Origin of the sequence: Acinetobacter sp. ANC 3781, from assembly GCF_004331285.1 — a bacterium.
GTDB lineage: Bacteria > Pseudomonadota > Gammaproteobacteria > Pseudomonadales > Moraxellaceae > Acinetobacter.
On the sequence record NZ_SJOH01000013.1, the window covers coordinates 1 to 57,671 of the forward strand.

53 protein-coding genes, 1 pseudogene and 1 riboswitch (1 of these 55 running past the window's edge) are annotated in these 57,671 nt (G+C 41.1%); of the genes and pseudogenes, 15 read left to right on the top strand and 39 right to left on the bottom strand.

Features of this window, described 5'->3' with window-relative positions:
* Window positions 1–237: 237 nt before the first annotated feature.
* Entirely contained in the window at window positions 238–576 is a 339-nt protein-coding gene (locus E0H89_RS10390; RefSeq protein WP_131216791.1) for a CdiI-like immunity protein, read from the bottom strand.
* A 139-nt stretch (window positions 577–715) separates the two neighbouring features.
* Here E0H89_RS10390 and E0H89_RS10395 point away from each other — a divergent pair, with 139 nt between their 5' ends.
* Window positions 716–988, top strand: coding sequence for a hypothetical protein (locus E0H89_RS10395; RefSeq protein ID WP_131216793.1), 273 nt, complete (start codon window positions 716–718; stop codon window positions 986–988).
* A gap of 426 nt (window positions 989–1,414) precedes the next feature.
* Here E0H89_RS10395 and E0H89_RS16850 read toward each other — a convergent pair whose 3' ends face one another.
* Both E0H89_RS16850 and acs read right to left on the bottom strand, forming a co-directional pair.
* Window positions 1,415–1,546, bottom strand: coding sequence for a hypothetical protein (locus tag E0H89_RS16850; RefSeq protein ID WP_284702742.1), 132 nt, complete (start codon window positions 1,544–1,546; stop codon window positions 1,415–1,417).
* Window positions 1,547–1,992: 446 nt separating this feature from the next.
* Complete coding sequence (gene acs / locus E0H89_RS10410) at window positions 1,993–3,936, bottom strand: acetate--CoA ligase (RefSeq protein WP_131216795.1); 1,944 nt, start codon at window positions 3,934–3,936, stop codon at window positions 1,993–1,995.
* A 287-nt stretch (window positions 3,937–4,223) separates the two neighbouring features.
* Between acs and E0H89_RS10415 the strand changes: the two genes are divergently transcribed.
* Together E0H89_RS10415 and E0H89_RS10420 are read left to right on the top strand one after the other, a co-directional pair.
* A complete protein-coding gene (locus E0H89_RS10415) occupies window positions 4,224–4,811 on the top strand; it encodes a DUF805 domain-containing protein (RefSeq protein ID WP_131216797.1) in 588 nt (195 codons plus the stop codon).
* A gap of 112 nt (window positions 4,812–4,923) precedes the next feature.
* A complete protein-coding gene (locus E0H89_RS10420; protein WP_131216799.1) occupies window positions 4,924–5,910 on the top strand; it encodes a mechanosensitive ion channel family protein in 987 nt (328 codons plus the stop codon).
* Here E0H89_RS10420 and E0H89_RS10425 read toward each other — a convergent pair.
* The 5 genes from E0H89_RS10425 to prfB form a co-directional block, all read right to left on the bottom strand.
* Complete coding sequence (locus E0H89_RS10425) at window positions 5,884–6,597, bottom strand: 16S rRNA (uracil(1498)-N(3))-methyltransferase (RefSeq protein WP_131216800.1); 714 nt, start codon at window positions 6,595–6,597, stop codon at window positions 5,884–5,886. The two genes, E0H89_RS10420 and E0H89_RS10425, sit on opposite strands and share 27 nt — an antisense overlap.
* A 219-nt stretch (window positions 6,598–6,816) precedes the next feature.
* The gene (locus E0H89_RS10430) at window positions 6,817–8,097 is read right to left on the bottom strand and encodes a 3-deoxy-D-manno-octulosonic acid transferase (RefSeq protein ID WP_131216802.1); all 1,281 of its coding nucleotides are present in this window, start codon (window positions 8,095–8,097) and stop codon (window positions 6,817–6,819) included.
* A 109-nt stretch (window positions 8,098–8,206) separates the two neighbouring features.
* A complete protein-coding gene (locus E0H89_RS10435) occupies window positions 8,207–9,283 on the bottom strand; it encodes an alkene reductase (protein WP_131216804.1) in 1,077 nt (358 codons plus the stop codon).
* A 39-nt stretch (window positions 9,284–9,322) separates the two neighbouring features.
* Window positions 9,323–9,625: an ArsR/SmtB family transcription factor gene (locus E0H89_RS10440; RefSeq protein ID WP_131216806.1), complete on the bottom strand. Its 303-nt coding sequence runs from the start codon at window positions 9,623–9,625 to the stop codon at window positions 9,323–9,325.
* Between the two features lie 233 nt (window positions 9,626–9,858).
* Window positions 9,859–10,954, bottom strand: a protein-coding gene (gene prfB / locus E0H89_RS10445; RefSeq protein WP_131216808.1) for a peptide chain release factor 2 whose coding sequence is annotated in 2 segments (ribosomal slippage) — window positions 9,859–10,881 and window positions 10,883–10,954 — 1,095 coding nt in all. Because the reading frame shifts where the segments join, the coding sequence is not laid out codon by codon here.
* 1,016 nt (window positions 10,955–11,970) lie between these two features.
* On the opposite strand from prfB, the gene E0H89_RS10450 reads away from it, so the two are divergent.
* Complete coding sequence (locus tag E0H89_RS10450) at window positions 11,971–12,759, top strand: putative porin (RefSeq protein WP_131216810.1); 789 nt, start codon at window positions 11,971–11,973, stop codon at window positions 12,757–12,759.
* Window positions 12,760–12,807: 48 nt separating this feature from the next.
* Here E0H89_RS10450 and recJ read toward each other — a convergent pair whose 3' ends face one another.
* The 10 genes from recJ to E0H89_RS10500 all read right to left on the bottom strand — a co-directional run bounded on the left by recJ (window position 12,808) and on the right by E0H89_RS10500 (window position 26,415).
* Complete coding sequence (recJ, locus tag E0H89_RS10455) at window positions 12,808–14,511, bottom strand: single-stranded-DNA-specific exonuclease RecJ (protein ID WP_131216812.1); 1,704 nt, start codon at window positions 14,509–14,511, stop codon at window positions 12,808–12,810.
* A complete protein-coding gene (gene pdxH / locus E0H89_RS10460; protein ID WP_131216813.1) occupies window positions 14,512–15,168 on the bottom strand; it encodes a pyridoxamine 5'-phosphate oxidase in 657 nt (218 codons plus the stop codon).
* A gap of 9 nt (window positions 15,169–15,177) precedes the next feature.
* Complete coding sequence (gene glmM, locus E0H89_RS10465; protein ID WP_131216815.1) at window positions 15,178–16,509, bottom strand: phosphoglucosamine mutase; 1,332 nt, start codon at window positions 16,507–16,509, stop codon at window positions 15,178–15,180.
* 126 nt (window positions 16,510–16,635) lie between these two features.
* Window positions 16,636–18,102, bottom strand: coding sequence for an IMP dehydrogenase (gene guaB, locus E0H89_RS10470; protein ID WP_131216817.1), 1,467 nt, complete (start codon window positions 18,100–18,102; stop codon window positions 16,636–16,638).
* A 176-nt stretch (window positions 18,103–18,278) separates the two neighbouring features.
* On the bottom strand, window positions 18,279–18,644 hold the full coding sequence (locus tag E0H89_RS10475; protein ID WP_131216819.1) for a YkgJ family cysteine cluster protein: 366 nt from the start codon (window positions 18,642–18,644) through the stop codon (window positions 18,279–18,281).
* A 95-nt stretch (window positions 18,645–18,739) separates the two neighbouring features.
* Complete coding sequence (locus E0H89_RS10480) at window positions 18,740–19,537, bottom strand: oxygen-binding di-iron domain-containing protein (protein WP_131216821.1); 798 nt, start codon at window positions 19,535–19,537, stop codon at window positions 18,740–18,742.
* A 179-nt stretch (window positions 19,538–19,716) separates the two neighbouring features.
* Window positions 19,717–20,292 carry a TMEM165/GDT1 family protein gene (locus E0H89_RS10485; protein ID WP_131216823.1) on the bottom strand — a complete coding sequence of 192 codons (576 nt, stop codon included), beginning with the start codon at window positions 20,290–20,292 and terminating at the stop codon, window positions 19,717–19,719.
* Window positions 20,293–20,365: 73 nt separating this feature from the next.
* A riboswitch (yybP-ykoY riboswitch) is annotated at window positions 20,366–20,508 on the bottom strand.
* A 183-nt stretch (window positions 20,509–20,691) separates the two neighbouring features.
* The gene (locus E0H89_RS10490; RefSeq protein ID WP_131216825.1) at window positions 20,692–22,698 is read right to left on the bottom strand and encodes a 2-oxo acid dehydrogenase subunit E2; all 2,007 of its coding nucleotides are present in this window, start codon (window positions 22,696–22,698) and stop codon (window positions 20,692–20,694) included.
* Window positions 22,699–22,700: 2 nt separating this feature from the next.
* Window positions 22,701–25,403, bottom strand: a complete 2,703-nt coding sequence (gene aceE / locus E0H89_RS10495) for a pyruvate dehydrogenase (acetyl-transferring), homodimeric type (protein ID WP_131216826.1) — start codon at window positions 25,401–25,403, stop codon at window positions 22,701–22,703.
* 328 nt (window positions 25,404–25,731) lie between these two features.
* Entirely contained in the window at window positions 25,732–26,415 is a 684-nt protein-coding gene (locus E0H89_RS10500; protein WP_131216828.1) for a M23 family metallopeptidase, read from the bottom strand.
* A 108-nt stretch (window positions 26,416–26,523) separates the two neighbouring features.
* On the opposite strand from E0H89_RS10500, the gene E0H89_RS10505 reads away from it, so the two are divergent.
* On the top strand, window positions 26,524–26,964 hold the full coding sequence (locus E0H89_RS10505; RefSeq protein ID WP_131216830.1) for a DciA family protein: 441 nt from the start codon (window positions 26,524–26,526) through the stop codon (window positions 26,962–26,964).
* A 97-nt stretch (window positions 26,965–27,061) separates the two neighbouring features.
* On the opposite strand, the gene lpxC is transcribed toward E0H89_RS10505, so the two are convergent.
* The 8 genes from lpxC to gshB form a co-directional block, all read right to left on the bottom strand.
* A complete protein-coding gene (gene lpxC, locus E0H89_RS10510; protein ID WP_131216832.1) occupies window positions 27,062–27,964 on the bottom strand; it encodes a UDP-3-O-acyl-N-acetylglucosamine deacetylase in 903 nt (300 codons plus the stop codon).
* Between the two features lie 121 nt (window positions 27,965–28,085).
* Window positions 28,086–29,276, bottom strand: a complete 1,191-nt coding sequence (gene ftsZ / locus E0H89_RS10515; protein ID WP_131216833.1) for a cell division protein FtsZ — start codon at window positions 29,274–29,276, stop codon at window positions 28,086–28,088.
* 164 nt (window positions 29,277–29,440) lie between these two features.
* Window positions 29,441–30,703 (bottom strand): cell division protein FtsA, encoded by a 1,263-nt coding sequence (gene ftsA / locus E0H89_RS10520; protein WP_131216835.1) that lies wholly within the window; start codon window positions 30,701–30,703, stop codon window positions 29,441–29,443.
* Between the two features lie 71 nt (window positions 30,704–30,774).
* A complete protein-coding gene (locus E0H89_RS10525; RefSeq protein WP_131216837.1) occupies window positions 30,775–31,629 on the bottom strand; it encodes a cell division protein FtsQ/DivIB in 855 nt (284 codons plus the stop codon).
* A 3-nt stretch (window positions 31,630–31,632) separates the two neighbouring features.
* Complete coding sequence (locus tag E0H89_RS10530; RefSeq protein ID WP_131216839.1) at window positions 31,633–32,562, bottom strand: D-alanine--D-alanine ligase; 930 nt, start codon at window positions 32,560–32,562, stop codon at window positions 31,633–31,635.
* 56 nt (window positions 32,563–32,618) lie between these two features.
* Window positions 32,619–34,067 carry a UDP-N-acetylmuramate--L-alanine ligase gene (gene murC, locus E0H89_RS10535; RefSeq protein ID WP_131216841.1) on the bottom strand — a complete coding sequence of 483 codons (1,449 nt, stop codon included), beginning with the start codon at window positions 34,065–34,067 and terminating at the stop codon, window positions 32,619–32,621.
* Window positions 34,068–34,080: 13 nt separating this feature from the next.
* Window positions 34,081–35,178, bottom strand: a complete 1,098-nt coding sequence (gene murG, locus E0H89_RS10540; protein ID WP_131216843.1) for an undecaprenyldiphospho-muramoylpentapeptide beta-N-acetylglucosaminyltransferase — start codon at window positions 35,176–35,178, stop codon at window positions 34,081–34,083.
* 310 nt (window positions 35,179–35,488) lie between these two features.
* Window positions 35,489–36,433: a glutathione synthase gene (gene gshB, locus E0H89_RS10545; RefSeq protein WP_131216845.1), complete on the bottom strand. Its 945-nt coding sequence runs from the start codon at window positions 36,431–36,433 to the stop codon at window positions 35,489–35,491.
* 117 nt (window positions 36,434–36,550) lie between these two features.
* On the opposite strand from gshB, the gene E0H89_RS10550 reads away from it, so the two are divergent.
* Window positions 36,551–36,745: a DUF3565 domain-containing protein gene (locus E0H89_RS10550; protein WP_131216847.1), complete on the top strand. Its 195-nt coding sequence runs from the start codon at window positions 36,551–36,553 to the stop codon at window positions 36,743–36,745.
* A gap of 519 nt (window positions 36,746–37,264) precedes the next feature.
* Here E0H89_RS10550 and E0H89_RS10555 read toward each other — a convergent pair.
* Window positions 37,265–37,729: a MarR family winged helix-turn-helix transcriptional regulator gene (locus E0H89_RS10555; protein ID WP_131216849.1), complete on the bottom strand. Its 465-nt coding sequence runs from the start codon at window positions 37,727–37,729 to the stop codon at window positions 37,265–37,267.
* Between the two features lie 931 nt (window positions 37,730–38,660).
* Window positions 38,661–39,311, bottom strand: a complete 651-nt coding sequence (gene pyrE / locus E0H89_RS10560; RefSeq protein WP_131216851.1) for an orotate phosphoribosyltransferase — start codon at window positions 39,309–39,311, stop codon at window positions 38,661–38,663.
* 40 nt (window positions 39,312–39,351) lie between these two features.
* Between pyrE and E0H89_RS10565 the strand changes: the two genes are divergently transcribed.
* Together E0H89_RS10565 and E0H89_RS10570 are read left to right on the top strand one after the other, a co-directional pair.
* Window positions 39,352–40,170 carry an exodeoxyribonuclease III gene (locus E0H89_RS10565; RefSeq protein ID WP_131216981.1) on the top strand — a complete coding sequence of 273 codons (819 nt, stop codon included), beginning with the start codon at window positions 39,352–39,354 and terminating at the stop codon, window positions 40,168–40,170.
* A 451-nt stretch (window positions 40,171–40,621) separates the two neighbouring features.
* On the top strand, window positions 40,622–40,969 hold the full coding sequence (locus E0H89_RS10570; RefSeq protein ID WP_131216853.1) for a Spx/MgsR family RNA polymerase-binding regulatory protein: 348 nt from the start codon (window positions 40,622–40,624) through the stop codon (window positions 40,967–40,969).
* An 84-nt stretch (window positions 40,970–41,053) separates the two neighbouring features.
* Here the strand turns inward: E0H89_RS10570 and E0H89_RS10575 are convergent, their stop codons facing one another.
* Window positions 41,054–41,491 carry a DUF2147 domain-containing protein gene (locus E0H89_RS10575; RefSeq protein WP_131216854.1) on the bottom strand — a complete coding sequence of 146 codons (438 nt, stop codon included), beginning with the start codon at window positions 41,489–41,491 and terminating at the stop codon, window positions 41,054–41,056.
* A gap of 153 nt (window positions 41,492–41,644) precedes the next feature.
* On the opposite strand from E0H89_RS10575, the gene E0H89_RS10580 reads away from it, so the two are divergent.
* Window positions 41,645–42,556, top strand: a complete 912-nt coding sequence (locus tag E0H89_RS10580; RefSeq protein ID WP_131216856.1) for an alpha/beta hydrolase — start codon at window positions 41,645–41,647, stop codon at window positions 42,554–42,556.
* Between the two features lie 94 nt (window positions 42,557–42,650).
* Here the strand turns inward: E0H89_RS10580 and E0H89_RS10585 are convergent, their stop codons facing one another.
* The gene (locus E0H89_RS10585) at window positions 42,651–43,217 is read right to left on the bottom strand and encodes an FMN-dependent NADH-azoreductase (RefSeq protein WP_131216858.1); all 567 of its coding nucleotides are present in this window, start codon (window positions 43,215–43,217) and stop codon (window positions 42,651–42,653) included.
* 553 nt (window positions 43,218–43,770) lie between these two features.
* On the opposite strand from E0H89_RS10585, the gene E0H89_RS16720 reads away from it, so the two are divergent.
* Both E0H89_RS16720 and E0H89_RS16725 read left to right on the top strand, forming a co-directional pair.
* Window positions 43,771–44,130 carry a hypothetical protein gene (locus tag E0H89_RS16720; protein ID WP_250697857.1) on the top strand — a complete coding sequence of 120 codons (360 nt, stop codon included), beginning with the start codon at window positions 43,771–43,773 and terminating at the stop codon, window positions 44,128–44,130.
* A gap of 72 nt (window positions 44,131–44,202) precedes the next feature.
* Window positions 44,203–44,670 (top strand): GGDEF domain-containing protein, encoded by a 468-nt coding sequence (locus E0H89_RS16725; RefSeq protein WP_250697858.1) that lies wholly within the window; start codon window positions 44,203–44,205, stop codon window positions 44,668–44,670.
* On the opposite strand, the gene E0H89_RS10595 is transcribed toward E0H89_RS16725, so the two are convergent.
* The 5 genes from E0H89_RS10595 to E0H89_RS10615 all read right to left on the bottom strand — a co-directional run bounded on the left by E0H89_RS10595 (window position 44,667) and on the right by E0H89_RS10615 (window position 49,087).
* Window positions 44,667–45,347 carry a glutathione S-transferase family protein gene (locus E0H89_RS10595; RefSeq protein WP_131216860.1) on the bottom strand — a complete coding sequence of 227 codons (681 nt, stop codon included), beginning with the start codon at window positions 45,345–45,347 and terminating at the stop codon, window positions 44,667–44,669. The two genes, E0H89_RS16725 and E0H89_RS10595, sit on opposite strands and share 4 nt — an antisense overlap.
* A gap of 4 nt (window positions 45,348–45,351) precedes the next feature.
* Window positions 45,352–47,193, bottom strand: a complete 1,842-nt coding sequence (dsbD, locus tag E0H89_RS10600) for a protein-disulfide reductase DsbD (protein ID WP_131216862.1) — start codon at window positions 47,191–47,193, stop codon at window positions 45,352–45,354.
* A gap of 18 nt (window positions 47,194–47,211) precedes the next feature.
* A complete protein-coding gene (locus E0H89_RS10605; RefSeq protein WP_131216863.1) occupies window positions 47,212–47,979 on the bottom strand; it encodes a transporter in 768 nt (255 codons plus the stop codon).
* A 13-nt stretch (window positions 47,980–47,992) separates the two neighbouring features.
* Complete coding sequence (locus E0H89_RS10610) at window positions 47,993–48,535, bottom strand: ankyrin repeat domain-containing protein (protein WP_131216865.1); 543 nt, start codon at window positions 48,533–48,535, stop codon at window positions 47,993–47,995.
* A 168-nt stretch (window positions 48,536–48,703) separates the two neighbouring features.
* The gene (locus E0H89_RS10615) at window positions 48,704–49,087 is read right to left on the bottom strand and encodes an HPF/RaiA family ribosome-associated protein (RefSeq protein ID WP_131216867.1); all 384 of its coding nucleotides are present in this window, start codon (window positions 49,085–49,087) and stop codon (window positions 48,704–48,706) included.
* Between the two features lie 487 nt (window positions 49,088–49,574).
* On the opposite strand from E0H89_RS10615, the gene E0H89_RS10620 reads away from it, so the two are divergent.
* From E0H89_RS10620 to E0H89_RS10630, 3 genes and pseudogenes are all read left to right on the top strand, one after another.
* On the top strand, window positions 49,575–50,303 hold the full coding sequence (locus tag E0H89_RS10620; protein ID WP_131216869.1) for an outer membrane protein OmpK: 729 nt from the start codon (window positions 49,575–49,577) through the stop codon (window positions 50,301–50,303).
* A gap of 124 nt (window positions 50,304–50,427) precedes the next feature.
* The gene (locus E0H89_RS10625) at window positions 50,428–50,931 is read left to right on the top strand and encodes a GNAT family N-acetyltransferase (protein WP_131216871.1); all 504 of its coding nucleotides are present in this window, start codon (window positions 50,428–50,430) and stop codon (window positions 50,929–50,931) included.
* A gap of 61 nt (window positions 50,932–50,992) precedes the next feature.
* Window positions 50,993–51,640 (top strand): annotated as a pseudogene (locus E0H89_RS10630) (phospholipase D family protein); the annotation flags it as partial.
* Window positions 51,641–51,677: 37 nt separating this feature from the next.
* On the opposite strand, the gene parE reads toward E0H89_RS10630, so the two are convergent.
* Complete coding sequence (gene parE / locus E0H89_RS10635) at window positions 51,678–53,558, bottom strand: DNA topoisomerase IV subunit B (protein ID WP_131216873.1); 1,881 nt, start codon at window positions 53,556–53,558, stop codon at window positions 51,678–51,680.
* Between the two features lie 14 nt (window positions 53,559–53,572).
* The gene (locus E0H89_RS10640; protein WP_131216874.1) at window positions 53,573–54,157 is read right to left on the bottom strand and encodes a YqiA/YcfP family alpha/beta fold hydrolase; all 585 of its coding nucleotides are present in this window, start codon (window positions 54,155–54,157) and stop codon (window positions 53,573–53,575) included.
* A gap of 248 nt (window positions 54,158–54,405) precedes the next feature.
* Between E0H89_RS10640 and E0H89_RS10645 the strand changes: the two genes are divergently transcribed.
* Complete coding sequence (locus E0H89_RS10645; RefSeq protein ID WP_131216876.1) at window positions 54,406–55,737, top strand: PGAP1-like alpha/beta domain-containing protein; 1,332 nt, start codon at window positions 54,406–54,408, stop codon at window positions 55,735–55,737.
* Between the two features lie 48 nt (window positions 55,738–55,785).
* Here E0H89_RS10645 and E0H89_RS10650 read toward each other — a convergent pair whose 3' ends face one another.
* Entirely contained in the window at window positions 55,786–56,310 is a 525-nt protein-coding gene (locus tag E0H89_RS10650; RefSeq protein ID WP_131216878.1) for a disulfide bond formation protein B, read from the bottom strand.
* Between the two features lie 18 nt (window positions 56,311–56,328).
* Window positions 56,329–57,671: the 3' portion of a glutamate--cysteine ligase gene (gene gshA, locus E0H89_RS10655; protein ID WP_131216880.1), read on the bottom strand. The gene runs 235 nt beyond the window's last position; 1,343 of the gene's 1,578 nt are visible here — the last part of the coding sequence; its start codon lies off the right edge, out of view; it ends in the stop codon at window positions 56,329–56,331.

The window sequence follows — 57,671 nt, forward strand, 5'->3', positions numbered from 1 at the left end:
TATGCAGTAGCTGAGCAGCCTGGGACTGGGTTATGCGTTGATCACAAATTTCTTGCAAGACCGACAATCGTTTAAGTTCTTTATCCGACATAGACACCAACATATCAAACCGTCCGCTTCGATAATTGCAAAAGTGCATATTCTAAAAGCGGACATTTTTACTTTGGAGAAACCGGACATTTCTATTTTGGGCTTACATTTTTCAACTCGTATAAGCGCCATTATGTTAAATGGACATCAAGAATCCTCTGGTAGAGGCCAAGTAATATTATTATGAAATTGTTCATACCAATATTGTCTTATATATTCATCACCAGCTCTATCAAAATGGTATACGAATAAATCTAATTCTTTATTGAGTTGTATATCATATTTATATTTAGCTGTAGCTAAGTAGTCTTGTATTTCACATAATTCGTCAAATATAGACCCTGTTTCTTCAAATTTTAGTTTTTTAATTTTAACGATAATTTCTTTAATTTGATTTTCATACATCAATAATATTCTAGATATATCAATACTCGTATCTCTATGAATTATTAGTTTTTGTTCAAAGTCAGTCCATTTATACATCATATTAAGAATAACCCTTTTTAGTTTTCCTAAAATAAATAAAATACATCTTATACGAATTGAAAAATGGAAGGCTTAATTCTAATTTTTTTGATAATTTATCAATGGAAAAGGTAGATATTCCATCTGAGGAATTAACGGTATGAATTTATTGGAAGTTCTATTAAATATAGAAGAGTATTCTGATGAAGAAACGATTTATGCGGTAAAAGATTGGACTGTAGCTTCAGATACTATCGTTATGGTTGAACCAGATGATGGTGCAGTCGAATTTACAGTGGATAGGCGAGTATATAGCTACTTTTTAGAGGTTTTTTTAATTAAAGAACTTTTAAGTGATTTATCTGAAAAGCATGAATTGCCTCTGGAAGGGAAAGCTCTTTGTATTATTCAGTATGCTTCGAATGATGCGTAATTGTTTAATAGTGCGATAAACACCTGAATCTGAATAGCCACTTACTTTGTAAACACTTTATAGTCTTTCTAAAATTAATATAATACGAGTTATGCGAAGCGTGGGCCGATCTCCCTGCTTTCTACTTCTTATAACCGCCATTATATTTAATAAGTTTTTACTTAAGATATATTCTTACTCATTGTTATTTGCTTGATCTAATTTCAATTGATTGAATTAAGTAGCCCATGTAATCCTAATTCAGAAGGATTATTTAACATGAATGTATCTTTTTGAGTTCTAGTAAGTTAATTCAAACTGTCCTTTTTCTTCGTCAATAATTCGAATACCATCTAATACTGCAAAAATACCAAATAGGACATCATGAGCCACTAACTCCATTATAGTATTAACTCTATTAGTATCCTCTTCTGATAAGCCATTATATCATTCGGATAAATTTTTCATCTCAGGGGTAACCTTCCTACCAGGTGGGCTTTTTAACTTAGAAATAACATCCTTAATTCCAGCATCTCTAACATAGACTCTAAGTGCATCAACAAAATCAGCGTTATTCATTATTAGTTCCTTAATTTCATAATAGATGCTACTACATCATTTTATTTACTTTTCCTAAAATTAATATAATACACCGTATACAAAAATCTTTTATTTTATATATAAATCAAATTCTTAATTTAATAATTAAAAGCCCATTCATTATTCGGCTGGAATAGACCACCCTAACAAACCACTTTGACAGATTAAATCACGCTCTTGTTTTGGGTTGCGACTCTGTTTATCACGTTCAGCTGCAATGGTTGCAAACTCTTCCGCCAGTTATTAAGCAATATGTAACAAATTTGGATTTAACAGCGGAAATGAGGCATTCATAATATTTTCTGATTATCCCTATATTTTTAGCTTAACAGATGATGTTTTACTGCTTTATCTGAATGCCTGAAGTCCTTGTACATAAAATAAAATACCGCCTGAAAAATGCAGGCGGTAATGGCTAAAATGACTTAATTGTTGGGGTAAACGGTCAGTATCAGATTGTCTACCACCTGTGGATCGGCCAAGGTCGAAGTATCCCCCAAACTATCCAGTTCATTGGCGGCAATTTTTCTTAAAATACGGCGCATGATTTTTCCGGAACGAGTTTTTGGCAAGGCGGGTGCCCAATATAAAGCATCCGGTGTGGCCACAGGTCCCAAGGTTTTGCGAACCCAAGCGACCAATTCTTTACGCAATTCGTCGGATTCTTCAAAATTGGCCTGTAAAGTAACAAATGCACAGATGCCTTGACCTTTAATATCATGCGGCATGCCGACAACCGCAGCTTCAGCGACATGCTCATGCGCTACCAAGGCACTTTCGACTTCTGCGGTACCTAAACGGTGTCCTGAGACATTCAATACATCATCTACCCTTCCGGTAATCCAGTAATAGCCATCTTTATCACGGCGGGCGCCATCTCCAGTGAAATAAGTTCCTGGATAGGTGGAGAAATAGGCTTCAATAAAACGTTCAGGATCACCCCAGATGGTACGCATCTGACCCGGCCAGGAATCCTTGATAATCAGGTTACCTTCTGCTTCGCCTTCCAGTTCCTTGCCTTCAGCATCGACAATAGCGGGTTGTATGCCAAATAATGGACGGGTAGCAGAACCCGGCTTTAAATCGGTTGCACCTGGTAAGGGTGAAATTAATATCCCGCCGGTTTCAGTTTGCCACCAGGTATCGACAATCGGGCAGCGGCTTTCACCCACCACGGTGTAATACCAGTTCCATGCTTCCGGATTAATCGGCTCACCTACCGAACCAATTAAACGTAAGCTGCTGCGGTCACTTTCCCGAACAAAGGTATCACCTTCTCGCATCATGGCGCGAATCGCGGTTGGCGCAGTATAGAGAATGGTGACATTGTGCTTGTCGACAATATGACCGGTGCGTGCCCAGGTCGGATATTGCGGCACACCTTCAAACATTACCGTTGTGGTGCCATTCGACAATGGCCCATACAGTACATAAGAATGTCCAGTAATCCAGCCGACATCTGCAGTACACCAGAACACATCATCCTGCTTGATATCAAAAACTTCACGGAAAGTGGAGTTCACATAAGTCAAATAACCGCCAGTGGTATGTAACACCCCTTTCGGCTTGCCGGTCGAACCTGAGGTATACAAAATGAATAAGGGATCTTCAGCATTCATCGGTTCAGGCGGGCAGATCTCATTCACCGACATGATTTCCATGTGATACCACAAGTCACGCCCTTCCTTGAGTTCAATCGGGTTCCCGGTACGATGCACCACAATCACATTTTGAACTGATTCAGTTCCTTGTACTTTCAATGCCGCATCGACATTTTCTTTGAGTGGGACCGGTTTACCACCACGCATGCCTGAGTCGGCGGTAATCACGATTTTTGCCTGACAGTCTTCAATCCGGCTGGCCAGTGAATCTGGTGAGAAACCACCAAATACCACACAATGCACTGCACCAATGCGTGCACAAGCCAGCATCGAAATAGCCGCTTCCGAGATCATCGGCATATACAGCACCACACGGTCACCTTTACTCACGCCATGTTTTTTCAGCACATTGGCAAAACGGCAGGTTTCATCATGCAGTTCTTTAAAGGAAATAATTTTATGCCGCGAAGGATGATCGCCTTCCCAAATAATGGCAGGTTTATGCGGATGTTCTTTTAAATGCCGATCCAGGCAATTGGCACTCAGATTCAGTTGCCCATCGGCAAACCATTCGATTTTAAAATTGTCTTTGTTGAAACTTGTGTTTTTGACTTGGGTAAAAGGTTTGATCCAGTCCAGTTTATTGGCTTGCTCTGCCCAATATTCATCAGGCTGATCGATGGATTGCTGATAACGCTCGAAATATTCAGACTCGTTGGTGCGAGCGGTTTTTTTAAACTCTTCTGGTACAGGATAGATCTCTTTCATAAGTACTTCCTTGCTCTTCTTCATCTCATCACGAGATGCTATGCCACGTTATTGATTTTATTGACTGCATATCCACAGTATGACGATTATTTTTCAACCGCTTCAATCATGCTTTGGTCGTAGTTTATTTATACAATTTAAACCACAGACTCCTTATCGTATTCAACAAAAAAAATGGTCTAATTCGTATCTGATCTGTTCATTTAATCTTATAATTTAACAAGAAGATGCATGCACTGCTTTGCAAAATACCCTATTTGCTCAGCCAAACCTGACCCGGAAAGCATATGAACCCGCAAGACTCCTCTCCATTTTTTTCACGACCACCACTGCCAACTAACGATAATCCTTTGTCGCCCCAAGGCCGTTTTGGTCGTTTGAGTTCAATTGGCTGGTATGGGTTTGTGCATCTCATTACTTTCTTCGCCACCCTTGCACTGAGCCTGACCATGGGCATTTTCCACCTGAACACCCTGTCGGTGGACAACCAGTTCGTAAATACATTGACCGGATTAGCAGGACTCGGCTTTGTGGTGATTTTGGTACTGTACCTTTATTTTCTGATGGTGATTAGCATCCGCCGTTTGCATGACATGAACCGAAGTGGCTGGCTGATTCTGTTATTCCTGATTCCCTTACTGAATATTTTTATGGGGCTATATTTACTTTTAGGTTCAGGAAGCAAGGGAGTCAACAATTATGGTTTACCGCGTGCGACACCGGTCTGGGAAAAAATACTGGCTTGGTTGATGATTATTATCACGGTATTGAGTTTCATGGCTTCAAGTAGCATCGTGTCTTATATGTTTGGAGCAGGCGAACTGGAAATGCCTCAACCTCAAGAAGTCATTCAAAAAGGCACCGCCTACTTTTAAAATGTGTTCACAGTTTTTTGACAAAAACCAGGCGGATTGCAGCTGAGTAGTGGTTAAATTTTTACTGATTTTCAGGCAAAATACCGCGTACTAACCCAAATTCGGAAAATTCGTGGCTGAACAAAAAAATGCCTTGAATGATGTGACTCAAGGCACATCAGAGCTTTTGCATGAGGCAACTGAAAAAACCACACAAACTGTGCTAAAACATACAGCAAAGTATAACGATGCGTATTCCACCATTGATAAATTCGCCGATGCCTTTTGGGAGCGCTTACCCTACATCTGTATTGCACTGGTGGTTTTTACAATATTTTATTTACTGTCAAAATTATTTAAATTCTTTGTCCGTAAAGCTTTGACTGACCGCTCTTATACCAAACAGAATCTAGTTCTGGTTCTGAACCGTGTCGGCAGTTCAGCCATCATGTTCTTTGGTTTCCTCATTGCCATGGTCATTGCCATTCCAGGCTTCACTCCGGGGCAGCTAATGAGTGCTTTGGGGATTGGTTCGGTCGCGATCGGTTTCGCGTTCAAGGACATTTTCCAGAATTTGCTTTCAGGCATTTTAATTTTACTGGGTGAACCGTTCAAAATTGGTGATGACATTATTGTGTCGGGCATGGAAGGTACGGTTGAAGATATTCAGATTCGTGCAACTTTCTTACGTTCACCCGATGGCCGTCGTATCGTTATTCCCAATGCAACAGTCTATACCAGCGCAGTGACGGTCAATACGGCTTATCAACGCCGCCGTTGTGAATTTGTGGTCGGTATTGGTTATGAAGACGATATCCAAAAAGCCAAAGATATTATTACTGCCATTCTAGATAAAGATCCAACGATCCTGAGTCAACCTGGGTTTAGCGTAAATGTCACTGCACTGGCTGACTTCTCGATCACGCTAAAAGCCTTCTGGTGGGTGGATACGACTGAAACAGGAATGGGAACGTCGGTCAGTGCCGTACAGGAAAGGGTGATTCAGGCTTTTGCCGAACATAATATTTCTATCCCTTATCCAGTACAAGAAGTGAAGATCTATCGTGGTGATCCTTCGGTACAGGATGATGAGTCAGCTCGTGCTAAACAGACGACCTAATACATAAGCAATCACAGTTTCAGTTCGAATAATACGGTTGCCTAAGCTTACCGCCTGGCAGCCGTTTTTTATCAGCAAATCCACTTCATAGGGAATAAAACCGCCCTCTGGGCCAATCATAATGCTACACGGATGATCAATTGCAAAAGGCATTTTCATATCTGCATAAGGATGGGCCACGTAAGCCGGACATTCCGCGGTAATTAAACTGGGCAAGACATCTTCTACAAATGGCTTAAAGCGTTTATAGATTTCAATTTTAGGTGCAATGGTATCTCCGGCTTGTTCCAGACCCAGCGTTACATATTGATCAAGCTGTTGTAAAAATGGGGTTTGCCAATAGCTTTTATCCACCCGATAACTGTGCAGAAGAATAATTTTTTCTACCCCCAGCGTGACACTATCCATAATTAAACGGCGCAGTACTTTCGGACGCGGCATGGCAACAATTAAAGTGACCGGCAGTTTTTCAGGAACAAGCTCTTCTTTAATGGATTTTAATTTTATGGCTTGTTCAGTGATTTCCACAATTTCCGTCAGGTAGCGTTTACCCTCCCGAATCCCGACTTTTAAGCTGTCACCGACTTGGATATCAACATGGGTACGTAAATGTTCAAGCTGACGTTTGGCACTAATCGTCCAGATTTCAGATTCAGTTTGGCGTGGGTCAAGAAGAACAATATTCATAAGTTATAAATTCAACTCTTAAAAGCAAAGACACCTGCACAGCCACCTAAAATTTCATGACTTTATTTTACTTTGCGTAGGCATATTCCTACTTTTGACAGCGCAAAAGTAGGCAAAACTCTTTGTTAGGCTATTGGTAAGTCCCTTTACCATAGCCTAACGGCGGCATCCATGCCGCCTCCGCGAAATAAATTTCAACGTAATGTAACACAGGGCTTTTTAAAGATACTGATCAATCACCGCAATATGCTTTGCTAACGAACCGGTATTTTTCAGCATGATTCGTTGTGCCTGTCGATTCAGTTGTTCTGCAACTACATGATCATTTAACAGTTCAATTAAAAGTTTCGTCGCCTGCTCTGCATCATCCACAACTTTTACCCCATCCACTGCGACAAATTCATCAACAATAGTCTGAAAGTTAAAGTAATTTTTACCCAAAACCGTCGGCACATTTAAAGCAATTGGCTCTAAAATGTTATGCCCACCGCCTGGCTCATTCAACGAACCACCGACAAAGCAGACTTGGCTTAAGGCATACCACAACCACATCTCGCCCATACTATCGGCTAAATATACTTGGGTATCAGGCTGAATGGATTCACCTAAACTGCGGCGTCGGGTTTTTAAATCCAAACCTTGTGCAATCTGAAATACCTCATCAAAGCGTTCCGGATGACGCGGTACCACAATCACCAAAATTTCTGGATGCTGTGTTAAATAAGGCTGTAAAGTAGCGAGTAATTTTTGCTCTTCTGGCGCATGCGTACTGGCAATGGTAATGATTTTACGTGCTGCTAAATTCCATTCGTGTTTCAGTTGCCCTGCCTGTTGAATAGATGTTTCAGGTGCATGAATATCAAATTTAATACTTCCTAACACCTGCCCTTTATTCGCAGATAAACCTAAATGGATAAAGCGCTCTAAAGTCGCTTGGTCTTGTGCCAGTAACTGGTCTAGACCATGCAGCATGCCTCGGCTCAGGCCTTGAACTTTGCTGTAGCCTTGCGCGGATTTTTCCGAAAGACGGGCATTAATCAACAAACATGGCACTTTAACTTGCTGGGCTTGGTCAATCAAATTTGGCCAGATTTCAGTTTCCACCAAAGCCAATAATTTCGGCTGATATTTTTGATAAAACGCCTGCACCAAATGTTTCTGGTCCGCAGGCAAATACACTGCCTGAAACAAATGTTCATACGGGGCTTTTAAAAATAGTGATTTGGCACGCGCCTGTCCGGTCTTAGTGGTATTGGTCACTAAAACGGCATGACCTAATTTTAAATAATGTTCGATTAAGGGTTGCGCCGCATTGGTTTCCCCCACCGATACCACATGAAACCAGATGGCATGCAGATTTTTCGGCGTTTGAAAGGGACCAAAACGCTCAAGACACTCTTGTTGCAATTGCTCCGTATTCAACGCACGTTTTTTTATTCGCCACTTATATAATGGTTTAATGATTGATAATGCTGCGTTGTACCAAACAGGAGTAGCCAAACAAGTTGCCTCAAATTGTGTTGAATCGGCAAAATATAACAGAGCAGCCTCCACATGTTAATGGATTCTGCTCTGTGAGATGATTTATTCTGCTTTGTGAGGTATCAGCTTAGCTTTCGGCCAACTGTTTATTTAAGAAAGGATAGTCGATATAACCTGCTGCGACATCGGTTCCAATCATATTTTCAAACTTCAATTCATTTAGCGGTTCATCTTCCACCAAACGCTCAAAAAGGTCAGGATTGGCAATATAATCTTTACCAAAAGACACCGCTTCTGCTTTGCCCGATGCCAATAATTCAAGTGCATCTTCACGGCTTAAACGCATATTGGCAATATACGGCACACCATTTGAACGCGCTTTCATTTCTAGGCTGATGCTGTCATCGGCTAGATATTCACGGGTAAAGAAGAAGGCAATTTTACGTTTGCCCAGTTCTTCCATTACATAACCAAACGTTTCTTTCGCATTGGCATCGCCCATATCATGCTCATCGCCACGCGGCGCCAAATGCACACCAACACGACCGGCACCCCAGACTTCAATCAGCGCATCCACCACTTCAAGCAAGAAACGCACACGGTTTTCAACCGAACCACCATAAAGATCGCTACGTTTATTGGTTGAAGTTTGCAAGAATTGGTCAATCAAATAACCATTCGCCGCATGCAATTCCACTCCGTCAAAACCTGCAGCTTTGGCACGAATGGCAGACTGTTTATATTGCTCGGTAATGGCTCGAATTTCAGAGATTTCCAGTGGACGCGGCACTACATATTCACGTTTTGGACGCAGCAGGCTCACATGACCAGCCTGTTGTACGGCACTGGCTGAAACCGGCGTTTCACCCTTTAATAAATCAGGATGCGATACCCGACCCACATGCCACAATTGCGCCACAATCAAACTGTCTTTGGCATGAACTGCATCTGTAACAAGTTTCCAGCCTTCTACTTGAGCGTCGGTAAATAAACCTGGCGTTTTTTCATAACCATTGGCTTCTTCTGAAATCACCGTTGCTTCCGAGATGATTAAACCTGCACTTGCACGTTGCGCATAGTATTCAGCCATCATTGGCGTTGGTACACGGTCAGCGGTGGCACGGCTACGCGTTAATGGTGCCATCACCACACGGTTTTTAAGTTTAAGTTCACCAAATTGAATCGGTGTTGAAAAATCTGTCATCCAGCAATCCTCTTACAGCTTGCCCGGACTGATTAAAGTCTAAAGCGCATGCTGTAAATATTGTAAAAACTCTTCGATCAGTGCTTCATTACGTGAGAAATAAGACCATTGTCCATATTTAGTGACATGAATCAGTCCTGCCTGTTGCAGCACCGACAAATGATTGGACATAGTCGATTGGGAGATATCGGCAATTTTTTCCATCTGACCTGCGCACACGCCACGACTAAAATCATTTCCACATTCTTCACTAGAAATGTAACGATCAGGTTCTTTTAAACATTGCAGAATCTGACGTCTAATCGGGTTGGCTAAGGCTTTATAAATTGCTTCTGTGTCCATCTCATTTCACTCATGTTCATGATCAGCACCTTACCTAGAATCATTATATCGAATTTATACGATATTAATATCGAAATTTATCGATATTATATATTCATTTTGTAAATTGCTGCAATCTTGTACAAATTCACTCTATTCTAACATTGTCTGACCAATACATTGGATGAACTCATATCACCCAGTTTTAAAGCTAAAAAAACAGAGGATCGGCCTCTGTTTTTTTAGCAATAAACTTATAAACCCTGTTTTAAACTGGCTTCAATAAATTTATCCAGATCACCATCCAGCACTGCACCGGTGTTTGAGCTTTCCACACTGGTACGCAAGTCTTTAATACGCGAGTCATCCAGTACGTATGAACGAATCTGACTACCCCAACCAATATCGGACTTGGTATCTTCCAGTGCTTGCGCAGCATCGGTACGTTTTTTCATCTCTAATTCATAGAGTTTTGCACGTAACTGTTTCCAGGCATGGTCACGGTTGGCATGTTGTGAACGCTGGTTCTGACATGCCACTACAATTCCTGTTGGTGCATGGGTTAAACGTACCGCAGAATCGGTTTTGTTAATATGCTGACCACCGGCACCCGATGCACGATAAGTATCGGTACGCACGTCCGCAGGGTTAATATCAATTTCGATATCGTCATCAATTTCAGGTGAAACAAACACAGCCGAGAATGAAGTATGACGACGGTTACCCGAGTCAAATGGCGATTTACGCACTAAACGGTGTACACCAGATTCGGTACGTAACCAGCCATAGGCATACTCGCCTTCTACACGAATGGTCGCCGATTTAATCCCGGCAACATCACCGTCAGATTCTTCCATCAATTCTGCTTTAAAGCCGTGACGTTCAATCCAGCGCATATACATACGAAGCAACATGGATGCCCAGTCTTGTGCTTCCGTCCCCCCCGAACCGGCCTGAATTTCCACATAACATGGGTTCGGGTCCATCGGGTTACTGAACATACGGCGGAATTCAAGTTTTGCCAGTTCGGCTTCAGAATTGTCTAATTCCGCTTGCACATCTTCAAGCAAACTTTCATCATCTGCTTCAACTGCTAACTCCAGCAATGCTTGTGCGTCTTCCAGCTGAGTTGATAAACCCTCAAGCACATTTAATACGTTTTCAAGCTCGCCTTTTTCTTTGGCCATCGCTTGCGCACGACTTTGGTCATTCCAGATGGTTGGATCTTCTAATTCACGAAGTACCTCTTCTAAACGTTCTTTTTTCAGATCGTAGTCAAAGATACCCCCGTAATGTTAGACCACGGTCGTTTAAGTCTTTTAATTGGTTTAGATAAGGATTAATTTCCACGTGAATTACTCTCAATCAGAATACTTGGCTTAAATAGCCATCAATTATAACACAGAGCATGGATGCAGTTTTACAGAGCCTTGGTGCAATAGCAGTTGATCTGAATGTCTTTTTTATGAACCAGATGCATGTTTTTAAGCATTCTTACAATTTTTTAACCACAATCACTTTGGAGGTTAATGAAACGCACAGGTCTAGCACTCAGCCTTGCAGCAATTGCTTGTTCAAGTTTTGCTTAGAACACTCAATTAGAGGGTAGTTGTATCTATACTGATCATGATAACGACTATACATGCAGACAATGAATTTGAGGTAAAAAGCACTTTTTAATTCAATCCTGTTTCTACTAAAAATGCACCGCTTAATAAATTTGCATTTTTAACTCATCACAGCAATGCTTATCTTGGCTAGCCCCATCACTACTCAGAAAGAAAAACTATTTTAGCTATAAAATCTGAAGCCGACGCATATACAATTTATGATGGAATCAAATATTTATTTCGACCAGGCCTTTAGCATAAGTACAGCTTATAATATGCAAGACTACGATGAAAAGTATATTGATTTCTGCTTTATTCGTTCTAAATATTTTATTCTAACTTCGCGTAGGTGGTTAAGTTGGTTGGGTCATGATATTTAATTATTTAATATCGATATTTAATTATTTAATATCAATGTGACATATTATTTTTAATTAAGCAGTAAGTAATTAAATGGATAGTTAAAGACCTCCTCAATTGAGGTTATTTTTAATATTAACTCACTATTCTGTTACGAAATACTTAAAATTTTATTAAAAATTCACATAAATCCATGAACTCTACACAATTTTAATAAAACAAAACATTTTAATAAATCTATATTTTTCAAATATTTAAAATTCAAAAATTACATAAAATTACGTTAGCAACATTTGAGTAACCTTGCGAGGATTGACCTGAATTCATTTTGCTCTAGACTAAAAGTTGTAACAAAAAATGTATTAATTTTGACCATAAATTTGAGGGGTAGTATCCATGAAAAAATTAGCCATTGCTTCAGCACTTCTTTCTGCTCTAGCAGTAACAGGTACAGCAAATGCATACCAAGCCGAAGTTGGTGCAGCAGCCGCTTACGTTGACCCAGATAATGGTGGTTCAGGTAATGCTTTTGGTGTAGATGGTACTTATTACTTCAACCCCGTTCAAACTCGTAATGCCCCACTTGCAGAAGCAGCTTTCCTTGACCGTGCAAGTAACGTAAAGGCCCAAGCAACATTTGCTGATCGTGGTGATTTAGATAGCAACACTTATGGTATCGGTGCAGAGGTCTTTGTACCAAATTCTGACTTTTATTTAAGCGGTAACATCAGTCAAAATGAAACAGAACTTTTCAATGGACTGGGTCAAAAATATGACTTTGATACCACTTACTATGCCGCTGAAGTTGGTTACCTTCCAGCTCCAGGATTGTTAATTGCCGCTGGTCTTAAAGGTTATGACAACGACAATGATGATGGTGTAGATCCAACATTACGTGCTAAATATGTAACTACTTTAAGTAATGGTAAAGATATCAATTTAGAAGCTGGTGCTGCATTTGGTGATCTAGATGAGTACAATCTTGCTGCCGACTACTTCATTGATAAAACACTAAGCGTTGGTGCTGACTATCATAACAATGACTTAACTGATCAAAGTGAATTTGGTGTCAATGCCCGTAAATTCATTAACCAACAAGTAAGCCTTGAAGGTCGTGTTGGTTTTGGTGAAGTTGGTAATAATGACTACAACTCATTTGGTGTAGCTGCGAAATACCGCTTCTAATCAGACCGAATTAATCAAATCAAAAAAACCGCTCCAATGAGCGGTTTTTTATTGTTCTAAATGTATGACACGCAGTTGTAAACTCACATTGCCATTGAATTCATTTTTATCGAGTTCATACACCAGTCGAACACTATCTTGCATGGCATCAAATTCGAATTTTTCACTGGCATTAAAGGCAATGGCTTCTACAATTTGACCGTTCTCTAAAGCCAAACGCAGTTTTAAATGGGTTTCTTTCAACCAGCGATAATCTAAAACCTTGAATACCCCTTCAAAAATCGGTGATGGAAATTTTTGTCCCCATGGGGTTAAATTTTGCAGCAGATCGACTGTATCAATTTGAAAAGTTGTTGTGGGTAATTCACCATCCGTCCATAAAGTGGTATAAAACAGCGATTCATCCATAGTCGAGATCAGTTGCTCAAAAACCTGTTTGAATTCTTCAAAATGCTTTTTCTGAATGGTTAAACCCGCTGCTGCGGCATGTCCGCCAAAGTGACTGACCAAATGCGGATGTTGTTCTGCAATGAGTTCAATCGCATCTCGAATATGCACGCCTTCTATTGAGCGTGCAGAACCTTTGATATGAATGCCATCATCATCAGCTGCAAAAACGATACTCGGACGATGAAACTGTTCTTTCAGACGACCCGCCACAATACCAATTACACCCTGATGCCAATGCGGTTCAAACAGAATTAAAGCCGCAGGTAAATCTGCCTGATCTAATTGCAAGGTTACTAATTCAGATAAAGCCTCTTGCTTCATCTGCGCTTCAACCTGACGACGTTCAACATTTAACTGATTCAACTGCTGTGCCAATGGATAAGCAGTTTGCATATCGATTGCAATGAGACATTCAATACCAATGTCCATGGTTTCCATGCGCCCAGCTGCATTAATTCGAGGACCAAGCACAAAACCTAAATCTAGGGCTTTGAGTTCGGACGGTTCTCGTCCTGCAATATCCAGTAAAGCACTTATCCCTGCGCGACATTGGTTTTGCTGAATCCGTTTAACTCCGGCATCCACCAAGATCCGGTTGTTATAATCCAGACTTGCCACATCCGCATATGTCCCGAGCGCCACCAGATCTAAATACTGTGCCACCTTGGAATTAGATTTCCCTAATTTACTTCGGTGGCTCGACAGGTTAGCAAGCAAGTAAAATGCAACTCCTACCCCCGCCAAGGCCTTGCTTGGAAATTCGCAACCCAATTGATTCGGATTAACAACAGCTTCGGCTTTAGGCGTTTCCTTGGTGGTCAGATGATGATCGGTAATAATCACCTGCATGCCATGTGCTTGGGCTTGCTCTACACCCGCATGACTGGAAATACCGTTATCGACTGTTATCAGCAGATCTGGCTGATAACGGGTAAATGCCAAATCTGCAATTTTGGGTGTTAAACCATAGCCATATTTAAAACGATCAGGAACCAAATATTCAACAGTAGCACCCATGTCTCGTAACGCTAATACCATTAATGCGGTACTGGTTGCACCATCCGCATCATAATCGCCAACAATGACAATTTTCTTCTCATCGTCTATAGCTTGATCCATAATTTGAATGGCTTGTTCTAAACCTTTCATATTGGGAGCAAGTAAATGTTTCAGTTTAAGTTGGAGTTCTTGTTCGGATTGCATACCACGGCGCGCTAAAATTTGCGCAATAAAGGGTGACACGCCCTGAATATTTTCAGGGCGTGTAATAAAAGGTCGTTGCTGAATCAGTGTTTTTGGCATTTAAGGCATGAGTCGTTGTAATTTCCATGTACCGTCGATTCTTTCATAACTTAAACGGTCATGTAAACGGTTTGGACGACCTTGCCAAAATTCGTAATAGTCGGGTACTAAACGGTAGCCACCCCAAAATTCGGGTTTGGCCAATTCTGTTTTGTCGCTTACCCGATCTTGCAAGGCCTGGAAACGCGTTTGCAATTCTTCACGACTGGCAATGACTCCACTTTGTGGCGTACTGATATGCGCTGCAATCTGGCTATCACGTGGACGTTTATGATAATAGTCGGTCGACTCTGCTAAAGAGATCTTTTCAACTTTACCACTCACGCGAATTTGGCGTTCCAATTCAGGCCAATAAAACAGCAGTTCCGCATAGGGATTTGCAATTAAGTCTAAACCTTTTTGACTGTCATAATTACTATAAAAGTCATAACCCGCATGCGTTGCGCCACGTAATAATACGGTACGTACATGCGGACGACCTTGCGCATTTGCCGTGGCCAAATACATGGCATAGGGTTCATGCAATTTGGCATCTAAAGATGCGTTAAACCACGCTAGAAACTGCAAATGTGGATTTTCGTCCACATGTGCTTCATGTAATTCACCTTTTTGGTAACTTAAGCGAAGTTCGCTCAAATCTTTAATCACATCATTCATATGGTTTCCTTAAGCAGCATTGGTACGGACAGCATCTGCAAGATGGTTGGCTAAATCGGTCACTTCTTGAAGATCATCACCTTCCACCATGACCCGAATGACGGGTTCAGTGCCTGATTTACGAATCAGTAAACGCCCCCGACCTTTGAGCTGTTGTTCCGCTTTCTCAAATTCAGTCGCTAATGCAGGTACAGCATAAGGATCGAACATGGCATCTAAACGGACATTCACCAGTACATTTGGCAATAAATGGAAGTCTGCAACCAACTCATGCAAAGCTTTTTTCTGTTCAACCATGACAGTCAACACTTGCAAGGCTGCAATAATCGCATCGCCTGTGGTGCTTTTATCTAAGGTCAGAATATGCCCGGATGGTTCACCGCCAATCACCCAGCCATTTTCATCCAGTGCTTGCAATACATAACGGTCACCTACATTGGCACGTACAAATGGAACTTGCGCTTTTTCGAGTGCCAATTCAAGGGCCATATTACTCATCACGGTACCCACAATTCCTGCAGGTTTATGGCTCGCTTGTGTCGCAAGAATATAAAGGATGTTGTCGCCATCGACTAACTGACCGTTTTTATCGACCAAAACCACCCGGTCTGCATCCCCATCAAAGGCAATGCCTAAATCTGCTTGATGTTCTAACACAGCTTTTTGCAGGCTCTCAGGATGGGTTGAACCGCAGTCTTCATTAATATTTAAACCTGTCGGTTCATTATGGATAGCAATCACGCCCGCGCCCAGTTCACGAAATACCGCAGGCCCCACGTTATAAGCTGCACCATTGGCACAGTCCACCACAATCTTTAAATTACTTAAATCGAAATGGTATGGGAATGTTGATTTACAGAACTCAATGTAACGACCGTTGGCGTCTTTGACACGAACGCTTTTACCCAAGTTTGCGGTATCTTCAATTTTTAATTCTTTTTCAAGTTCTCGATTAATTGCATTTTGAACTTCATCGGGCAATTTTTTGCCTTCGCTTGAGAAAAATTTAATCCCGTTATCAAAATAAGGGTTATGCGAAGCCGAAATTACAATGCCTAAACTGGCATGCAAAGCACGGGTTAAATGTGCGATGGCCGGGGTTGGCAATGGCCCCAATAAATGAACATAGACTCCAGCAGCATTTAAACCAGCTTGTAATGCAGATTCTAAAATATAGCCAGATAAACGGGTATCTTTACCCAACACAACAATAGGTTTTTTCTTATGACTCATTTGTTTTAAAACTTTACCTGCTGCAAAGCCTAGCTTAAGTGCAAATTCAGGTGTAATTGGAAGCTCCCCAAACTTTCCACGAATGCCATCTGTTCCGAAATAACTCATTTTTCACTCACTTCTTATATATGTGTGATGATATTCATCATCCAATTTTATCCGCAATTACTTTACACCAAAATCAAAAAAGCCGTCATATAAATGACGGCTTTTCATGGCTTGGATTACTAAAACTCAACCAACACGGTAGTTTGGTGCTTCTTTAGTAATGGTCACATCATGCACATGTGATTCAGACATACCGGCTGAAGTGATTTTTACGAATTTCGCATTTTGACGAAGATCTTCAATCACTGCAGAACCCGTGTAGCCCATAGATGAACGTAAACCGCCCATCATTTGGTGCACAATGTTGCCCATAGGACCTTTGTAAGGTACGCGACCTTCAATACCTTCTGGTACAAGTTTTTCCTGACCTGCTTTAGCGTCTTGGAAATAACGGTCAGCAGAACCTGTTGCACCGGCCATTGCACCCAACGAACCCATACCACGGTAAGCTTTATAATAACGACCCTGGAAGAATTCAACTTCACCAGGTGCTTCTTCAGTACCTGCCATCAATGAACCGACCATGATTGTGCTCGCACCGGCACCAATGGCTTTCGCCATATCACCAGAGAAGCGGATACCACCATCAGCAATTAAAGGAATCTGATCTTTCAATGCATTGGCAACACTATCAATCGCAGACATTTGTGGCATACCAATACCTGCAACAATACGGGTGGTACAGATTGAGCCAGGACCAATACCGACTTTAACCGCATCTGCACCTGCGTCAAGTAAAGCCAATGCAGCATCGCCAGTTGCGATGTTGCCGCCAATGACTTGAACTTGCGGGTAGTTGGCTTTAACCCAACGAACGCGCTCAATTACACCTGCAGAGTGACCGTGTGCCGTGTCGACAACAATCGCATCCACACCGGCTTCAACCAATGCTTCAACACGTGCAGGGGTTTCAATTCCTGTACCTACTGCCGCACCAACACGCAGACGACCTAAGTCATCTTTACAGCTGTTTGGATAAAGCTCGGCTTTACGGAAATCAGTGACCGTAATCAAACCTTTTAATTCGTTGTTGTCGCCTACCACCAATACTTTTTCAATACGGTTTTTTTGTAATAAGGCCTGGATATTTTCTTTAGATTCGTTTTCACGAACAGTCACCAAACGGTCCTGACCAGTCATGATGTTGCTAACCGGCTGTTCTAGATTGGTCACAAAACGTGTATCACGACCCGTGACAATACCGACCACTTTGCCATCTTTAACAACGGGTACACCGCTGATATTGTTGGCTTGAGTAATCGCAATCAATTCACGAACCGTAGTTTCCGGAGTCACAGTGATAGGATCTTTCACCATCCCTGCTTCGAATTTTTTCACACGGCGTACTTCAGCTGCTTGAGCAGAAATATCCATGTTTTTATGCAGGATGCCGATACCACCGTTTTGCGCCATCGCAATTGCCATACGTGATTCTGTCACAGTATCCATTGCAGCTGAAACAAGGGGAATATTCAAATTAATGCCACGAGTAAGGCGTGTCTTTAGGGAGACATCTTTTGGGAGAACAGTTGAGTAGGCAGGGAGTAATAAGACATCATCGAAGGTTAGTGCTTCTTGAACGATGGTCAACATAACAGTCTCACTGGTAATTTCCGTGCGCTATTATAAACAAAAAATACAGGTTTATTCATGTTAATTTCAAACAGTCAGGCAAAATAAATTTACATGACTGAATATCTACAAGGTTTTTTGTTCAAAAACAGCCACTCTGCTGCATTATAAGGCTAAATATTTAATTTTATTGAATGTTAAACCACCTGATCAAAACCCTCATCATTGCTCGGTTCTGCCGTTTCAATAGCTATAAAGGGAATCATATTGTAGGCACGGCGGGCTTTATTACATTGTTCATCCGCAACCTGCACTTCTTTGCAACTGGAACTGCGCACTGTATAAATGGCACAACTGACCTGTTCACCAATTTTCCCCTCAAGTGCAGCACAATAAGGCTGTGCCTGATGGGTGCCTTGCATACACGAATAAACTGCGGTCAGTGGTTGTATATAATGTTCAGGCATGGCAATACCTTCTGCCCAATAAAATGAAACCCGGAAATGGGCACAACATGCCCCACAGCTAAAACATGCATCCTGCGTCGCGACTTGAGACAACATTTTTAAATTCTCGTCATCAAAGATTTAATTTTTAGACAGAAATATTAAAAAATGTTGCTTTTATACGCAACAAAAATCAGTGAACAGCAGAGATATTATTCAGGACAGGTAAATACCGTTTCATCCATCAAGTCGATTCCGCATTCTAAAGTTTCAATCCAGTCCAAGAACTGATTAATCTGCTCTTTACCGATAAATGGCGTACCGTGCTGCGGCACAATCATTTCAATATCCATAGTACGCACCATATTTACCCAAAGGCGAATCACTTTATTCGAACACATATAGCGCTGGTGAAAGCTTTTCATCTTTGGAATATGCGCTGCAAAGTTTTCCAATGGTTTAGCGGCATCCTCCACCATTGATGCGCCCATATCACCGGAAAATAAAATTTTTGCAATCGGATCATAAAACTGGAAATTGCCAACCGAATGCAGGAAATGGGCAGGAACAACAATAATACGCGATTCGCCCAAAGGAATGATTCCACCGTGGTCTGGTAATTCAATCAAGCGTTCCAACCATCCACCCTTCATTCGATCACTCATAAAAGCCGAATTTAAATGGGGTAAAAAGCGCGCCCAGAGTTTAGATGCCACCACTTTGGCTTCGGTATATACCAACCAACGTGGCATTGAGGTAATAATGTCAGGGTCTTGATGGGAAGCCATCACATAATCGAGATTGGTCAGACGGGTATATTTGTTCAGTTCCATGGTCAGTGGGACATAGGTTAAATCGCCCCCTGGATCCAGCACTGCGGCACGTTCATGATCCAAAATTAGAAATTGGTTGGCTTGTACACCTTCACCTTTCACCAGACTGGTAAAGCTAATACATTTATGTGTGCCATTATCAAATAACACTTGTGATGTAGTACGATCAAATGCCATAACCCATTCCCCAAAATATCGCTGTAAAATTGTATTTTAATGCCATACAACATATAGGGAATTATAGTAATTTACAATCAACACATAATGAAATAACGTCAGAATTATCAGTAAATTGTGCATATTTAGTCATAAAAAATCCCGACTAAAATGCCAGGATTTTTTATGACTATTCAACTTTAAAAAAAGTAATGCTGTACCAAAGTAGCAACACCAATGATCAAGAATATGCTCGCACCAATCTTATGAATCAGTGGAATTGGCAGTTTATCAGCCAGCTTGTTCCCGACAAAGACTACCGGCGCATTGGCAATCATCATCCCAATGGTCGTGCCCAGCATCACCCAGAATACACTGTCAAAACGCGCTGCCAAAGCAACGGTCGCCACTTGGGTTTTATCGCCTATTTCTGCCAGAAAGAACAGCACAAAGGTGGCTCCAAACACGCCATATTTTTGCCATTTATTGATATTATCAGTTTCATCTTCAAGCTCGTCTGGAACAAGCATCCACAGGGCCATCGCGATAAAGCCAATGGATACAATCCACAGTAACACATCTGGGCTAAGTACCGTGGTAATCCACTGGCCAAGCACTGCCGATATACCATGGTTCAATAGGGTCGCCAGTAAAATAGCAAACAGAATAGGAACAGGTTTTCGAAAACGGGCCGCCAGTAACAAGGCTAATAACTGAGTCTTATCACCCATTTCAGCAAGGGCAACAATAGCGGTAGAGATGAGCAGTTCATACATGTGATCTTTCTCTGGCTAGCAAAATTTGCCGATGACTTATCGCTCCTGCTAGCCAAAAATCTGCGGAGTGATAAATCAAAGGTCTTGCCAACAAAAAAAGCTTTGAGAAAAGCTGAATTGGTTCTTTGCTATGATGACCATGTTCTGTTGAACAATTATGTTGACCATCACCTTTTTACATTGCGTAAAAAGCGGCTACTCCCCAATGAAGTAAGTTGATTTTAATCGTAAAGCAGTTTTTTATCAAATCAATTTATTGTCTGCCTTTTAGAATAGGCGGTTAAAACAAATAAAAGCTCATCCTCAGATCGACAAGCGACTCAAAATATTTTAATACTCTGTGACAATAAAAAACCCTGCCGAAGCAGGGTTTATCTTATTCGAGCTTTAATGAGCTGATTAGAGCAATAAAGTGCGAATATCCGCTAAAAGCTTGGTCAGTTTATGGGTAAAACGAGCAGCGTCAGCACCATTAATCACACGATGATCATAAGACAATGACAATGGCAGCATGAGGCGTGGATCAAAACTTTCACCATTCCACACCGGTTGCATGGTGGCAGGTGAAATGCCCAAAATTGCCACTTGAGGCCAGTTCACGAGCGGTGTAAATGCTGTACCGCCAATTGAACCTAAACTGGTAATGGTAAAGTTCGCACCTTGTAAGTCTTTCGGTGATAATTTCTTCTCACGCGCCTTTTTACTTAACTCACCCAGCTCAATCGCAATTTGCTTAACCGATTTTTGGTCCGGATTACGCAGAACAGGAACGGTCAAACCATCAGGGGTGGCTACTGCAATCCCCATATGGATTTCATTGCGCAGCAATACAGACTTTTGATCATCCGCCAAATGACCTGCAAAATAAGGCTCTTCTTTTAAAAGATGCGCCAATGCCTTGGCAATGAAAGCCAGAATAGTCAGACTAATCCCTTCTTTCTTAAAGTTGCCTTTCAACTCGCCTCGCCAAGCTTCAAGCTCGGTGATATCGGCTGCATCAAACTGCGTGACTTGCGGGATGAAATTATTCAATGACAATTGCGGTACAGAAACCTGCTGCAAGCGTGTCATGGCTTTTTCTTCAACACCACCAAATGCAGAGAAGTCTGGAAGTTTTGGCAGACCGGCCGCCTGCACAGCAGCAGCGGCTACAGGAGCAGGCTGCGGCGCAGTAAGGCGCGTTTTGACATAAGCTTTTAGGTCTTCTTTCATAACACGCGCATGCGAACCCGACGCTTTCACATCCGATAAAACCACACCCAATTCACGTGCCAGTTTACGCACAGCAGGACCAGCATAAACTTTCGAGTTGGCTGCATTCTGCTCTTTGGTTAGCTTGTCTGCATTATCAGATGTCACTGCCGTTGGAACAGAAGGAACAGGTGCCGTTTCTGCTTTTGTAACGGCTGCTTTCGGTGCTTCAGCTTTGACTGCAACAGGTGCAGCATCTGCTTGCGCTTCAGCTTGAATCGTAATCAGTGCAATGCCTTCAGAGACGTTTTGACCTACTTCAACGTGAATTGCTTTAATCTCGCCTGCTGTAGAGCTAGGTACTTCAACCGTGGCTTTATCAGACTCTACCACGATGATACTCTGGTCTTTTTCAACCGTATCACCGACCTGAACCAGAATTTCAGCTACAGCCGCTTTGTCTACACCTAAGTCAGGTACAGTCACTTCGATATTACCCGCAGGTGCTGCTGTAGTTTGAGGCGTTGCGACTGCTTTTTCTTCTGTTGCCGGTTGAGCAGCTTCAGCTTTAGGTGCTTCTGTCTGGGTTTGCGGTGCAGAAACAGCCGTTTTCACTTTCAGAATGACCACACCTTCTTTAATGATGTCGCCTTCTTTAATCTCGATAGATTCTACCGTGCCCGAAACCGTACTTGGAACTTCAACAGTCGCCTTGTCTGATTCCACTACCACGATGCTTTGATCGACATCGATTTCATCACCGACAGACACCAAAATTTCACCCACAGTGGCTTTTTCTACGCCAATATCAGGTACTTGGACATCTACGACTTGTGAAGCTGCTTGAGTTGCAGGAGCAGCTGAAGCTTTTGGTCGATGCGAAGACAGTTCTTGCATGATTTCATCGTCAGGCAATGAAGTTGGCGTATTTTCTGAAGTTTTTTGCGAAGCATCTGCCTGTTGAATTTCAGTGGCTGCATCTGCTCCACCTTCTGCTTCAAGCTCGACTAAGGCTGTACCTTCCGTAACCTCATCACCTTGGCTCACCAAAATGCTTTTCACCACACCTGCTGAAGTGCTAGGCACTTCAACAGACGCTTTGTCAGACTCAAGCAAGACAATGCTTTCATCAATTGCAATCGTGTCGCCCACTTTAACGAGAATTTCAGCAACAACGGCTTTATCTACACCAATATCGGGAGTCGTAATTTGCATACTTATTTCTCCTCTTTATAGTCAGCAACAGGAAGTACAGATGGTGTTACTTGAGGAGCCCAAGCTACTGGACGGTCTGTATCCAGCTCAAAGCTAGAGATGGCATCTTTAACCAAACGTGCATCAACTTCACCTTCATCAGCCAGTTTCTTCAATGTTGCAACCACAATGTGAGCAGCATCTACACCGAAGTAGCTACGCAAGTTACCTCGTGTATCCGAACGACCATAACCGTCAGTACCCAATGCTACAAATGGACGGTTGTCTGGAAGATAACCACGGATCTGTTCACTGTAAGCACGCATATGATCTGTTGCAGACACCACAATACCTTCGGTACCGCGTAACTGTTTCGATACCCATGCTTCTTTCACATCTTCAGCCAGTGGGTGCAGGCGGTTGTATTCTTCACATGCCATACCGTTACGGGCAAGTTCATTGAAGCTGGTGACGCTGTAGACATTCGAGTGAATTTGGTATTCCTCACGAAGGATTTTCGCCGCCTTGATCACTTCACGCAGGATCACACCTGAACCTAATAACTGAACAGTGGCTTTCTCATCTTCTTCGAGTAAGTACATCCCACGCTTGATGCCTTCTTCAGCACCTTTTGGCATTTCAGGATGCTCGTAATTCTCATTCATTACGGTAAGGTAGTAGAACACGCGCTCTTGATTCACATACATACGCTGTAAACCGTCATGTACAATCACAGCCAACTCATAACCGAAACACGGGTCATAAGAGACACAGTTTGGAATAGTATTGGCCAAGATATGTGAATGACCATCTTGGTGTTGTAAACCTTCACCGTTGAGCGTTGTACGACCTGCGGTTGCACCCAGCAAGAAGCCTTGTGCCTGTGCATCGCCTGCTGCCCATGCAATATCACCTATACGTTGGAAACCGAACATCGAGTAGTACATGTACATTGGAATCATAGGCAAGTTATTGGTTGAATAACTGGTTCCCAACGCCGCCCATGCACTCATTGCACCCGCTTCGTTAATCCCTTCTTGTAGCATGTGTCCGTCTTTAGCTTCACGGTAATGCATCAGCTGCTCTTGGTCTTCAGGCGTATATTTTTGACCATGCGCAGCATAAATACCGAGCTGACGGAACATCCCTTCTAAACCAAAGGTACGTGCTTCATCTGGAACGATCGGCACAACGCGGTCTTTAATCGCTTTCTCTTTAAGAAGAGAAGAGATTAAACGTACCATCACCATGGTGGTCGATTGTTCTTTACCGTTTGAACCGGCTAAGACCGAATCAAATACAGATAACTCAGGAATCGCCAATTGTTCACTTTCTTTACGACGTGCAGGCAGATAACCGCCTAATGCTTCACGGCGCGCCTTCATGTATTTCAATTCAGGGGAATTTTCACTTGGACGGTAGAAAGGTACTTCCTCAAGCTGTTCATCCGTGAAAGGAAGATTGAAACGGTCACGCACGTATTTCAAAGAATTGATTTGCATTTTCTTGATTTGGTGGGTTTTGTTGACTGCTTCGATTTCCTCAGACAAACCATAACCTTTTACGGTTTTCGCCAGGATCACCGTTGGCTGACCTTTGGCTGTACATGCTTCGGCATAGGCTGCAAATACTTTGTATGGGTCGTGACCACCACGGTTCAGATTATCAATATCTTCGTCACTTAAGTCTTTGACCAGCTCTTTGGCTTCCGGATATTTGCCAAAGAACTTTTCACGCGCATATGCGCCACCCTTCACTTGATAACGCTGGAAATCACCATCGACGGCTTCTTCCATCACTGCCTGAAGTGCACCGGTAGTATCTTTATCCAACAGCGGATCCCAATGACGCCCCCAAACCACTTTAATGACACGCCAGCCTGCACCACGGAATAAAGATTCAAGTTCCTGAATAATCTTGCCGTTACCACGCACTGGTCCATCCAGACGTTGCAAGTTACAGTTCACCACCCAAATCAGGTTATCAAGCTTTTCACGACCTGCTAGTGAAATTGCCCCCAAGCTTTCAGGCTCATCCATTTCACCATCGCCCAAATAGGCCCAAACCTTGCGGTCTTCTTCCTTAATCAAGCCACGATTCATCAAATACTTTTGAATGTGTGCTTGATAAATCGACATAATTGGACCCAAGCCCATAGATACTGTCGGGAACTGCCAATAATCTGGCATCAAGTAAGGATGCGGATAACTTGGCAGGCCGATACCGCCAACTTCACGACGGAAATTATTTAAATGATCTTCAGTTAAACGGCCTTCCAAGAAAGAGCGGGCATAAATACCTGGTGCACAGTGACCTTGGTAATAGATCATGTCGCCGCCAAAGTGATCACTATTGGCACGAAAAAAATGGTTAAAGCCCACATCATATAGTGTTGCAGAAGAGGCAAAGCTGGCCAAGTGACCACCTAAATCGTCCCCGGTCTTATTCGCACGAAGTACCATAGCCAATGCATTCCAGCGGATTAAAGCGCGAATTCTGCGCTCCATATCCTGATCACCCGGCATTGCAGGTTGCTCTTCAACAGAAATGGTATTGCGGTAAGGAGTATTTAGACGCTGAATGGGAACATGAGTAGCAATTGCGCGTTGGTAAAGTTTTTCGAGTAAAAATGCCGCTCGCTCCGTTCCCATGTGTTGTAGAACCGAGTCAAAAGCATCTTGCCATTCTTGGGTTTCTTGCGCGTCAGTATCGCCATAAAACGCCATATTCCACCTATTCATTGAGCCTATTTATATTCTCTATATGTAACATACTTTAGGTAACTTCAGTTATTGTCACAGCTGAATACGGAATAGCACTATTATTTATATAATAAATACCTATTGACTATTCTTTACGCAATAAAACAAAAAACCGCCAATAAAGGCGGTTTTCTATACAATAAGTATTTGGTGCAATGATATTATCAAATTTAAAAGTTTTAGCAGCTTTTTTACTCTACTCTTTAAATGAATTACCACACTCTTTAACTATCGTTACAACTCTTTAAATTAAAACTGACAGAATAAGTTTTAGAATTTGTCATACTTAGTGTTATGGCAACATTGCTAAATAAGCTGACGGATTTTTACGCTGACCATCTTTGACTACTTCATAATGTAAGTGTGGACCGGTACAACGACCAGTACAGCCTACATTGGCAATATGTTCACCTGCTTGTACCTGATCACCAACACGAGCAATTAAACGAGATGCATGCGCGTAACGGGTTAAATAGCCATTACCATGGTTAATTTCAACGTATTGACCATAACCGGTGCCCCAACCAGATTTTGTTACTACACCTGGACCTGTTGCATAAATAGCAGTACCACTTGGTGCAGAAAGATCTAAACCTGAATGATTTTCAGCACGGCCACCCATGGTACGACCACCATAAGATGAGCTTACGCGTTTCATATCAGGCAGCGGATGAGCTACCAACCACGAGTAAGGATTGTTAGAATAACTTTTTGAGGTGCTTGAACCGTATTTTTTTGCAAGCGATTCATTGTTCAATTCAACAGTTTTTTCACGTAATTTAACGCTCATTCTAGTTTCAGCAGGAATATCAATATCATTTGATTCTGCGTAAGAACCTTGAGCTAAGGTACGGGTCAATTGTTCAATACGATCTGTTGATCCATCGTTAGAATTGAGCTCTACCAAATCAGCGAACGCTACAGATGCGGCAGACGCTGCCAATGAAAACGCTAATAAAATACGTCTCGTATGCATAAAAAACCTCTTTTAACTGTTCTTAGTTAATGTCCTTGCGTGATCTCTTCCTTGATATCTACTGAAAGGAGCGCATAAGATTAAGACACAAATATGTAGGAACAATGTATGTCTGAACCGGTTAAGCTCTTTCAACAAACAAGAAAACACTTAAAAACAGGAAACTTTACGTTTCTCTCTACACAAGTTGCTGCATGGCAGAAACTTACAAAACTTATTCAACCGATATTGCCCCAACCAGAGCAATGGCAAGTTGTATGTTATGAAAATGGCATTTTGACGATTACCGGTGTAAATCAAGCCATGATTAGTCAACTGGCATATCTTCAAAAGCAATATATTGCTCAATTGTTACAGTTGGTTGAATTTAAAGATTTGCAGAAACTGCAAGTTCGCTTAAGAATTCCAACCCAACCACTACGCAAGCCTGAGTCCCTGACCAGATCCCTTAGTCCAGATACCCAAGATTTAATTCGTGGTGCTGCTGACTTTGTGAGCGACCCTAAGCTTAGCCAAGCAATGCTACGTTTGGCAAGCAATAAAAAGTAACCGACACTTTGATGTCCTTGAATTAAGTCGAAAATTCTGTGAACTGTTTAACAATCAAATTTGTTATAGTATAACGCATACATTAAAAGACAATGACTTATGTCACACTCACATAAGGAATGGGACATTGCGTTTCGTCATCAAATGTTACAATTTCGTAACTACTCGGATCACTTTTAACATTACGTAATAATTGATTATTTAATGCATGTCCTGACTTATAACCATCAAACTTTGCAATAATTTGATGCCCCAGCAAGTATAAATCACCCACCGCATCTAAAATTTTGTGGCGTACGAATTCATCTGAGAAACGTAAACCCTCTTCATTTACCACGCCTGTGTCATCCACTCCAATTGCATTTTCTAAACTCGCGCCTAACGCTAAATTATTGGCTTTCAGATAGTCTAAATCTTTCATAAAACCAAAGGTACGTGCTCCACTCACTTCATAGACAAAAGTTTCGGTTGAAAAATCAATGGTTGCAGACTGGTATTCTTTTTTAAATGCAGGATGATCGAAATCGATAGTGAAATTGAGTTGAAAACCTTGATGCGGATGAAAGACAGCACGTTTATCCTCTATCAAGGCTTTAACCGGTTTTAAAATTTTGATGAATTTTTTCGGAGCATTCTGTTCTGCAAGGCCGCCTTGCATCAACAAATAAATGAATGGACCTGCACTACCGTCCATAATGGGAACTTCAGAAGCAGAAACTTCAATGATTAGATTATCAATTCCCAAGCCAGCGATGGCGCTCATTACATGTTCAATCGTCCCTACTTTGGCATTTTCTTGAACTAAGTTCGAGCACATAAATGCCTCTTGAATCAGCATGGCATTCGCTTGAATATCCACTGGCGGATCTAAATCAATACGTCGAAACACAATCCCCCCATCAACATGGTGCGGCACAAAGTTAATCAAGACTTTTTGCCCACTATGAAGACCGATACCGCTCGCTTTCACGATACGTTTTAGGGTTCGCTGTTTCAACATTTTTCTATCATCTGCTCATAAAACCGATATACGTTAGCATATTTAGCTATTGATAAAAAACAAAAAGGTCGTATTGCTACGACCTTTTCTAAAACTAGAACTAAAAACTGAGACTATGAGTTTATTTACGTTGCTGATTTTTCAAGTAATCTTGAATACTCATTGGTGTTGGGCGTGCAGCCCCTACAGCAGGCGCAGGCGTTGTACCAGCATCATTATTTTGACGCTGAATAGCCGGTACATCATCATCTTCCACGACAGCATGAGCAGCATGATTTGCCGGACGAGTTGCAGACTGAGATACTGGACGTTTGACTGTCTCAGTTGCATCTGCCGAATTACGGGTTAAACCCGTTGCAATTACAGTTACGCTAAGTTCATCGCGCGCATCTGGATCAAATACAGTTCCGTAGAATACTTGACCTTCATCTAAATCGACAATTTGATTGACTACGTCGGTAATTTCTTCAATTTCACCGAAAGTCACATCATCACCACCAGTCACGTTAATCAAAATGCCTTTAGCATTCATAATCGTTACGTTATCAAGCAGTGGACTGCGAATCGCTTGTTCAGCAGCTTGACGCGCACGTGTTTCACCACGTCCTGAACCCACACCCATCATGGCATAGCCACGCGTACTCATTGCAGTTTTCAAATCGGCGAAGTCAAGGTTGATGTGACCTGGGCGAACCACCAGATCAAAGATACTACGTACTGCATTGAGCAATACGTCATCTGCTTTTTTGTACGCGTCTTTCATTGAAATATCGCGGAATACTTTAAGCAGACGCTGGTTAGGAATAATGATTAAAGAATCCACATGCGCTTCTAAAGCTTCAATACCTTTTTCAGCAGATTGTTGACGACGTTTCCCTTCAAAGTTAAATGGAGTCGTCACTACACCAACTGTCAAAATACCCATTTCTTTGGCAATTTCCGCAACCACAGGCGCAGCGCCGGTACCTGTACCGCCACCCATACCGGCAGTAACAAACACCATGTCTGTACCTTCAAGGTGTTGGCGGATGATTTCACGGCTTTCTTCAGCAGCAGTTTGACCCACTTGCGGATTTGCACCTGCACCCAGACCACGTGTGCTTTGCTCGCCTAACTGGATTTTGAATTGGGCATTCATACGATCTAACGCTTGCTTGTCCGTATTGGCACAAACAAATTTTACACCTTGAATGTCTGACTCAAGCATATGTTGTACAGCATTACCACCAGCACCACCTACACCAAACACAGTGAAACGGGCTTGACCGTTGCTATCGTTTTGATCATCTTCTAAAAATTCAAATGAGGCCATGACCTTTGGATTTCCTAATTCGTAATTGGCAGTCACTTAAGCCCGTATACTGCCTTGATCTTAATAAACAAAAATTGTGTTTTAGGATGCTGTTCAACTACACGCTTGTCAAGTCCAAGCCGTTAGACGTACAACTTCCTAACAATATTCCCAATAAATTCAACTTAAAATATCGATTTTAACTGATTATTTAATGCCGACCATGCTCGACCTACTCGCTTAAAAATAGACATTTTTTCAGGATCTGTAGATTCTACAATGGTATCTTGCGTGTCACTTTGGCTAAACATTAATAACCCTGCAGCTGTTGCATATTGCGAACGACGCAAAGCAGCCTGATTTTGCTCTTCAGCATATACCTGTACGGGTGGATTTCCTAAATGTGCTGAAACCCCTAACATATGACGTGCCAGATTTACCATTCCTTCGATTTGGCTAGCATCACCTGTCAGTACCACACCATGATATAAACCATGGATTGCACCGTTACGTTGTAATTCTTGATGAACTTGAGTCAGAATCTCTTCATAACGCGCAATAATAATTTCCGCCAATTCAATACGACTGATAGTTTGTGGACCATCAATACCTTGGAATTGAATCATATGATCGGGTTTCACCACTTTCAGATCAACACAACCATACAACAACTTGATTCGTTCCGCTTCTTCCGTTGTCGTCTGTAATACTGCAGCAATGTCACGTGTAACATGCTCACCACCACGTTGCAAAGTATGCGTCAATGCAAGGCGACCATCTAGATATACCGCAATATTGGTGGTACCTGCACCAATATCCACCAAACATGCACCATACTCTTTTTCATCTTTGAGCAAACTTGCTTCAGCGGTTGCCAAACAAGACACTACCATTTTTTCGACACCAATATTGGCACCTTTAAGCGCACGATCCAGATTCTGCATGGTACTGATCGGCAGCATCATTAACTGATAATGTCCTATCATACTATGGGCAGACATGCGAATCGGATTTTGTACCCATTCTGCCGAATCATCTAATTCAAAGCCTAAAGGTACTGCACTGACCAAATAGTGGTCTGAAGTCAAATGACTGGCTTTGGCCAACTCTAGCGCACGTACAACTTCACTGGTTGTAATTGTATGTTCACTATTTTCAATGGGTGTACGACCTGATGCATAAAAGCTTTTTAATTCTGCACTTGGAATAGAAATCCAAGCGGAATGCACCCGGCATTCAGCCATGTCTTCTGCTTCTTGTACGGCATTTTTAATTGCAGTGATGACTTTGTCGAGACTTACAATTTTTCCTTTATTCATGCCTCGGTTACGAGCTGTTGCCATCCCTATCACTTGGATATTGTCTGGCGCATGTACCTTACCAATCAAAACTGAAACTTTGTGTGTCCCAATGTCAATCGCAACAACCGAGGGAACAGCTTCATTCATTATCTAGTACCATCATCACATGTTTGGTTAATTTATGGCCATAAGCCTCTATTTTATATCAAGCCGCTCAATTATGGCTTTACCATTCTTGCATCTGCAATGCTTGTGTCATTAATCGTTACAACAAACTGACTATTTACAATATTAGGTGGTGCTGAATTCTTCCATTGTATCGCCAATCCATTTCTATAACGTAAGTCAATTGATGAGATTTTAGACCAAACTGGTTTTAAATCACTTTGTGCCAGATGACTCAAGCGTTGAAGTTTACTCATCGTTTGATCTTGATCCACAATGACGCGTAAACCCGAATCAAACTGCATAAACCAAGTCATACGTTCTGTTAAATATAATTCTTTTAAACGAGCATTGACTGGCAGGAATAACTGATTAATTTCATTGTAGCGGCGCATCATCATTTTGGACTGAGACGTTGGACCGTGCAGCAAAGGTAGTTTTTGATTATTTTGCGGAATTACTTGTGCAAAAATATCACCACTATCACTCAACAGTCGTCCAGTTCCCCAACGGGCAATGGGATGACGGGGCATCACTCGTACTCGAATTGAATTGGGCCATGCACGCGAGACCACCACGCGATCTACCCAAGACAACTCTAGTGCCTGATCTCGAATTTGTTCTAAATCAGCGGTAAAATAATTTGCCGTTACCGTTGGGGTAACATGCTTCATGACCTGGCTATTTTCTGCATCTGAACGCGTACCTACAACATTGAGTTCCGCGACATGTGCATCGGTCATGACTGTATATAAACCATACACCCCTACAGCCAATACCATGAGTGCAATCATCAATAATAACCAGCCACCCGCATTCGCAAGCTTTTCCTTACGGGTCGGTGGCTTGTCATGTATTGATGTAATTGCTGCTTGTTTACGGCGTATTGAAGCAGGAAGTTGAGCCATGGTTTAGTGAGCCGCACCTGTCAAAGTCTGTTCCAAAATAGCCACACAAAGCTCATCAAAGCTATATCCCACCGCTTTCGCAGCTTTAGGCACCAATGAATGACTGGTCATTCCCGGAACAGTGTTCACTTCTAACAACCAGAAGTTACCTTGTTCATCCTGCATTGCATCAATACGTCCCCAACCGCTTGCACCAACGGCCTGGAAAGCACGTAAAGATAAAGCTTGAAGTTGTTTTTCTTCATCCTCACTTAGACCGCAAGGAATGCCGTACTGCACATCGTTACGGTTATATTTGGCTTCATAATCGTAGAAAGCCACATCTTTTGGCGGCTCAAGACGAATTACAGGAAGCGCCTGACCATTCAGAATCACAATCGTGAACTCACAACCGCTAATCCATTTTTCTGCCATCACCACTGCATCATGTTCGGTCGCTTTTTCAATCGCTACCGCAAAGTCTTCCATTTTTTCAACTTTGCTCATACCAATACTTGAACCTTCATGTACCGGTTTGATAATGAATGGCAAACCAATACTTTCTACCACGGCATTCAAATCAGAATCTTTGGTTACAATACGGTAGGGTGCGGTAGGCAGCTCAGAACCTTGCCAGACCTGCTTGGTTTTGACTTTATCCATACCAATGGCCGAACCCTGTACACCGGTACCGGTATAAGGCAGATTTAACCATTCTAATGCACCTTGAATTTGACCGTCTTCTCCACCGCGACCGTGCAACACAATGAATGCGCGATCATAGTTGACCAGTTCAGTCACGCTACGTTCTTGCGGGTCAAAAGCTTCTGCATTTACACCCGAGCGTACCAATGCTTCAAGTACAGCTTTACCACTATCTAGAGAAACCTCGCGCTCAGCCGATTTACCGCCAAGCAACACGGCAACTTTGCCGAATTCTGAAGCATTTGCCACGTTTATATCCTTAAACTTTATAACTGAACGATCAAATTCAAAATCACATAAAGTGATTACTTTAAATACAATTTATTTTGTGCAAGTTCAATCGAGAGAGCACCCACATTACCTGCGCCTTGCGTTAATAACAAGTCATTCGCTTGTAACACTTTTTGCACCGCATTTTGTAAATTGCCTTCCACCGGATCAATCAAAATTGGTTCAACCTCGCCACGTAAACGAATACTACGCGCCAAGCTGCGGCTGTCCGCGCCGACAATCGGTTTCTCACCCGCAGGATACACTTCCAGCAATAATAATTGGTCGACTTGTGACAATACATCTACGAAGTCATCAAAGCAGTCACGGGTACGGCTAAAGCGGTGTGGCTGGAACATCATGACCAAACGACGATCTGGATGGCTTTGACGCGCAGCTTTAATGGTTGCTTCCACTTCTTTAGGATGGTGACCGTAGTCATCAACCAAGGTCACGTTACCACCTTCTATTGTAAATTCACCCTGAACCTGGAAACGACGACCTACCCCACTAAAGCCTTCCAATGCACGGCAAATTGCAGCATCAGAAACACCTTCATCGGTTGCCACACCAATGGCAGCCAAGGCATTCAGTACATTGTGTAAACCCGGTTGGTTCACGGTAACACGTAATGGCTCGCGATCTTTACGCAATACGGTAAAGTGAGTGCGCATACCGTCTTGATCAACATCAACCGCACGAATGTCGTTATCTTCATTAAAACCATAGGTTAAAAGTGGACGACCAATGCGTGGCATGATTTCGCGCACATTGGCATCATCGCCACACACCACTGCCAAGCCATAGAATGGAAGTTTTTGCAAGAACTGTACGAAGGTATCTTTGAGGACATCGAAGCTACCGCCATACGTATCCATATGATCGGCATCGATATTGGTCACGATTGCAGCCATCGGATGTAAATGCAGGAATGTTGCATCCGATTCGTCCGCCTCAGCCACGATATAACGGCTTGCGCCGAGTGCGGCATTGACACCGGTACGATTCAGCAAACCACCGATCACATAAGTTGGATCCATGTTTTCTTCCGCCAACATACAAGTGATCAGACTTGTGGTTGTGGTTTTACCATGGGTTCCTGCCACTGCAATACCATGACGGTAACGCATCAACTCACCCAACATTTCAGCACGACGAACCACTGGAATACGGGTTTCAATCGCTGCTTTGATTTCCGGGTTTTCCGGGTCAATCGCTGTAGACACCACCAGTACATTGGCATCTTTAATATTTTCTGGCGTATGACCGATATAAACTTTAATCCCGTTTTCTTCAAGCTGTGCAGTCGTTTTAGACGCTTTGATGTCTGAACCCGAAACTTTATACCCCTGGTTTTTGAGCACTTCCGCGATGCCACACATTCCGGCACCACCAATTCCTACAAAATGAATGTGTTTGATACGGCGCATTTCAGGCACTTTAATTAACTTTTTCGCTTGCTCAGCAGGAGTAGATGGAGACATATATCACTCTAATTTACAATTCTTGAATTAAACGAACCACATGCTGGGTTGCATCGGGTTGTGCTTTTTGACGTGCTTTAACTGCCATTTCTGACAGCAGTTTGCGATTCATCAGTGGTGTTAGCAATTCTTTTAAATAATCGACAGTCATAGTGGCTTGCGGACAAATTTTCGCAGCATTGATACCAGCCAAAAAATTGGCATTTGCAGTTTGATGGTCATCCACTGCACTTGGGAGTGGAACAAAAACTGCAGCCACACCCGCAGTTGCAATTTCAGTGACCGTTAATGCACCCGCACGGCAAATAATTAAATCAGCATCTGAATAAGCCTTAGCCATATCTTCAATAAACGGCTGCACTTCAACCTGCAAGGTTGCAGGTGCGTCGCTATAACGTGCCTGTGTTGCATCCTGATGGTTTTGACCGCATTGATGAAATACCTGGATCGGCATATTAAGTTGTTTTAATGCTTCTGGAACACGTTCATTTAATGCTTGCGCGCCCAAGGAACCACCAACAATTAAAATCTGCAAAGGTTTCGCAGCCTTTTCACGTTCCTGATAACGCCAAGACGGATTTAAAATTTCTGTAATTTCTTTGCGTACCGGATTACCGGTCGTCACAATTTTTTTACTTGCAACGAAAGTATCAGGAAAGGCCTGACACACAGTTTTAGCAATACGGGATAACTGGGTATTGGTAAAACCTGCAATCGCATTTTGCTCATGGATAATAACAGGAATACCTAAAGCACGCGCAGCTAAACCACCCGGCCCTGCAACATAACCCCCAAAACCTGCAACAGCATCAATATTAAGCTGCTTCATATAACGCATGGCACTTAAGGTTGCTTTTAAAATTTTCAAAGGTGCCAATAATTTACGCACAACACCGTTGCCACGCACACCTTGAATATCAATTTGATAAATTGGAATATTATGATTTTTTAACAGACGATTTTCCATACCTGTTGGGGTTGCAAGCCAAGACACCTGTACCCCTTGTTGCTGTAGTTCTTTAGCAACAGCGAGCGCTGGAAAAACATGTCCACCAGTACCTGCGGCCATCATCATGACATGTTTGGGCTTTATTTGCGTTGCTTCAGTCACAGTCTAATTCTTCAATTCTAAAATATGGATAACAAAATTCTATTTTAAGCGGTCAATTGTAATCACAAACGCATAGCCATGAAAGGTTATTTACTTTTTTTCACGAACTGCTTCATTGTTTTTTTCTAAGGATTTAAAAGTTTAAACTAGTTTTATTATTAATCGACGAGAAATATACAATTTAATGCATTTTTTATCCAATTTTGCGCTCTTTTTTTAATTAATGGATCAACCTAGTCCTTCTCTGCTCCCTATAAGTAAAACCTAAAAAAAGAGCCCCCACTTGGACTCTTTTTCAAGAAAATGCGATTTATGCTTTCAACCCTGCTTCTAGAACATTAAATAAATCATCTGCAATAGATGTACCAAACTGATCATCAATTTCACGGATACAGGTTGGACTAGTCACGTTAATTTCAGTCACGTAATTGCCAATCACATCCAGACCGACAAATACCAAGCCTTTTTCTTTGAGATAAGGACCGACTTTTGCCGCAATGGCTTTGTCATTTTCACTTAAGGGACGGGCTTGCCCCAAACCGCCTGCGGCCAAGTTGCCGCGCACTTCGCCATTTTGCGGAATTCGTGCCAAACAGTAAGGCACGGGTTCACCATTAATCATCAAGATACGCTTATCGCCCTCAACAATTTCTGGAATATAACGTTGCGCCATAATTGGCTGGGTACCATTATTGGTCAGCATTTCAATGGTAGATCCAATATTAATCCCATCTTGATACAAGCGGAAAATGCCTGTACCGCCCATACCATCGAGAGGTTTTACAATCACATCTACCTGTTCTTTCAGAAATTCACGGATCAAACCTTCATTTGAGGTCACCAAAGTCGGCACCTGAAGTTCCGGGAACTGCGTAGCAAATAGTTTTTCATTACAGTCACGCAGGCTTTGCGGCTTGTTAATAATCCACGCACCCTCACGCTCTGCCTGCTCCAAAATATAAGTGGTATAGACAAAGTTCATGTCAAACGGCGGATCTTTACGCATCAATATCACGTCATAATCTGCAATGGATTCTTTTTTCTTTTCGCCCAATTCATAATAATGGTTATAGTCTTCAAACACTTTCAGGGGTGAGATCAAACCGAAGGCTTTACCGTGTTCGATATATAAATCTTGCTGTAATGCATAACCCAACTCATGCCCACGGCGGCTGGCAGTCCATAGCATCGCCATAGAAGAATCTTTTTTCAGGTTTACATTTTCGATGGGGTCCATCACAACAAGTACGCGCATATCGCTTTGCTCATGTATTTTTAAATTAATAAAAGTATAGCGGAGTTTAATCTTTCTTTTTTCTCAATTTTGGTAAAGCTTTTATAGGATTGTATAAAGCAGTTTCAGGAGCAGCTGATGCAACAAGCCATTATTGGTTTTCACTTGGATGAGGAGGATCACTGGGTAGCCGATCTCGTCTGTGGTCATGCGCACCATGTTCGACATAATCCACCTTGGCAAAACCGTCCTTGGGTCATCACTGAAAAAGGTCGTAAAGAAAAATTGGGGATGTTGTTGAACTGTAAGAAGTGTGATCAACAAAGTGAGTAGGTTCTATATATGAATCGGTATTCAGTGAGCTATTTATGATTAATTTATACAACAATATAATAACTGTTTAAAAAACCCAAAAAAATATTAAAATATTCTAATCTAAGATTTTGAGTAAGTTAGTATTTTACCATCCACACCTCACTCCTTTCATATAAAAAACTTATCACCATAAGACGCTTATAAAAACTAAAAAAGCACAATGATTACGATGGACTAATGTGTTGATTATTTATATTACTTGCCGAAGCTCTAATTATTGTTGCAAAAATTTGATTAGTTCACATAAAGGATTAGCATTTTTAATTTATATGGTGCTAATCCTTTTATGTTCCCTTATTGATTATTTTGAAATCTTGCTAAGAAAAAAATTCTCATGCTAAATCCATTGCATAACGATCAAGGTAAGCTAGATAAAATATATTCTCTTTTCCTGACGTGAAACTGGATTATGCATACTCCCCTAAAATACAAATAAATCAGCAAACTAGCCTAAACTTCTTCTTGATTAAATTTATTTTAATGGGCTAGATTTTTAAAAATTTGCTTAAGATTTTCTAACATTTTCTCAATTTGCAAAGGAGTTAAACCATCAAAAGATTGTTCCAAAACAATGTGACTCAGGTCATTAATCTTTTGGATCATTTGCTGTCCTTTCTCGGTTAATAAAACCCGGGTAATTCGACCATCATCTTCACAACAATAGGTATCTACCAATCCTTCATCTTTTAAACGATAAACGATTTTAGTGGTCGTCGACATTTTAGAAATTACCATTTCTGACAAATCAGATACGCTTGCTTTATTTTTAGATTTTAAAGCCAGTAAAATACGGCGGCGAGAATTATCTAACCCATATTTTTTTAATGCGTGATCAACATTCTGTATATATTGGGCATGCACTTGAGTGATCCAGTAATATGGCGAATTTTCCAAATTAAAATCTGCAGCAGCAGATAAAAACTTATTGTACCTTTTTGTCATGACTTTCCCTCTCTCATTCATTGTTACCATTTAAATTGTTTAAAAAATCTACACTCATTAGTAACTGCTCTATTGATTAAATAAACTTGTTCTTACTAATTTCGCTATACAATCTGTTTTTTAAAGATTGACTCTCTAATTCTTCCTTTGCTTTCTATGAGCTAGGCTTATAAAAAGAATTAGAGAGCCAGGTACCACATAACGTCCTCTTTTGTATTTATTTATTGTTATTGTGTAAGCAGATTAAATCACTTTAATGGTTAAATGATCTATCACAAAAAATACCAACTTCCTTGTGCAAATGTATGAGAATGTGACCTGATGGACACTATTTCATCGAGAAAAATCACCTATTTCATTAAGTTTTAACCTTATGAAGCAAGTTTAAATTGTGGTAACAAACATTTTTAATACAAATAACAGATTGTTTAATTTAATATTTTTTTATCAATTTAAATTTCATGTTTTTAATCGATAAAATTATGTAGTTAAAAAATATGAGAAAAGTCGTGTATTTTTATTTTTCTATAACGGGCATTTTGTTTAATTTATGAAATAGTAATTTATTTTATAAAGAACATTCTATTTAATATTTCTAAAAAATAATTTTTTATTTTAACGCAATTTTGTGCCCTTCTATCAAGAATCGAGAATACTTATTTGCTTCATTACTATTCTGAATAAATACTTGATTCTAATTCTCAATTTCTTTCTCAAAGTTTTGAAATGATTAAAACACTTTTTAAATTCTGCGAATTGAAACATGAGCAAAAAATTAAATCTCACTATTTGTAAATACTAGAGATAACCACATTATGAATAGTACGAATATTTGACTAAATCTAACTACTTCTACTTTTCAGTAATTTATCACTTTCTTAAAATCATAAAAAAGGAAGCATTGAGCTTCCTTTTTTAGTCTATCTAACCATCAGATGCCGTATTTGACACGGTAATCTTCCATTTTTGCTAAAGCTTCTTTCTCGCCCTTTGTCTCCAGGAAGTCCATCAAATCTTTCATGGTAATAAGTGCATGAACTGGAATTTCCAGTTCTTGTTGCACTTCCTGAATTGCAGACAAATCGCCTTGACCTTTTTCTTGACGGTCTAAAGCAACCAATACCCCGGCAATTTGCGCACCTGCATTTTTAAGTACAGTCACCACTTCACGAATGGCGGTACCCGCAGTAATCACATCATCAATAATCCAGACTTTTTTACCTTCAACTGAAGCACCGACCAACACGCCGCCTTCACCGTGATCTTTTGCTTCTTTACGGTTAAAACCCCAAGGTACACTTACAGCATGATTTTGTGATAAGGCTACAGCAGTCGCAGCGACAAACGGAATACCTTTATATGCAGGACCAAAAATCACGTCAACATTGTCACAAGTCGTTAATTTGTCAGCATAGCCTGAAGCCAACAGCGTTAACGCTTCACCATCATTGAGCAAACCTGCATTAAAAAAATAAGGACTCACACGACCCGATTTTAAAGTAAACTCACCAAATTTAAGCACACCACGTGATAAGGCAAGTTCGATAAAATCTTGAGGGTTAAAATTCGCTTGCGAGTTCATGAGGTGCTCCGAAATTCATAAATAGAGGTAAGACTTGCGCATGATACCAAAGAGCAGCTATCCAAGTGATCAAAAAATTCTAAGAGTCGTTTCCATTAACGTAAATGGCTTACGTTCATCAGTAACTAAAGGCTTGCTTGAATGGCTGGAACAATCAGAAGCCGATGTGATTTGTATGCAGGAAAGCCGGATCACGCATGCGCAGTGGACTGAAAAATTTAGACCGGAAGGTTGGTACACCCACCTGTTCCCTGCTGAACGTGCAGGCTATGCAGGTACTGCTATTTATAGCCGCCTGCCTTTTGTTTCGGTAACCGATGGTTTGGGTTTTGAATTGGCCGATTCTCAAGGACGCTTTATATCTGCTGAATTTGACCTAGGTCTGGAAAAACCTGTTCATATCTGTTCCCTTTATTTACCCTCTGGCTCATCAGGTGAAGAAGCGCAAGCCCGTAAAGATCACTTTTTAGACCAATACCAAGATATTTTAAAACAATGGCGTGATGAAGATAAATCCATCATCGTTTGCGGTGACTACAACATCGTCCATAAACGGATCGATATTAAAAACTGGTCGGGCAATCAAAAATCTTCTGGCTGTTTACCGCATGAACGTGCTTGGCTCGATCATATTTATGATGATCTGGGTTATGTCGATACTTTCCGTGAAGTGCGTAAGGAAGCGGAACTTTATTCCTGGTGGTCAAACCGAGGACAAGCCCGCGCTAAAAATGTCGGCTGGCGGATTGATTATCAAGCCTGTTCACCAGACTGGAAAGATCGTACAACCAATGCTTGGGTCTATAAAGAAACCTGGTTCAGCGACCATGCCCCAGTGATTATTGATTATAAAATCTAATAAATAAGATTTATTTGAGTGAACAATCGTTCACTCAATACCATCCAAAAACCTACAACACTTGACGCGTTTGTATATTTTTATACAACTGTTTTAAGTGCATTATTGCTTCACGGCAAAGGGATATGTCAGGATGACACAAAAGGACAGGACGCCGTAGGATGAAACAAAGTAAACCACTTCGGTAGCTTATTTTGCAAGGATGTGACAATGGACGTTGAAATGAGACCCGCATGATCAGGATGATTAAATGCGGGTTTTCTCTTTTTCTAGCTCCATCAAATCTATTTTTTTAATCATAAAGTTATTCTTATCTATAACGCTATCTTGGCAAATCTAAATGTCAATTTCATGACATGTTTATTTAATTTTTAATACTTTTAATTTTCTCTAGAGCTTATAGCTAATTTTCGCTAGGCTATCCGGTAATTGAAAATGGAATAATCATTTTATGCTTAAAATTTATGGCATCAAAAATTGCAGCTCAATGAAGAAAGCTTTTGACCTGTTAAATCAACTGGGTCTGGTCTATGAATTTCATGATTACAAAAAACAAGGCATTGACGCTGGAACTGTAAAAAAATGGATAGATGCGATTGGACCAGATCTTATTCTCAATAAAAAAGGGACCACCTGGCGCAAACTGAGTGAAGCAGAACAGCAAACTGCGCTTGCGAATGAAAGCAATTTGATCACGACTTTAACAACGCATAGCAGTTTGATTAAACGTCCGGTGCTCGAAACTGAGCAAGGCTATGTTGTGGGCTATAATGAAGCTGTTTATAAAGCTTTAAAATAAGATCGAGATAGTAAAGCTCTCGTATAAAAAAGCCTAGCTGAATATCCACTAGGCTTTGCTTACTTTAAAATTTTTTAGTTTAAATTATTCTGCACGAATCCAGGTTTGGTTACGGCCTAAAGCCGCTATCCCGATAAAGCCACGTAACTCTAATTTTTTACCGCCATCCGTCATTTGACCTTTTAACCGGTAAGTTTTACCTGAAGCAGGGTCAAGAATTGTTCCATCTTCATAACTTGTACCCCCTGCATTTTTAAGACCATGCACAATCTTTAGACCTCTTAAAGATTTGTTATGATATGGACCTTCACATTTTGAACATGCCTTTTCTTCCCCTGGTGTTAACACCTGTTGAATACTCGCAGATAATGTGCCATTTTTTTGTTCAGTAAATTTTACTATGGCTTTCGGTTGTTTCGTTTTGTCATCAATCGTTTTCCAAACAGAACCATTTAATGGATCAGCAGCATTAGCCAAAACTGTTAATCCGAGCAATCCTAGTGCAAGTGCAATTTTTTTCATTTTTTTTCGTTTCCCTAGTCTGGTATAGACGGCTTAGTATTAAAAAGTCACAACATTTTTGCAATTTTTGAATGTGACCATTTAGTGTAATCTTGTATCTTGAATTGGTAAATATCTAATCATCCCCTAAAGATAAAACAAGATGGAAGAAACATGAAGATAGATCCGCTATGGAAACAATTAATTACAGAAAGTATTTTAAAAACGGCCATTCGTAAACCCAGCCAGTTTAACTTGCCTCCCAACTCGATACGTTTTGCATTGGAGCAAATGTGTCGTGTCTTTCCAAGTAATAAAGACGTTCAAGTCAGATCACTACGCCTGGCAGGCTTACGTGCTGAAGAAATAAAACCTCAAGGTGAATCAACACAACTCATTTTGCATATTCATGGTGGTGCATTCTTTTTGGGTTCACTCGACACTCATCGTGCCTTTTTAACTCATATGGCTGCACGTACACAGATGCAAGTGCTTCATGTCGACTATCCCTTAGCTCCAGAGTCTGTTTATCCTGAAGCCAGTGATGCGATTTTTGACATTTATACCACTTTGTTAGGGCAAGGAATTCAAGCCAAAGACATCATTTTATCGGGCGACTCTTGTGGTGCTAATTTAGCTTTAGCTCTGGCACTTAAAATTCGTGACGAAGGCCTTCCTCAAGTCAGTGGCTTGATATTATTATCCCCATTTTTAGATTTGACTTTAAGCAGTGAATCTTTGCGTTATAACCGCAAGCACGATGCACTGCTCTCTATTGAAACTTTAGAAGCAGGGATTGATTATTACGTACCGAAATTTATGGATACCGCAGACCCGGCTATTTCACCTGCGTTTGCAGACTTAAGCGGATTACCACCAATCTTGGTTCAAGTCGGCTCTAAAGAAATTTTACTGGATGATGCACAGCGCTTTAAAGAGAAAGCGGAACAAGCCGGTGTTGATCTGACCTATAAACTTTACACGGGTATGTGGCACAATTTTCAGATGTTTCACACTTGGTTTGATGAAGGAAAACAGGCTTTGGCCGATCTGGCCGAATTTGCACATCGGCTCGATCGAGATTAATCCTGGTATTAAAAAGCTTGGTATTAAAAAAGTAATTCATATAAAAAAGGTCAGCCGAAGCTGACCCAAGAGGAATACTCTATATTTTCAAAAATTACAGTGCTTGTACTTGGGCTAAAGCGTTAGAAATTGCCTGCTCTTTCAGCTCTGGCCCCATATTGACACCTTCAGCACGAATAATTTCGACATCATTCACACCGGTAAAGTTAAATACAGTTTTCAAAAAACCTTCCTGAAAATCGACTGGACTATTTTCACCATACACCCCACCACGACTACTGGCGATATAAACTTTTTTCTCACCGGCCAAACCCACCGGACCATTCTCAGTATATTTAAAGGTCTTACCGGCTACACTAATACGGTCAATCCAAGCTTTCAAGGTTGAAGTCAAACCGAAGTTATACATGGCCGCACCAACCACCACGATATCCGCATCAAGATATTGCTGAATAATTTTTTCACCCAAGGCAACTTGTTCTGCATCTTGTCCCATTAAAATGGCACCGGTTAAGTGTGGAATCGGCTGGGCAGCTAAATCTAAATAATCAACCGCTAAATCTGTATGTTTAGTCTGTAATTGATCAACAATGGCTTGGCTTAATTGGCGTGAAACTGAAACAACGCCTAAAATACTCGAATCGATATGTAAAACTTTCATGCTCAAAACCTTAATCTTTATTTATTCAATGAACCCAGTTTAATCGATCAACAAAAATAGAATAATACCTTTATACACAACACACTGTTTTATATTTGGAACAATAATCATTCAGATGAAGTGCATTTTTATGCTTAAAAGCACAAAATACAAGTATTACCATTCAAAAAAAATTTCTATGTTATTAATTATTAAAAATAAATTAGATTAACTTGGCACTAATAATCAGTTTGAAGAACTAAAGGTCAAACCTATCGAATGAAGCAAATCTTTTCATCAGATACCCCTTCCTCATTCCAAGAAAGAATTGCGAAATATCGGATAGAGGATGAAGTCGTAATGAACTGGAGTGTCCTGAATAAATGCATACTCATGCTGATTCTAGGAAGCTTGGTGCATGTCGTTTGGATTGTCTGGAAAATTTATGTCCTTCTTTTACCCGATCTCTGGCACTGGGTAAATTTGCTTTTGCTCAAGCTACAGCTTGGACTCAACACCTTATCCCTAATTGTCTTTATTGGGCTAATTTACCCGTGTTCAGTCTGGCGAAAAAATGTTGTGGTACAGCAGTGGATGCTATTTATCGGTTGGATTTGTTGTTATTTCATTATATCGGAATACTTATATCATTGGCGTTCTCAGTCCGGCCACCATGATCTCTTATATCAGTTTGGTGACCGTTGGCTTAGTGTTGTTTAACCGTAAAATTGTCTATTACACTCTTATTCCAGCCACACTATATCTGTTTTTATGTGGCTATTTAAGCTTAAAAGATCAAATTCCCTACGCACCGATCTTCTATCTAGACGGCCTGCCTTATCAAAATATGTTTTGGGTTAGCTCAATGATGTATTTCATTGCGCCCATCTTGATTAGCTGTTTAATTTTATTTGAAATTTTACTCAGCCAATAGCGCCATAGAGAAAAGTTAATTCAGAATTTAAGTCGGATTGATCCACTGACCAATACCCTTAACTGCCGTAGTATTAATTATTGTTTAGAAAAATTAGAGAATAAACCAACAAATTCTTACGCTTTGATATTAATCGGCCTGAATCATTTTAAACGGATTAAGGAACAATATGGGCATGATAAAGGCGATGAAACCCTAATTAAAGTCAGTGAAGTGCTCTCACAAATTATTTGTGATAGCGATGTCTTGAGGCGATTTGGCGGAGAGGAATTTATTGTTATTCTAAATAGTTCTTCTTTAGAACAAGCACAAACTATTGTTGAGCGTTGTCGTCAAGCCATTCAACAGCTGGATTTACGCAGTGATTCGGGCGAGAAAATTCAGGTCACAGCCAGTTTTGGGATTACATTATCGAATATCCAACTTAGACCGCAACAGTTGTTAAGCCAAGCAGACAAAGCCCTGTATGAAGCAAAAGCATGTGGGCGTAATCAGGTTAAATGTTATCAAGACTTCTTCAGCGAACCGAAATCCTGTTAAAGCGTTTGCTGTTGATATGGCTCTAAATAATTCACCCACGCCTTTTCTTGTAATGCGCCATCAATCCATAATTTCATAGCCGGATGCTGCATCATGGTTTGCATATACTGCTGTGTAGACTTGCTGACCGGTAACACATAGGTCATTAGCCGTGTCACCACCGGTGCATAAAATGCATCGGCAATCGAGAATTCACCACATAAAAAACCGTTCATGTCCGGACGTTCTGACCAGATCTGCTCGATACGTGCCACATCATGGCGCAGCTCAGCATTGTCCTGCCACAAATGTTTGCCAACATCTTCCAGATTCGCCCGGATATTCATGCCGCAGGCATTGCGCAAACTCGAAAATCCACTGTGCATTTCCGCAGAGATACAGCGCGCACGTGCACGTTGCTTAACATCTTTCGGCCATAAGGCCTGATCTGAATTTTGTTCTGCCAAGTATTCACAAATAGCCAAGGAATCCCAAAGAATCAACCCCTCATCCACCAACACGGGGACTTTACCATTGGGGTTAATTGCCAAAATATCCTGTTTAAAAGTACCTGTGTTCCGTTGTGCGGGAAAGGGAATCATGATTTCTTGAAACGGTAAATTAAACGCTTTCAGCACTAACCATGGGCGCATTGACCAACTGGAATAATTTTTATTGGCAATATAGAGCTGATACATGAAATTATTGTCCTATATGTTTTTGAAACAGATCGAGCTGTTTTATTAATTCCGCTTCGGTAAAAGCTCCGGTTAAACGTAAACCGCGAATTTCTTGTTGTTTTGGATTTAAAAATAAATACGTTGGTGGACCTAAAATATCCCATTGATTTAGCAATGCCTGATGGGTTGCATCATAATGACTCAAATCCAGTTTAATCAAAAAATACGGGGCCAAGGTTTGCTGCACTTGTGCTGATTTTAAAACACGATGTTCAATCGGCTGACACGCCACGCACCAGTCAGCATAGACATCAATAATAATGGCTTGCTCGGAGGGCGCACTGGCTAACAGCTGATGAAATTCGTTGGCTGTTTTAGCCACATGCCATGTCGCTTGAGCAGTGCTTTGCTGAATAAAGAATCGTTGACTGTGCTGATATTGAGTATAGGCCAGATAAGGAATCACGGTGAGCAATGCTAAAATATACAGCCATTTAAACTGTGTTTTTTGTCCCACTAAGCGCGCGATTACATAGCCAATAAAGCTTAAGCCCAAGCCCAGACCTAGCCATTGCATCCACGCTTCAGAAATTAAAGGCCGAATAAAATATAGTGCCAAAGCCAGCATGATAAAGGCAAAAATCACTTTAATCTGGTGCATCCACTGCCCTGCTTTGGGCAGAATTCTTGCACCTAACACACTGGCCAAAAGCAGCGGTGTTCCCATGCCAAAACCCAGTGTGAACAGTAATAATGCCCCTTGCCACTGACTTTGGGTTTGGGAAATAAATAATAACGCCCCTGCTAAAGGTGCGGTCATACAGGGTCCAACCAGTAAGGCCGAGATCATGCCCATCACCGCCGCACCCACCAAGCTGCCACCTTTTTGCAGCGAATGCACCCGATCTAAACGGTTTACTAAAGCATGCGGCAATTTAATTTCAAACAGGCCAAATAAATTCAACGCGAACAAGACAAAGAGCGCGCTAAAAGCAAGCAGGGTAGAAGGCTGCTGCAACCAGCGCTGGAAGTTCAAACCGGCAGCTGAGGCGATCAAACCTAAAATGGCATAAACCATGGCCATGCTACAGACAAAAACTAAGGCAATCATCCAGGCTTTTAAGCCCTTGCTGTCGCGCACGATTAACGAAGTCAAAATCGGTAACATCGGCAAGGAACATGGGGTAAAGGCCAGTAAAATCCCTAAGCCAAAAAATAGCAACAGACTATAAAATAAAGAATTTTTTGCCAGTTGTTGCGACCACATCTGATCTTGAGCAGTATCTAACGCAACTGGAGATTCAGCACTTTCTACATTATTTTGTTCAGTCGAAAAAGCTGTCTTACTGCTTGTTGTGTTATTCGATGACTGTGAAAGGTCGAGCAAACGCTTGCTGGATTTAGCCTGATTTTGCAGAAGCACCAGGCCATCGACATCGGTCTGAAACTCGACCGTTTGCGGTGGGTAACAAATGCGGTCCTGGGCACAACCCTGCCAAGTCACCTGATAAGTTTTTGATGCTTCAGTCGGAATGTTGAATTGAATATTCTGAAAATAAACTTGGGTATGTCCATAGTTTTCATCATACAGATCGGTGGCTTTAGGCAGTTTTAAAGCAAGTTTTTGTGTTCCCTGCTTAACTTCAAATTTATGTTGGTATAAATAATAACGATCGGGAATTTTCCAATTCAGCTGTGCTTCATGCTTACGGTTGGATTCAACCGTAAAAGAAAAAGCATCTTCTGCAGAACGCAATTGATCTTGTGCCTGTAAAGTCATTGAAAACAATAAAATGACGCTACAAATAAATCCGCTCACAGCGGAATGAAACAAGAACCCATTATTTGGAAGATACTTTTTCATATAAATTTATATTTTTAATTAAAAGAGGAAAGAAACACCCAAACCTGACTGGTAGCTTTTATCTCTGCCATTCAAGTCAACACCCACACTAGCATCCATTTGTACGCGGTTATTCAGTGCATAAATAACACCAGAACCCAGTGAATATTCATAATGTTCACTTTCAGCCTTGCGGTACACGAATTCAGAAAAACCTGACCATTTATCCGCAATTTTATATTCAATGGTTGGGACGGCAGTCACAGCCCAATTACTGTTTTGGGCTTCATAACGCATGGTGATTGAAGTGGTAATCAGATCAGTCGCTGCATACGCTACCGCAGAACTCAGGCTGTAAATATCATCATGATGACTAAAGCCATCATTTCCGGTCGCTAAAATGGCTTCTGCCAAAATAGCCATAGAAAGCTTGTCATCATCCAGATCAATGGCTTTTTTAAGTCCAATGCTGACATCGCCCAAACCATCCTCTTCAACTGACTGACCGGTACGTTTTACTTTGCTCCAAGCTGGACCTTGCCATCCCAATTGTAACTCTAGGTCTTTGGCCAAACCGGTACGCAATAACATATCTGCGTTTAAAGTGACAGTTTTTTGTTGTTCGCCCTCTACCGTGGTTTGGTTATAGCTGACATTCGGTAAACCTTGTTCCCATGCCAGTTGACCGACTGGAGTAATACCGGTACCGAAACCTGTCCCCGGACGGTCAAAGGAAAATTCAGCAGCCATAGTATTCATACTGAAACCTGCCGCAACAATCAAAGCTACTATTTTTACTGCTGACATTTTTATCTCGCTATTATGTTAATTCTTTGGTCATTTTAGCACCGTGACTACGGAGCAACTCCAAGGTTTGTTTTTCTTCTGCCAAAGCTTCTGACCAGTTAATTTCATCAAAATCACAATCAAAGAATAAATCACTGATTGAAGATAAAATGGTGAGCCCTTCTTCATCCTTGCTATTTGGATCTACTTTTTCATCGAGTAAGCGTTTTACTGCAGGCACACAGGCAGCACTGGCCGCATCCCATAATGGACCATACAGTTCTTCAGCATCCCATAAATGTATATTGGCTTTGGCCTGAATAAGCGCTTCTAAAATTTCAATATGTATCGCCAAATTTTGTTGTTTTTCTTGTTCAGATAAGGGTGAACCTGCTTCATGGGCTTCACAAATCTGCTCCCACCATTTGAACAAACCATCTGACCAGACAGAAATTACCGGACCTTTTTCAGGATCAATAAAATTAGGGTCAAGACCTTCTGCCAAAAGGCGTTGTACTTGAGCAAGATCGAGTTCTTCAATTGCTTGTACAAAGACTTGTTGTTGCGCTGTTAACATGGAGAAAGTTCTCTTCAATCAGTTTTAAACCATTATGCCCAATAAACGCTGATTTGTTTTAGATAAATGTATAACAAGCATATTTATTATTCATTTAGCTTTCCTAACATGGACACGTAAAAAAAGCTCCGAAGAGCTTTTTTCCTATCTAATGAAGCATGTTGCTAGTTAATCTTTTAAATCCTCTGCATCCTCAGTATCAGCATCGTTAACTTCAGCGAATGCCGGCACTGCTGCACGAGGGTTTTCTTTCTTCTCGAACAGATGCTCTAAACTGCGTTTCAAACGATCAATGGCACCATGGATAGCAGTATCAATATTATGACCGCGATGGTTGACCACTACAGGTTTCAACCCTGCTGGACGCGCTTCAATCATGCAGTTAATATCATCGGCACCGCCTTTGGCTGCATTTTCGTCGCTAAAATGAACTGAAAAGTGAGTAATACGTTCACTATGACGTTGGAATTCTGCATTCAGTTCTGCACGAACATAAGTAATTAAACGTTCACTATTTTGAATGTTTTTATCTGTACGGATTTCAATGTTCATATAATTTCATCCTCTTTTATTCACATCTTTTTGTGCAAAACTTCTTATCTTGGCACGTTTAAACTTGCTGTAAAAACAGCGCGAAACATCTTCAAATTAGTTTGGAACGAATTCCTCCACATTGAACGATGAACACTTTTGAGTCTGCAGAATCGTGTCCTTATGCTTCGAATATAAGGGGCTATGCGAAGCAGATGCAAGTAGTATTTTGATATTTTTAAATAACCACATAGAAATTAGGTGATTTAAATTTATTTGCCAAGTTATTTGATAAATCTCATATTATTGGTTATCGCCGAGAACTACAGTATAAAATCGTTTGATGTTTTTTATCCGCCTGTATTTTTAAGTATCAAAGCTGTAGTTTAATTTTGAGTCACAAGGCATTTTAGAGAATTAGATTATTTTGAATTATTGATCAATTTTGGCTTTATTTTTGCTAGAGAATCTGTATGCTTTGTTTGCTTCTCGGGGGAGATATTTTTTAATGAAACTTACACAAATTTTTGCTACATGTACCTTGGCTTCAACTGCTGCACTTACTCAAGCTGCGCCAATCTGGCAAGACTTCAGCGTGACTGGTCTTTATGGTGAAAACTATGAAGTTGTAGATGATCAGCAAACCACTATGACTGTTGAATATGCAGCTAAAGTAAAGTATGCAGATGTATTCTTTTTTGCTGACCGCCTGCGCGGTGGTGATGATCATAAGTCAACTTATTTTGAATTATCACCTCGTTTAAGCTTGGGTGAAGTAACGGGTCAAAAACTTGCTTTTGGTCCAGTAAAAGACGTGTTAGTTTCTACAACTTGGGAAGCAAACAACGATGATTTCAGCAGCTTTGATAACTTCTTATACGGTGTAGGCTTCGATCTAGATATTCCATATTTCCAATATGCGAGTGTAAATTTCTATCGTGCCAATAATGAACTTCAAAAAGATGACTATCAAATGACACTCACTTATGGTGTGCCATTTAAGTTAGGCTCTGAAGACTTCCTGGTTGACGGTTTCCTCGACTGGTCCACAGCAGAAAAAGATGACCATGCAAGTGAACTCAACTGGACCACTCAGTGGAAATGGAATGCAGGTAAACACATTTCTCCAGACACTCGCTTATACCTCGGTATCGAACATTCAGTTTGGAACAATAAATTTGGTATTAAAGACCAAAATGAAAATAACGTAAGCGCATTGGTTAAATACCACTTCTAAGCACAACGTTTTTTTAGATCTTAGATGAGCGTTTAAAAAGCAGGGCTTCGGTCTTGCTTTTTTATTGCCCTAAAATGGAATTATTTCTAAAATAAAACCTCTATTTATTCATTCGGCATATGTAATGGACTTTCAAGTACGTCCCGCTCAAACACAAGATCTAGAACAGATACTGAATATTTATAATGCTGAAATTTTAAATGGAACTGCAACCTGGAATGACAAGGAAAAATCTTTAGATGATTTTCATCACTGGTTTAAAAATCTCGCCGCTCAACAGTTTCCTTTATTGGTTGCTGAAGATTTAGAGACTAAACAGATTGCAGGCTACGCTGATTATTCTTCATTTCGTCAAATTCACGGCTTTAAACATACTGTTGAACATTCTGTGTTTATTCATCCTGACTTTATCAGACAAGGTTTAGGTAAAGCTTTAATGCTGAAACTGATTGACCATGCAAAACAGCATCATATTCATGTCATGGTCGCGGCGATTGATCATGAAAATAAAGCTTCTGTTGTTTTACACGAGAAATTAGGATTTAAGCACACAGGCTATATGCCTGAAGTAGGACAAAAATTTGGACAATGGCGCGATTTAGTGTTGATGCAGCTGATACTCGATTAAGTATTAAACTATTCAATCTTCTGAAAATAATGCTTTAAGTTTGTTTATTTACTGCTAAACAAATGCAAAAGAGCGACTCATCTTAATCAGTCCTTATCTGCGTTTAAACGACCGTATTAAAGAACTTTTAGAAGACAAAAACCGTTTAAAAATTGATATCCGGATTGTTTATGGAAAAAGTGATTTACATCCTGATGAAATCAAATGGATGCAAAAACTTGATTATGTACGCCTCAGCTTTTGTAAAAACCTGCATGCAAAATGTTATATGAATGAATCGGAATGCATTATTTCAAGTTTAAATCTCTACGAATTTAGTCAAGTGAATAATAATGAAATGGGTATTTTAATTCGTAAATATGAAGATGATGAAGTATTTAAAGATGCTTATGAAGAATCTCAGCGCATTATTCGCATCAGTGATGAACTTCGAATCTCATTAGATGAAGTAAAAACAGGACAAGCTCAGGTTGAAGAGAAAAACGATGAGGACACTGATCATTTAACTAAATTAACTTCATCAAAATTAGCGGCAAAACATAAATTAAAAACTGCTGATTTATTAGATAAGTTTATTGAAAAAGGATTTTTAACCCTCAATGAAAATGGCAAACATTTACTCACAGAACAAGGCAAAGCCATGGGCGGAGAATTTAGGACAAGCCAATACGGTGGTTATTTTCTGTGGTTAGAAAGTGTGGAAATCTAATAAAAAAGCCCTTTTTGGGGGCTTTTTTTATAAATGCTTAAACCACTAAATCTGCCAGGTTACCTTTTTGTTCGAGCCATTCTTTACGATCACCGGCACGCTTCTTGGCAAGCAACTTATCGAGTAATCCTGCAGTAAATTGCATGTCATCTAAATCGAGCTGTACCAGACGGCGCGTATCCGGGTCTAAAGTCGTTTCACGGAGTTGGCTGGCATTCATTTCCCCCAACCCCTTGAATCGGGTAATTTGCGGCGTTTTGGTTTTGGTTTTCTTCAGAATTGATTCCAATTCGTCTTCATCCAGTGCGTAATGGACATCCTTGCCATCATCAATCCGGAACAAAGGCGGCATGGCAACATACAAATGCCCCTCTTCAACCAAGGTGGGGAAATGTTTTACAAACAATGCGCATAATAGCGTCGCGATATGTAAACCATCTGAATCGGCATCAGCAAGGATACACACTTTGCCATAACGTAATTCTGAAAGGTCATCACTGCCAGGATCTACACCAATCGCAATGGCAATATTATGTACTTCCTGAGAAGCTAGAACTTCATCAGATGCCACTTCCCAGGTATTCAAAATTTTCCCGCGAATCGGCATGATTGCTTGAAAATTTTTATCCCGCGCTTGTTTGGCAGAACCCCCGGCAGAATCTCCTTCCACAATAAACAGTTCAGATTCATCCAGCGTATGACCGACACAATCGGACAGTTTCCCCGGCAAAGTTGGCCCTGCCACAATTTTTTTACGTTCAACTTTTTTAGCCGCTTTTAAACGACGACCAGCTTTGGCGATCATCATTTCAGCAAGCTGCATTGCCGTATCAGAGTTTTGATTCAACCACAGTGCAAAAGCATCTTTGGCGATATTCAGTACAATGCTTGATGCTTCACGGCTTGAAAGACGTTCCTTGGTTTGACCGGAAAATTGTGGTTCCTGAAACTTTAAAGACAGAATGTAATTCACACCATCCCAAACGTCTTCCGCAGACAGCTTTAAATTACGCGGCAATAAATTACGCAGTTCACAGAACTCGCGCATGGCATCCGTGACACCTGAACGAAGACCGTTCACATGGGTACCCCCTTGTGCAGTGGGAATCAGGTTAACGTAACTTTCCTGAACCTGTTCACCGCCTTCAGTATTCCAGCAAATTGCAAATTCTGCACTGGCACGTTCTGCTTCTCCAGTCGCCACAAAAGCAGGACATGGAATAATCTCGCGATCTTGCAATTCATCCATCAAATAGTCGACCAGACCATTTTCAAATTGCCATTCAATTTTTTCGTTATTAATTTGGTCGACATACACAATTTGTAAGCCGGCCGCTAAAACGGCTTTGGCTTTTAAATTATGTTTTAACGCTTTTAAGGCAAATTTGGGTGAATCAAAATATTTTGTATCTGGCCAGAAATGAACCCTGGTGCCTGAAGCACGCTTGGGTGCTTTACCTTGAAACACTTCCAGCTGTGAAACCGGTTCACCATGCTCAAATGCCATTTTATAGACATTGCCTTGGCGCTGAACTTCAACTTCAATCCGATTTGACAAGGCATTTACTACCGAAATACCCACACCATGCAAACCACCTGAAAACTGGTAATTGTCGGTGCTAAATTTACCGCCAGCATGCAGCTTGGTTAGGATAATTTCAATCCCGCTTTGGCCATATTCAGGGTGAATATCGACAGGCATCCCCCGGCCGTTATCTTCGACAGACAAAGATCCATCTTTATACACCGTCACGGTAATTTTATTGGCATGCCCTGCAAGTGCCTCATCCACAGCGTTATCAATGACTTCTTGTGCCAAATGGTTTGGACGAGTGGTATCGGTATACATTCCCGGACGACGACGAACCGGATCTAAACCAGATAAAACTTCAAGTGATTGAGCCGTATATTGAGACACGTTGTACTGTTTCCTTATTTTATACAATCCGATAAAAACTGTAATGCCATTGGTATTTTGTCTGCGAAATTGTCCATCGCATGCTTGCCATTCGTTTCTGTGATGATCATAGACTGATGTGAAGCGTTGCTATAATAGCGCTGTGCTTCACGATAATCCAAAACTTCATCGCCTTGTTGCAGTAACACCAAAATTTTGGCTGCATCTTGCACAAATGGAACCGCCATCTGCCGCAGTTGATCAAGTTGTGTATGATCCAAAGTCCATTGGGCATTCAACTTATAGGGAATCTGCTCGCTGCCAAACAAATCATGAAACAGTTGCCATGGTCGCATGGCAGGATTAATTAAAACAGCCGGCACCCCATGTTTTGCGACCAGTTGTGTCGCATAAAAGCCTCCAAGACTGCTTCCAATGAGGACCACTTGATCTAAAGTTGCAATCATATCCGAAACATAAGCCAAAGCCTGTTTGGGTGGCATATTTAAATCAGGTAAATAGACCTCAAAATTGTTCTGCTGCTGGCAAAATGCTTTAATCTGTTGCCCTTTTATGGACAAGCTACTACTTTGAAATCCATGTAAATAAATAATGTTCATCGTTTTTTATTTCATATTAATTTAAATGAATCTGATTTATTCTAAAATGAGAACGACTTTAACAATTCGTTTTAATTTGCATTTTACAGGAATTGTCAGACAAAAAAATTACAACTAAAACACAATTCTCGTTATTGTAAAAGCTGTTCGAGATGAACCCTAGAAGATTAAAATCTAAGAATTTATACCCGGATCTCAAGAAAAAATAAAGTGCCTGTGGAACATGATTGGAAAAAGGATAGGATAAAATGCCAAGTTTAACACCATTGCATGAAACCTATTGTAGATGGGATCGTACTCCACCCAGCCAAGCCGATGTATTAGAAGGTCTGGCTCAACTGGTCACGACCCGCTTAGGGGATGTGGTACAAGATCTGATTCAGGTGATTCAACGCGAAATCATGATCAGTCTGTTTGGCATGAGTGAACAACGCTCGAAAAAATTACAGCGAATCCCTTACATTGAAAAACTGTACCAGTTCTCCTACGATACTTTGCTTAATTCCGGACTTTATGTATTTGCACCAAGTTTACGCCAGATTATTGAAAAATATCCAAAATTACATGATAAACCGCTTACACCCTCACTACACTTTTTAATCGGTGTCTTAAATGGGGTACTGGGGGATTATTTACTCAAATATCAAAACCCGCTTGCCCTGCCGATGGTGTTATACGATCACTACGGTGAACTGCAAAAAGGTGATCTATCCGGTCGGGTGGTAATTTTTGTGCATGGCTTATGCTTAAACCATTTAGATTGGTCAACGCATCAATATGGCGGTATTGGAGAGAAGTTATTGGCACAGCGTGGCAATAAAACCATGCTCTACCTGAACTACAATACCGGACGACGTATCTCTGCCAATGGACGTAGCCTTGCCAATACTTTAGAAGATTTGATTCGCCGTAACCCATTGATTACCAGTATTGATTTAATCGGTCACAGTATGGGCGGCCTGGTCTTACGTAGCGCCTTGTTTTATGGCAAACAGAACATGTATCCATGGATACACCTGACAGAAAATCTGGTCTGTTTAGGGTCACCGCATCATGGTGCGGTTTTAGAACGTTTTGGTTTTATCATGCAGGATAAACTGGGACACTTCCCCTTTGTAAAAATTATTCGACATATCGTCAATATTCGCAGTAACGGCATTTTAGATTTACGTTATGGCAGCGTACGTGATGATGACTGGGAACATAATCATGCCCGGATTGGGGGGATGGATGACAATCGTAAACCTGCTCCCTTGCCTTCCCATATCAATACTTTTTTCGTTGCTGCCTCCATTGCCTATGAGAGTAGAAAAAATCGCCCTTTAAATGTATTGGGTGATTATCTGGTCAGTATTAAAAGTGCTTTAGGCGAACATCCTAATCCACGGTTTCAATTGAAAGTGCCTGAATCGCATAAAGCTATTTTCTATGGCTTAAATCATTTTGAACTGCACTATCATGCCAGTGTGGCTGAACAAATTGCGAAATGGTTTTATCCGCCACAAGATGAACCAGTGAAAGAACAGGTGCATGAATACAGGCTGCAATTAGAAGATTTATCGGGTATTGCGCTGACTTAAACGAATAAGAAAAAAGCCAACTTAAAGTTGGCTTTTTTATGAGATTTTTTATTTCTTCTTGATAGGTTTATGCGTTACAAATGGATAGCTACGCAACAATTGCCACAGACTGAGTAAAACCAACATCGCAAAGAATAACAGCGACCATACCGGCAAGGATTGCCCTAGGAAAGTCCAATCTACTTTGGCACATTCGCCTGAACCTGTCAGTACTTGTTCAAACACCGACTTTAAAGGCAAAGTTTCTACCCAGTAATCCAAGCCTGGACCACAGCTGGGAACTTGATCGGGTGGCAAATTTTGTAGCCAGACATGACGCGCTGCCACACCTGCCGACCAGAGAATACTGATTGAACCCAATAAGGCATAAATACGTTTAACCGCATTTGAGTTCGGGTTATGTAAAAAAGCGACCAGAGAAACAACCCCCAAGCCAATCAGGCCAATGCGTTGAAACACACATAATGGACAAGGTTCAAGCCCTTGTACGTGTTCCAGATATAACGCAAACGCCATTCCAATGACGCTGGCCAAAAACAAAAAACCACTCACGAAGCGATAACTCCATTGCATGGTGAATCCTCTTAATTTTTATCGATAATCGGCAAGATATTGCTCAAAGCTGAGACTGCTATCTTGTTCGAGTTGCTGTTGTTGTTGCAAAGATTGCTCAGCCAGCCCCTCAAAATAAGACATTGTATCCGGGCTTAATTGATGCTGCGCATAGGTCGTTGCATGTTGTTGTGCCATAAAACTACCAAAGTTCCATGTGCCACCATTTTCTAAAGTATCGGCAATCACTTGTGCAGACAGAGTTTCATCCACTTCATCAATGCGTTTAAGCATGATCGCCAATGCAGCTGAATACAGATTGGTACTATAAGTCGCATCCAGCAAATCAGCCAAAGGTTGCATTGCTGTAAGCTGAGTACGTGACCAGTCTTCAATGGCATGTTCACCTGCTGCATCAATAATCAATGCATTTGGCGCACGACCACGATTCACCACCTCAGTCTGATTACGCTCAATCTGTTCTTGTTCTTGATCCAGTAAATCCGGACTATCTTGCAATAAACAATACAATGCCAACACTTCCAGGAATGCCGCTGTGTTTTCATCGATCCCGATCGGACTATAGGGATTGACATCTACGGCACGCAGTTCGACATAGCCCACCCCACGCTTCTCAAGCGCTTCAGAGGGGGTTTCCCTAGCTTGAGGCACCTGTTTCGGACGGACTAAACTGTAGTATTCATTTTCAATTTGCAGCACATGGTCATTGATTTGAATCGGCTCGCCCTGTTCATCATTTAGACCCAAACGGCTAAACGGCGCATAAGGCGTTTTTACCGCTTTTTGCAATCCCTCTAAATAACCGGACAGGTTATTGTAGTGAATGCCCAATTCTTTCTGGGCAGAATTCTGATAACCAAAATTACCCATGCGCAGTGCTGTCGCATATGGCAGGAACAAGGTTCCTTTTAATAAAGGTAATAAGTGATGTTCACGTCCAGTCATAAAGCACTGGCACACTGAGGGACTGGCCCCAACCAGGAACATTACCAAGGGGGTCAAACGAATAAAGTTACGAATTAAACCAAAGTAACGATGACTGCGATAATCCTGCAAAGTTAAACTTTTTAGTGTGTCGTCAGTTTCTTGTTGTTGCAGCGCTTCAAACACTTGGTCAGGGAATGATAAATTATAATGCACCCCTGAAATGGTCTGCATGCGACGACCATAACGCACGCCTAAGCCATGACGATATAACGTCTTAAAACGGCCCGCATTGGAGGTGCCATATTGTGCTAAACGAATATTGTTTTCCTCATCATCGAGCATACATGGCATCGACAATGGCCACAGTTTTTCACCATTTTCTAAATAGCGATGGGCAATCGCATGAATATCTTCTAAATAATGCAATGCTTTTT

Excerpts from the sequence above, each read along its gene's own strand:
- E0H89_RS10390 (WP_131216791.1), bottom strand. The coding sequence starts at position 576 with ATGATGTATAAATGGACTGACTTTGAACAAAAACTAATAATTCATAGA.
- E0H89_RS10395 (WP_131216793.1), top strand. The coding sequence starts at position 716 with ATGAATTTATTGGAAGTTCTATTAAATATAGAAGAGTATTCTGATGAA.
- E0H89_RS16850 (WP_284702742.1), bottom strand. The coding sequence starts at position 1,546 with ATGAATAACGCTGATTTTGTTGATGCACTTAGAGTCTATGTTAGAGAT.
- acs (WP_131216795.1), bottom strand. The coding sequence starts at position 3,936 with ATGAAAGAGATCTATCCTGTACCAGAAGAGTTTAAAAAAACCGCTCGC.
- E0H89_RS10415 (WP_131216797.1), top strand. The coding sequence starts at position 4,224 with ATGAACCCGCAAGACTCCTCTCCATTTTTTTCACGACCACCACTGCCA.
- E0H89_RS10425 (WP_131216800.1), bottom strand. The coding sequence starts at position 6,597 with ATGAATATTGTTCTTCTTGACCCACGCCAAACTGAATCTGAAATCTGG.
- E0H89_RS10435 (WP_131216804.1), bottom strand. The coding sequence starts at position 9,283 with ATGACAGATTTTTCAACACCGATTCAATTTGGTGAACTTAAACTTAAA.
- E0H89_RS10440 (WP_131216806.1), bottom strand. The coding sequence starts at position 9,625 with ATGGACACAGAAGCAATTTATAAAGCCTTAGCCAACCCGATTAGACGT.
- E0H89_RS10450 (WP_131216810.1), top strand. The coding sequence starts at position 11,971 with ATGAAAAAATTAGCCATTGCTTCAGCACTTCTTTCTGCTCTAGCAGTA.
- recJ (WP_131216812.1), bottom strand. The coding sequence starts at position 14,511 with ATGCCAAAAACACTGATTCAGCAACGACCTTTTATTACACGCCCTGAA.
- pdxH (WP_131216813.1), bottom strand. The coding sequence starts at position 15,168 with ATGAATGATGTGATTAAAGATTTGAGCGAACTTCGCTTAAGTTACCAA.
- glmM (WP_131216815.1), bottom strand. The coding sequence starts at position 16,509 with ATGAGTTATTTCGGAACAGATGGCATTCGTGGAAAGTTTGGGGAGCTT.
- guaB (WP_131216817.1), bottom strand. The coding sequence starts at position 18,102 with ATGTTGACCATCGTTCAAGAAGCACTAACCTTCGATGATGTCTTATTA.
- E0H89_RS10475 (WP_131216819.1), bottom strand. The coding sequence starts at position 18,644 with ATGTTGTCTCAAGTCGCGACGCAGGATGCATGTTTTAGCTGTGGGGCA.
- E0H89_RS10480 (WP_131216821.1), bottom strand. The coding sequence starts at position 19,537 with ATGGCATTTGATCGTACTACATCACAAGTGTTATTTGATAATGGCACA.
- E0H89_RS10485 (WP_131216823.1), bottom strand. The coding sequence starts at position 20,292 with ATGTATGAACTGCTCATCTCTACCGCTATTGTTGCCCTTGCTGAAATG.
- E0H89_RS10490 (WP_131216825.1), bottom strand. The coding sequence starts at position 22,698 with ATGCAAATTACGACTCCCGATATTGGTGTAGATAAAGCCGTTGTTGCT.
- aceE (WP_131216826.1), bottom strand. The coding sequence starts at position 25,403 with ATGGCGTTTTATGGCGATACTGACGCGCAAGAAACCCAAGAATGGCAA.
- E0H89_RS10500 (WP_131216828.1), bottom strand. The coding sequence starts at position 26,415 with ATGCATACGAGACGTATTTTATTAGCGTTTTCATTGGCAGCGTCTGCC.
- E0H89_RS10505 (WP_131216830.1), top strand. The coding sequence starts at position 26,524 with ATGTCTGAACCGGTTAAGCTCTTTCAACAAACAAGAAAACACTTAAAA.
- lpxC (WP_131216832.1), bottom strand. The coding sequence starts at position 27,964 with ATGTTGAAACAGCGAACCCTAAAACGTATCGTGAAAGCGAGCGGTATC.
- ftsZ (WP_131216833.1), bottom strand. The coding sequence starts at position 29,276 with ATGGCCTCATTTGAATTTTTAGAAGATGATCAAAACGATAGCAACGGT.
- ftsA (WP_131216835.1), bottom strand. The coding sequence starts at position 30,703 with ATGAATGAAGCTGTTCCCTCGGTTGTTGCGATTGACATTGGGACACAC.
- E0H89_RS10525 (WP_131216837.1), bottom strand. The coding sequence starts at position 31,629 with ATGGCTCAACTTCCTGCTTCAATACGCCGTAAACAAGCAGCAATTACA.
- murC (WP_131216841.1), bottom strand. The coding sequence starts at position 34,067 with ATGTCTCCATCTACTCCTGCTGAGCAAGCGAAAAAGTTAATTAAAGTG.
- gshB (WP_131216845.1), bottom strand. The coding sequence starts at position 36,433 with ATGCGCGTACTTGTTGTGATGGACCCCATCGAAAATGTAAACCTGAAA.
- E0H89_RS10550 (WP_131216847.1), top strand. The coding sequence starts at position 36,551 with ATGCAACAAGCCATTATTGGTTTTCACTTGGATGAGGAGGATCACTGG.
- E0H89_RS10555 (WP_131216849.1), bottom strand. The coding sequence starts at position 37,729 with ATGACAAAAAGGTACAATAAGTTTTTATCTGCTGCTGCAGATTTTAAT.
- pyrE (WP_131216851.1), bottom strand. The coding sequence starts at position 39,311 with ATGAACTCGCAAGCGAATTTTAACCCTCAAGATTTTATCGAACTTGCC.
- E0H89_RS10565 (WP_131216981.1), top strand. The coding sequence starts at position 39,352 with ATGATACCAAAGAGCAGCTATCCAAGTGATCAAAAAATTCTAAGAGTC.
- E0H89_RS10570 (WP_131216853.1), top strand. The coding sequence starts at position 40,622 with ATGCTTAAAATTTATGGCATCAAAAATTGCAGCTCAATGAAGAAAGCT.
- E0H89_RS10575 (WP_131216854.1), bottom strand. The coding sequence starts at position 41,491 with ATGAAAAAAATTGCACTTGCACTAGGATTGCTCGGATTAACAGTTTTG.
- E0H89_RS10580 (WP_131216856.1), top strand. The coding sequence starts at position 41,645 with ATGAAGATAGATCCGCTATGGAAACAATTAATTACAGAAAGTATTTTA.
- E0H89_RS10585 (WP_131216858.1), bottom strand. The coding sequence starts at position 43,217 with ATGAAAGTTTTACATATCGATTCGAGTATTTTAGGCGTTGTTTCAGTT.
- E0H89_RS16720 (WP_250697857.1), top strand. The coding sequence starts at position 43,771 with ATGTTGTGGTACAGCAGTGGATGCTATTTATCGGTTGGATTTGTTGTT.
- E0H89_RS10595 (WP_131216860.1), bottom strand. The coding sequence starts at position 45,347 with ATGTATCAGCTCTATATTGCCAATAAAAATTATTCCAGTTGGTCAATG.
- dsbD (WP_131216862.1), bottom strand. The coding sequence starts at position 47,193 with ATGAAAAAGTATCTTCCAAATAATGGGTTCTTGTTTCATTCCGCTGTG.
- E0H89_RS10605 (WP_131216863.1), bottom strand. The coding sequence starts at position 47,979 with ATGTCAGCAGTAAAAATAGTAGCTTTGATTGTTGCGGCAGGTTTCAGT.
- E0H89_RS10610 (WP_131216865.1), bottom strand. The coding sequence starts at position 48,535 with ATGTTAACAGCGCAACAACAAGTCTTTGTACAAGCAATTGAAGAACTC.
- E0H89_RS10615 (WP_131216867.1), bottom strand. The coding sequence starts at position 49,087 with ATGAACATTGAAATCCGTACAGATAAAAACATTCAAAATAGTGAACGT.
- E0H89_RS10620 (WP_131216869.1), top strand. The coding sequence starts at position 49,575 with ATGAAACTTACACAAATTTTTGCTACATGTACCTTGGCTTCAACTGCT.
- E0H89_RS10625 (WP_131216871.1), top strand. The coding sequence starts at position 50,428 with ATGGACTTTCAAGTACGTCCCGCTCAAACACAAGATCTAGAACAGATA.
- E0H89_RS10640 (WP_131216874.1), bottom strand. The coding sequence starts at position 54,157 with ATGAACATTATTTATTTACATGGATTTCAAAGTAGTAGCTTGTCCATA.
- E0H89_RS10645 (WP_131216876.1), top strand. The coding sequence starts at position 54,406 with ATGCCAAGTTTAACACCATTGCATGAAACCTATTGTAGATGGGATCGT.
- E0H89_RS10650 (WP_131216878.1), bottom strand. The coding sequence starts at position 56,310 with ATGCAATGGAGTTATCGCTTCGTGAGTGGTTTTTTGTTTTTGGCCAGC.